Source organism: Micromonospora sp. NPDC005171, from assembly GCF_040608575.1.
Taxonomy (GTDB): Bacteria; Actinomycetota; Actinomycetes; order Mycobacteriales; family Micromonosporaceae; genus Micromonospora.
Genome location: NZ_JBEXIM010000026.1, coordinates 1 through 56,906, shown reverse-complemented (window position 1 = coordinate 56,906; position 56,906 = coordinate 1). Strand labels below are relative to the sequence as shown.

Annotated in this window: 51 protein-coding genes (1 of these 51 running past the window's edge); 25 read left to right on the top strand and 26 right to left on the bottom strand. The window is 70.7% G+C overall.

What is annotated here, in order from left to right:
* Positions 1–582, bottom strand: the 5' end (the start) of a protein-coding gene (locus tag ABZU74_RS24820; RefSeq protein WP_355428265.1) for a PspC domain-containing protein. It extends 1,224 nt beyond the left edge of the window; the window shows 582 of its 1,806 coding nt (coding positions 1–582); its start codon is at positions 580–582; the stop codon falls past the left edge of the window.
* Between the two features lie 156 nt (positions 583–738).
* On the opposite strand from ABZU74_RS24820, the gene ABZU74_RS24815 reads away from it, so the two are divergent.
* The 7 genes from ABZU74_RS24815 to ABZU74_RS24785 all read left to right on the top strand — a co-directional run bounded on the left by ABZU74_RS24815 (position 739) and on the right by ABZU74_RS24785 (position 9,008).
* Positions 739–2,004, top strand: coding sequence for an ATP-binding protein (locus ABZU74_RS24815; protein WP_112622580.1), 1,266 nt, complete (start codon positions 739–741; stop codon positions 2,002–2,004).
* 2 nt (positions 2,005–2,006) lie between these two features.
* Positions 2,007–2,693: a response regulator transcription factor gene (locus tag ABZU74_RS24810; RefSeq protein WP_030337843.1), complete on the top strand. Its 687-nt coding sequence runs from the start codon at positions 2,007–2,009 to the stop codon at positions 2,691–2,693.
* 578 nt (positions 2,694–3,271) lie between these two features.
* Positions 3,272–4,912, top strand: coding sequence for an ABC transporter substrate-binding protein (locus ABZU74_RS24805; RefSeq protein WP_355428262.1), 1,641 nt, complete (start codon positions 3,272–3,274; stop codon positions 4,910–4,912).
* Positions 4,913–5,060: 148 nt separating this feature from the next.
* Positions 5,061–5,987, top strand: a complete 927-nt coding sequence (locus ABZU74_RS24800) for an ABC transporter permease (protein WP_238657510.1) — start codon at positions 5,061–5,063, stop codon at positions 5,985–5,987.
* Positions 5,980–6,948: an ABC transporter permease gene (locus ABZU74_RS24795; RefSeq protein WP_355428259.1), complete on the top strand. Its 969-nt coding sequence runs from the start codon at positions 5,980–5,982 to the stop codon at positions 6,946–6,948. Before ABZU74_RS24800 ends, ABZU74_RS24795 begins: the two co-directional genes overlap by 8 nt.
* A 25-nt stretch (positions 6,949–6,973) precedes the next feature.
* A complete protein-coding gene (locus ABZU74_RS24790; RefSeq protein WP_091406372.1) occupies positions 6,974–8,002 on the top strand; it encodes an ABC transporter ATP-binding protein in 1,029 nt (342 codons plus the stop codon).
* Positions 7,995–9,008 carry a dipeptide ABC transporter ATP-binding protein gene (locus ABZU74_RS24785; protein ID WP_355428256.1) on the top strand — a complete coding sequence of 338 codons (1,014 nt, stop codon included), beginning with the start codon at positions 7,995–7,997 and terminating at the stop codon, positions 9,006–9,008. Before ABZU74_RS24790 ends, ABZU74_RS24785 begins: the two co-directional genes overlap by 8 nt.
* 169 nt (positions 9,009–9,177) lie before the next feature.
* Here ABZU74_RS24785 and ABZU74_RS24780 read toward each other — a convergent pair whose 3' ends face one another.
* Positions 9,178–9,489: a chorismate mutase gene (locus ABZU74_RS24780; RefSeq protein ID WP_355428307.1), complete on the bottom strand. Its 312-nt coding sequence runs from the start codon at positions 9,487–9,489 to the stop codon at positions 9,178–9,180.
* 404 nt (positions 9,490–9,893) lie between these two features.
* On the opposite strand from ABZU74_RS24780, the gene pcrA reads away from it, so the two are divergent.
* A complete protein-coding gene (pcrA, locus tag ABZU74_RS24775; RefSeq protein ID WP_355428254.1) occupies positions 9,894–12,299 on the top strand; it encodes a DNA helicase PcrA in 2,406 nt (801 codons plus the stop codon).
* 19 nt (positions 12,300–12,318) lie between these two features.
* Here pcrA and ABZU74_RS24770 read toward each other — a convergent pair whose 3' ends face one another.
* Entirely contained in the window at positions 12,319–12,837 is a 519-nt protein-coding gene (locus ABZU74_RS24770) for a helix-turn-helix domain-containing protein (protein WP_355428251.1), read from the bottom strand.
* Positions 12,838–13,023: 186 nt separating this feature from the next.
* Here ABZU74_RS24770 and ABZU74_RS24765 point away from each other — a divergent pair, with 186 nt between their 5' ends.
* Positions 13,024–13,671 (top strand): hypothetical protein, encoded by a 648-nt coding sequence (locus ABZU74_RS24765; protein WP_355428248.1) that lies wholly within the window; start codon positions 13,024–13,026, stop codon positions 13,669–13,671.
* Positions 13,668–14,063: a hypothetical protein gene (locus tag ABZU74_RS24760; RefSeq protein ID WP_355428245.1), complete on the top strand. Its 396-nt coding sequence runs from the start codon at positions 13,668–13,670 to the stop codon at positions 14,061–14,063. The genes ABZU74_RS24765 and ABZU74_RS24760 overlap by 4 nt, the downstream gene beginning before the upstream one ends.
* An 83-nt stretch (positions 14,064–14,146) precedes the next feature.
* On the opposite strand, the gene ABZU74_RS24755 is transcribed toward ABZU74_RS24760, so the two are convergent.
* Entirely contained in the window at positions 14,147–14,917 is a 771-nt protein-coding gene (locus ABZU74_RS24755; protein ID WP_355428242.1) for a M23 family metallopeptidase, read from the bottom strand.
* Between the two features lie 273 nt (positions 14,918–15,190).
* Positions 15,191–15,898 carry a M23 family metallopeptidase gene (locus ABZU74_RS24750; protein WP_238644686.1) on the bottom strand — a complete coding sequence of 236 codons (708 nt, stop codon included), beginning with the start codon at positions 15,896–15,898 and terminating at the stop codon, positions 15,191–15,193.
* Positions 15,899–16,383: 485 nt separating this feature from the next.
* Here ABZU74_RS24750 and ABZU74_RS24745 point away from each other — a divergent pair, with 485 nt between their 5' ends.
* The 3 genes from ABZU74_RS24745 (at position 16,384) to sucD (ending at position 19,289) form a co-directional block, all read left to right on the top strand.
* Positions 16,384–16,788 carry a cobalamin B12-binding domain-containing protein gene (locus ABZU74_RS24745; RefSeq protein ID WP_030491849.1) on the top strand — a complete coding sequence of 135 codons (405 nt, stop codon included), beginning with the start codon at positions 16,384–16,386 and terminating at the stop codon, positions 16,786–16,788.
* Between the two features lie 432 nt (positions 16,789–17,220).
* Entirely contained in the window at positions 17,221–18,399 is a 1,179-nt protein-coding gene (gene sucC / locus ABZU74_RS24740) for an ADP-forming succinate--CoA ligase subunit beta (RefSeq protein WP_091406357.1), read from the top strand.
* Between the two features lie 2 nt (positions 18,400–18,401).
* Positions 18,402–19,289, top strand: a complete 888-nt coding sequence (gene sucD, locus ABZU74_RS24735) for a succinate--CoA ligase subunit alpha (RefSeq protein WP_355428238.1) — start codon at positions 18,402–18,404, stop codon at positions 19,287–19,289.
* Between the two features lie 73 nt (positions 19,290–19,362).
* On the opposite strand, the gene ABZU74_RS24730 is transcribed toward sucD, so the two are convergent.
* Positions 19,363–19,629, bottom strand: coding sequence for a hypothetical protein (locus ABZU74_RS24730; RefSeq protein ID WP_091406354.1), 267 nt, complete (start codon positions 19,627–19,629; stop codon positions 19,363–19,365).
* Positions 19,630–19,829: 200 nt separating this feature from the next.
* On the opposite strand from ABZU74_RS24730, the gene ABZU74_RS24725 reads away from it, so the two are divergent.
* Positions 19,830–21,119 carry a DUF6350 family protein gene (locus ABZU74_RS24725; protein ID WP_355428235.1) on the top strand — a complete coding sequence of 430 codons (1,290 nt, stop codon included), beginning with the start codon at positions 19,830–19,832 and terminating at the stop codon, positions 21,117–21,119.
* A gap of 54 nt (positions 21,120–21,173) precedes the next feature.
* On the opposite strand, the gene ABZU74_RS24720 is transcribed toward ABZU74_RS24725, so the two are convergent.
* On the bottom strand, positions 21,174–21,767 hold the full coding sequence (locus ABZU74_RS24720; RefSeq protein WP_355428232.1) for a DUF4190 domain-containing protein: 594 nt from the start codon (positions 21,765–21,767) through the stop codon (positions 21,174–21,176).
* Positions 21,768–21,793: 26 nt separating this feature from the next.
* Entirely contained in the window at positions 21,794–21,985 is a 192-nt protein-coding gene (locus tag ABZU74_RS24715) for a hypothetical protein (protein WP_355428229.1), read from the bottom strand.
* Positions 21,986–22,056: 71 nt separating this feature from the next.
* Here ABZU74_RS24715 and purN point away from each other — a divergent pair, with 71 nt between their 5' ends.
* Positions 22,057–22,677 (top strand): phosphoribosylglycinamide formyltransferase, encoded by a 621-nt coding sequence (purN, locus tag ABZU74_RS24710; RefSeq protein ID WP_355428226.1) that lies wholly within the window; start codon positions 22,057–22,059, stop codon positions 22,675–22,677.
* Positions 22,674–24,245: a bifunctional phosphoribosylaminoimidazolecarboxamide formyltransferase/IMP cyclohydrolase gene (gene purH / locus ABZU74_RS24705; RefSeq protein ID WP_355428223.1), complete on the top strand. Its 1,572-nt coding sequence runs from the start codon at positions 22,674–22,676 to the stop codon at positions 24,243–24,245. The genes purN and purH overlap by 4 nt, the downstream gene beginning before the upstream one ends.
* Positions 24,246–24,346: 101 nt before the next feature.
* On the opposite strand, the gene ABZU74_RS24700 is transcribed toward purH, so the two are convergent.
* The 5 genes from ABZU74_RS24700 to ABZU74_RS24680 all read right to left on the bottom strand — a co-directional run bounded on the left by ABZU74_RS24700 (position 24,347) and on the right by ABZU74_RS24680 (position 30,230).
* Positions 24,347–25,384, bottom strand: coding sequence for a dipeptide ABC transporter ATP-binding protein (locus ABZU74_RS24700; protein WP_355428220.1), 1,038 nt, complete (start codon positions 25,382–25,384; stop codon positions 24,347–24,349).
* Complete coding sequence (locus tag ABZU74_RS24695) at positions 25,365–26,396, bottom strand: ABC transporter ATP-binding protein (protein ID WP_030338351.1); 1,032 nt, start codon at positions 26,394–26,396, stop codon at positions 25,365–25,367. The genes ABZU74_RS24700 and ABZU74_RS24695 overlap by 20 nt, the downstream gene beginning before the upstream one ends.
* A 6-nt stretch (positions 26,397–26,402) precedes the next feature.
* A complete protein-coding gene (locus ABZU74_RS24690) occupies positions 26,403–27,359 on the bottom strand; it encodes an ABC transporter permease (RefSeq protein ID WP_355428217.1) in 957 nt (318 codons plus the stop codon).
* A 133-nt stretch (positions 27,360–27,492) separates the two neighbouring features.
* Positions 27,493–28,431, bottom strand: a complete 939-nt coding sequence (locus ABZU74_RS24685) for an ABC transporter permease (RefSeq protein ID WP_238658631.1) — start codon at positions 28,429–28,431, stop codon at positions 27,493–27,495.
* 197 nt (positions 28,432–28,628) lie between these two features.
* Complete coding sequence (locus tag ABZU74_RS24680; protein ID WP_355428214.1) at positions 28,629–30,230, bottom strand: ABC transporter substrate-binding protein; 1,602 nt, start codon at positions 30,228–30,230, stop codon at positions 28,629–28,631.
* Positions 30,231–30,689: 459 nt separating this feature from the next.
* Between ABZU74_RS24680 and ABZU74_RS24675 the strand changes: the two genes are divergently transcribed.
* Together ABZU74_RS24675 and ABZU74_RS24670 are read left to right on the top strand one after the other, a co-directional pair.
* Positions 30,690–31,550: a bifunctional methylenetetrahydrofolate dehydrogenase/methenyltetrahydrofolate cyclohydrolase gene (locus tag ABZU74_RS24675; RefSeq protein WP_355428211.1), complete on the top strand. Its 861-nt coding sequence runs from the start codon at positions 30,690–30,692 to the stop codon at positions 31,548–31,550.
* Between the two features lie 140 nt (positions 31,551–31,690).
* Complete coding sequence (locus tag ABZU74_RS24670; protein WP_355428208.1) at positions 31,691–32,641, top strand: malate dehydrogenase; 951 nt, start codon at positions 31,691–31,693, stop codon at positions 32,639–32,641.
* Between the two features lie 98 nt (positions 32,642–32,739).
* On the opposite strand, the gene ABZU74_RS24665 is transcribed toward ABZU74_RS24670, so the two are convergent.
* Positions 32,740–33,546 carry an MBL fold metallo-hydrolase gene (locus ABZU74_RS24665; RefSeq protein ID WP_355428205.1) on the bottom strand — a complete coding sequence of 269 codons (807 nt, stop codon included), beginning with the start codon at positions 33,544–33,546 and terminating at the stop codon, positions 32,740–32,742.
* A 137-nt stretch (positions 33,547–33,683) separates the two neighbouring features.
* Between ABZU74_RS24665 and ABZU74_RS24660 the strand changes: the two genes are divergently transcribed.
* A complete protein-coding gene (locus tag ABZU74_RS24660; RefSeq protein ID WP_355428202.1) occupies positions 33,684–34,901 on the top strand; it encodes an NADP-dependent isocitrate dehydrogenase in 1,218 nt (405 codons plus the stop codon).
* Positions 34,902–35,271: 370 nt separating this feature from the next.
* On the opposite strand, the gene galT is transcribed toward ABZU74_RS24660, so the two are convergent.
* From galT to ABZU74_RS24640, 4 genes are all read right to left on the bottom strand, one after another.
* Positions 35,272–36,348 (bottom strand): galactose-1-phosphate uridylyltransferase, encoded by a 1,077-nt coding sequence (galT, locus tag ABZU74_RS24655; protein ID WP_355428199.1) that lies wholly within the window; start codon positions 36,346–36,348, stop codon positions 35,272–35,274.
* Positions 36,349–36,360: 12 nt separating this feature from the next.
* Positions 36,361–37,170, bottom strand: a complete 810-nt coding sequence (locus ABZU74_RS24650) for a DeoR/GlpR family DNA-binding transcription regulator (protein WP_355428304.1) — start codon at positions 37,168–37,170, stop codon at positions 36,361–36,363.
* 110 nt (positions 37,171–37,280) lie between these two features.
* Positions 37,281–38,810 (bottom strand): adenylyl-sulfate kinase, encoded by a 1,530-nt coding sequence (cysC, locus tag ABZU74_RS24645; RefSeq protein WP_355428196.1) that lies wholly within the window; start codon positions 38,808–38,810, stop codon positions 37,281–37,283.
* A gap of 88 nt (positions 38,811–38,898) precedes the next feature.
* Positions 38,899–40,428, bottom strand: coding sequence for a glycosyltransferase family 2 protein (locus ABZU74_RS24640; protein WP_355428193.1), 1,530 nt, complete (start codon positions 40,426–40,428; stop codon positions 38,899–38,901).
* Between the two features lie 224 nt (positions 40,429–40,652).
* Here ABZU74_RS24640 and ABZU74_RS24635 point away from each other — a divergent pair, with 224 nt between their 5' ends.
* From ABZU74_RS24635 to ABZU74_RS24615, 5 genes are all read left to right on the top strand, one after another.
* Positions 40,653–41,567, top strand: a complete 915-nt coding sequence (locus ABZU74_RS24635; RefSeq protein ID WP_196919718.1) for an ABC transporter ATP-binding protein — start codon at positions 40,653–40,655, stop codon at positions 41,565–41,567.
* On the top strand, positions 41,560–42,465 hold the full coding sequence (locus ABZU74_RS24630) for an ABC transporter permease (protein ID WP_355428190.1): 906 nt from the start codon (positions 41,560–41,562) through the stop codon (positions 42,463–42,465). The genes ABZU74_RS24635 and ABZU74_RS24630 overlap by 8 nt, the downstream gene beginning before the upstream one ends.
* On the top strand, positions 42,465–43,376 hold the full coding sequence (locus ABZU74_RS24625) for an ABC transporter ATP-binding protein (protein WP_234583881.1): 912 nt from the start codon (positions 42,465–42,467) through the stop codon (positions 43,374–43,376). The genes ABZU74_RS24630 and ABZU74_RS24625 overlap by 1 nt, the downstream gene beginning before the upstream one ends.
* Before the next feature lies 1 nt (position 43,377).
* Entirely contained in the window at positions 43,378–44,088 is a 711-nt protein-coding gene (locus tag ABZU74_RS24620) for an ABC transporter permease subunit (protein ID WP_355428187.1), read from the top strand.
* A gap of 93 nt (positions 44,089–44,181) precedes the next feature.
* Positions 44,182–44,826, top strand: coding sequence for a hypothetical protein (locus ABZU74_RS24615; protein ID WP_355428184.1), 645 nt, complete (start codon positions 44,182–44,184; stop codon positions 44,824–44,826).
* Positions 44,827–44,863: 37 nt separating this feature from the next.
* Here the strand turns inward: ABZU74_RS24615 and valS are convergent, their stop codons facing one another.
* From valS to ABZU74_RS24575, 8 genes are all read right to left on the bottom strand, one after another.
* Positions 44,864–47,482 carry a valine--tRNA ligase gene (gene valS, locus ABZU74_RS24610; RefSeq protein ID WP_355428181.1) on the bottom strand — a complete coding sequence of 873 codons (2,619 nt, stop codon included), beginning with the start codon at positions 47,480–47,482 and terminating at the stop codon, positions 44,864–44,866.
* Positions 47,483–47,575: 93 nt separating this feature from the next.
* A complete protein-coding gene (locus ABZU74_RS24605) occupies positions 47,576–49,456 on the bottom strand; it encodes an ABC transporter ATP-binding protein (protein WP_355428178.1) in 1,881 nt (626 codons plus the stop codon).
* Positions 49,453–51,309, bottom strand: coding sequence for an ABC transporter ATP-binding protein (locus ABZU74_RS24600; protein WP_355428175.1), 1,857 nt, complete (start codon positions 51,307–51,309; stop codon positions 49,453–49,455). The genes ABZU74_RS24605 and ABZU74_RS24600 overlap by 4 nt, the downstream gene beginning before the upstream one ends.
* A 37-nt stretch (positions 51,310–51,346) precedes the next feature.
* Positions 51,347–51,856, bottom strand: coding sequence for a methylated-DNA--[protein]-cysteine S-methyltransferase (locus ABZU74_RS24595; protein ID WP_355428172.1), 510 nt, complete (start codon positions 51,854–51,856; stop codon positions 51,347–51,349).
* Complete coding sequence (locus ABZU74_RS24590; protein WP_355428169.1) at positions 51,853–53,337, bottom strand: AlkA N-terminal domain-containing protein; 1,485 nt, start codon at positions 53,335–53,337, stop codon at positions 51,853–51,855. Before ABZU74_RS24590 ends, ABZU74_RS24595 begins: the two co-directional genes overlap by 4 nt.
* 78 nt (positions 53,338–53,415) lie before the next feature.
* Complete coding sequence (locus tag ABZU74_RS24585) at positions 53,416–54,867, bottom strand: FAD-binding oxidoreductase (protein ID WP_355428166.1); 1,452 nt, start codon at positions 54,865–54,867, stop codon at positions 53,416–53,418.
* Between the two features lie 288 nt (positions 54,868–55,155).
* Positions 55,156–55,674 (bottom strand): hypothetical protein, encoded by a 519-nt coding sequence (locus ABZU74_RS24580; protein WP_355428163.1) that lies wholly within the window; start codon positions 55,672–55,674, stop codon positions 55,156–55,158.
* Positions 55,671–56,180 carry a SigE family RNA polymerase sigma factor gene (locus ABZU74_RS24575; protein WP_355428160.1) on the bottom strand — a complete coding sequence of 170 codons (510 nt, stop codon included), beginning with the start codon at positions 56,178–56,180 and terminating at the stop codon, positions 55,671–55,673. Before ABZU74_RS24575 ends, ABZU74_RS24580 begins: the two co-directional genes overlap by 4 nt.
* Before the next feature lie 139 nt (positions 56,181–56,319).
* Between ABZU74_RS24575 and ABZU74_RS24570 the strand changes: the two genes are divergently transcribed.
* Positions 56,320–56,823 carry a hypothetical protein gene (locus ABZU74_RS24570; RefSeq protein WP_355428157.1) on the top strand — a complete coding sequence of 168 codons (504 nt, stop codon included), beginning with the start codon at positions 56,320–56,322 and terminating at the stop codon, positions 56,821–56,823.
* Positions 56,824–56,906: the final 83 nt, after the last annotated feature.

The following is a 56,906-nucleotide window of genomic DNA, read 5'->3' as shown; positions in this document are numbered from 1 at the left end:
GCTGGCCGCGACCAGAATGCCCAGGACGATCACCGTCACCGGAGACATGCTGGAGCGACCACGACCGAGCATGGATTCGACCGGGGACGCGGTGTCGCCCTCGTTCGGAATGATCAGCCAGGCGGCGACGTACACCAGGATGCCGATGCCCCCGAAGAACCCGAGCACCGCGAGCAGCACCCGCCAGAGCACCGGATCGGTGTTGGTGGCGCGCCCGATCGCCGCGCAGACCCCCGCCAGGTAGCGGCCCTCACGCGGTCGGACCAGCCCGTACCGCGAGGTGAAGCCGGTGCCGCCCAGCGGCGGTGGCGGCGCGGACGGACCGGGACCACCCGGGCCGGGTGGCGTGCCGCCCCCGCCGTAGCCGGTGCCCGCCGCGAACCCCGGGCCTGGGCCGTAGCCCGCAGCGGGCGGCGCGTAGCCGTCGGCCGGATCGCCGGGCGTGGTCGCGTCGGTGCCAGCGTGCGGGCCGAACGTGCTGGGCTCGGTCCATCCGGTGGGCGTGGTGGTGGGCGGGGGCGGTGCTGAACCGCCCGGCTGTGCCGACCCCGGTCGGGGCGGCGGGGCAGCTTCCTCGGTCATGCTTCGATCCTGCTGCCCGGTCCACCCGAACGGCCTCAGGACCCGACCCTGACCCCACCCTGAGATCCGGCGGCCGGAATGTCGGGGGCGTCCCCGTGGTCGCGGACGCCGCAGCGTGTGACGATCGAGTCACCCGACCTCGACCTGTCCGCCATCGTGACCAGGGAGCCTCCGATCAGCACCGTGACCTCACCCCCGCGCCTCTACCGCGCCCCGGAGCACCGGATGGCCGCCGGCGTCGCCGCCGGTATCGCCGACCATCTCGGCATCTCGGTGCTGCGGGTGCGCGTCGCGTTCATGGTGCTGCTCGGGCTGAGCGGGCTCGGCCTGCTGCTCTACGCGGCCTTCTGGGCGGTGGTGCCGCTGCGTCCCGGTGACACAGCGGTGCCGCCCCGGCGGGACGTCGCCCAGCTCCTGCCGTTCGTGGGGATCGGGCTCGGTGTCCTGTTGATCCAGGTGATGGTCTTCGACTCGGTCGGCGCGGCGGGCACCGCCGGCTGGCTGGTGGCGATCATCGCGGTCGGCGCCGGGGTCATCTGGCACCAGTCCGCGCCCGAGCGGCGGCGACAGTGGGGCGACGCGATGCCCGTGCCCTGGCTCGGCGCGGTCGTCGAGGAGAGCGACCGGCGGGCCTTCGTGCTCCGGTTCATCGGCGGGGGAGTGCTGGTCGCTGTCGGCATCATCGGCGTCGCGGCCGTCTACTCACCGGCGCAGAACTTCGACGCGGTGATCAATGGGGTGATCTTCGCGCTGGTCGGGCTGGCCGGTGTCGGCGTGGTCGCCGCGCCGGTGCTCTGGCGGACGTACAGCCAGCTCCGCTCGGAGCGGGAGGGGCGCATCCGCGAGCAGGAGCGGGCCGAACTGGCCGCGATGGTGCACGACCAGGTGCTGCACACGTTGGCCCTGATCCAGCGCAACGCCGGAGACGTCAAGACGGTGCAGCGGCTGGCCCGGGGGCAGGAGCGTTCGTTGCGCAACTGGCTCTACAAGCCGACCGCCTCGCCGAGTGAGCGCTTCGCCGCCGCGCTGGAGCAGGCCGCGGCCGAGGTCGAGGACACCTTCGCGATCAGCGTGGAGACGGTGGTGGTGGGGGACCGGGAAACCGACGAGAAGGTCGGGGCGCTGGTCGCGGCCGCGCGGGAGGCGTTGGTGAACGCCGCCCGGCACGCCGGCGTGCAGACCGTGTCGCTCTACGCCGAGGTGGAGCCGGATCAGGTCAGTGTCTTCGTCCGGGACCGGGGGAAGGGCTTCGATCCAGATACCGTGGAGGACCACCGGCACGGCGTACGCGGCTCGATCATCGGGCGGATGAAGCGGCACGGCGGACGGGCCGAAATCCGGTCCGGCCCGGGGGAGGGGACCGAGGTCCGGTTGATCCTGCCGATCTCCCGGGACTCGTCCGCAGCGGAGAGGAACAGATGACCATGGCCGAGCAGTCGACCGAGCACCTCGACCCGGCGGATGCCCGCCCCGAGCGGCTGCGGGTGTTCCTGGTGGACGACCACGCCATGTTCCGAGCCGGGGTGCGCGCGGAGTTGGGCGCCCACGTCGAGGTGGTGGGCGAGGCGAGCACGGTGGCCGAGGCGGTCACCCGGATCGCCGCCGTCGGCCCGGACGTGGTGCTGCTGGACGTGCACATGCCCGACGGCGGCGGTCGCGCCGTTCTGGAGGCGATGCGGCGTACGCACCCGCAGGTCAAGTTCCTCGCGTTGAGCGTCTCCGACGCGGCGGAGGACGTGATCGGGCTGATCCGGGCAGGTGCCCGCGGGTACGTCACCAAGACCATCTCCCCGGACGAGCTGGCTGCCGCGATCCGTCGCGTGGCCGACGGGGACGCGGTGTTCAGCCCACGGCTGGCCGGGTTCGTGCTGGACGCCTTCGCGGCCCGGCCGGACGCGCCGGTGGCCGACCCGGAGCTGGACCAGCTCACCAACCGTGAGCGGGAGGTGCTGCGGCTGCTGGCCCGGGGGTACGCGTACAAGGAGATCGCCAAGGAGCTGTTCATCTCCATCAAGACGGTGGAGACGCACGTGTCGAACGTGCTGCGCAAGCTTCAGATGTCCAACCGCTACGAACTCTCCCGTTGGGCGGCGGATCGCCGCCTCGTGTGACTGTGTGTCGCCACGGCGCGGATCAGAGAAACGCCTGGCGCGCCCTCGTACACCCAGCCGGTGATGGTGCCCGGGTAGCCGTAGGGGCCATCATCCGGATGGGTCGAAACGTGAGTGGTGACGGACGTCCCACCGGGCCCGGGTGACCCCGGGCTTGTGCACGGCCCGAGGCTTCGTGCTCGGGCCGTGCAACGTATTTCCTGGTCAGTGCCGCCTGCGGCGACCGTTTTATGATCATTTTTCAAGTATCGGCAACGTGGCGGGCAACTAACGGCTTGATAACGGCACCTTCACGAAAGCAGCCAGTGGGTGTCACAGTGGCAGCACCTCACCATCGGTGTGTGGCACTCCGTACGCCCCACGACCACGATTCCGCCGATCACGGCGGCCCGTGGCTGTGTCGATTGCGTCGTGTCGCGCCTCGTTGGCGAGGGAGCCCGGCGGATCGGAACATCAGGGGTGTCCCCAACTTCCCTGTGGTCCCGGCGACCCGCGCCCCGGGGTGGTCGGGCGGTGTCACCCCCAAACGTGCGTGAAACCCACGACGGAACCTGGTTAGAAAGAGGAGGCCCCTCGGAATGAGAGTCTCGAAGCGGGCGACGAGCGCGATCGCGCTCAGCGCGGCTGCCGCGCTTGTCGCGAGCGGTTGCTCGAGCGGTGACGGTGACGGCGAAGCCGCCGCCAGCAAGGACGGCTCGATCAGTGTCCACGGCGTCCAGCCGGAGAACCCGCTGGTCCCGTCGAACACCACGGAGACCGGCGGCGGCAAGGTGATCGACTGGCTGTTCACCGGCCTGGTCGAGTACCCGAACGACGGTGGGGCCCCGCGTAACGCGCTTGCGGAGTCGATCAACACCACGGACTCCAAGGTCTTCACGATCAAGATCAAGGCCGGCACCAAGTTCCACGACGGCACCGAGGTGAAGTCGAAGAACTTTGTCGACGCCTGGAACTGGGCTGCCTACTCGCCGAACGGCGCGCAGAACGGCAGCTTCTTCTCCGACATCGCGGGCTTCGACCAGACCTACACCACGGACCCGGATGGCCCGGACGGCCCGAAGAAGGCCCCGACGCCGAGCACTGACAAGCTGTCCGGCCTGAAGGTCATCGACGAGCAGACCTTCGAGGTCACCCTGGCAGCGCCGACCGCGGTCTTCCCGACCAAGCTCGGCTACAGCGCCTTCATGCCGCTGCCGGACGCCTTCTTCACCCAGAAGCCCGAGGAGTTCGGCAAGAAGCCGATCGGCAACGGCCCGGTGAAGTTCGTGTCGTGGGAGGACAACGTCCTCATCAAGCTGACGCGCTTCGACGACTACAACCTTCGCGACAAGATGAAGGTCAAGGACGTCGACGTCAAGCTGTACCAGGACGAGACGGCCGCCTACGCCGACCTGCTGTCCAACAACCTCGACTTCATGGAGGTTGTCCCCACCTCGGCGCTCGCCGGCGACAAGTGGAAGACCGACCTCGGTGACCGGGGACGCTCGACCGTCACGCCGTCGACCGCGCTGATCGCGTTCCCGACCTACGACAAGCGCTTCCAGAACCCGAAGCTGCGTCGTGCCGTGTCGCTGTCGATCAACCGGCAGGAAATCTCGGACAAGATCTTCTTCGGCACCCGCAAGCCGGCCGACAGCTGGGCGAACCCGCTGACCCCGGGCGCCAAGCCGGGCAACTGCACCGCCTGCAAGTTCGACCCGACCACGGCCAAGCAGCTGCTGACCGAGGCCGGCGGCTTCACCGGTGAGATGGTCTTCTACTACAACTCGGACTCCAGCCACAAGGAGTGGATGGACGCCGTCGCGCAGCAGGTCAAGACCAACCTCGGCATCAACGCCCGGGCCGAGGGCGTGCCGACCTTCGCGGTCTTCCGCCAGAGCATCAACGCCCACCAGATGAAGGGCCCGTACCGCGCTGCCTGGCAGCAGGACTACCCGGACGTCGAGAACTGGGTCAACCCGCTCTACGTCACCGGTGGCTCCTCGAACGACGGCCTGTACAGCAGCCCCGAGGTCGACGCCCTTGCCAAGCAGGCCAGTGCCGCGCCGAGCCTGGAGGCCTCGCACGAGGCGTTCTCCAAGGCCGTCGAGAAGGTCGACCAGGACGTCCCGAGCATCCCGATCTACTTCTACGGCCAGCAGTCCGGCCACTCCGAGAAGATCAAGAAGCTCGAGCTGAACAACGTCGGCGAACTCGACATCACCTCGGTCGAGCTCTGATCCGAACGGTCTGACCCCGGGTCGGGCTCGCCACATCCGGTGAGCCCGACCCGGGGCCGTTCCGCGATTGGGTGTTACAACACTCCACTCGCACGTTGTCACCACCGTGTCGGCCGTCCGACGCGCCCCCTGTCTGGAGGACCACCCCATGGGCCGTTATCTGTTGAGACGGCTGCTCCAACTCGTGCCCGTCTTCATCGGTACGACGTTCCTGATCTACTGGCTCGTCTGGGCCGTTCCGGGCGATCCGTTCGCCGGCAAGTGCGGCGAGCGTCGCTGCCCGGACCAGTACATCGCCTTCATGACCGAGAAGTACCACCTCGACCAGAACGTCTTCGTGCAGTACGGCAACTACATGAAGAACCTGCTCCAGGGTGACTTCGGTCAGACCTTCTCGCAACGCGATATCGGCGACATCATCGCCACGGCGTATCCGAACACGCTGAAGCTGGCCCTGGTGGCGCTCGCCATCGAGGCCGTGATCGGCCTGGGCGCCGGCGTGCTGACCGGTCTGCGCCGCAACGGCTTCCTGGACAACCTGGTCCTGGTCTCCACGCTCTTCCTGATCGCGCTGCCGGTCTTCGTCGTCGGCTTCGTGCTTCAGTGGCTGCTGGGCGTGCAGTGGGGGCTCGTCAAGCCGACCGTCTCCTCCGAGATGCGGTGGTCCGAGCTGATCGTGCCGGGCTTCGTGCTCGGCAGTGCGTCAGTGGCCTACATCGCCCGGGTGGCACGAACCAGCATCGCGGAGAACCGTCGCGCCGACTATGTGCGCACCGCGATCGCCAAGGGTCTGCCGATGCGCCGGGTGGTGGGCGTGCACCTGCTGCGCAACTCGCTCATCCCGGTGGTCACCCTGCTCGGCACCGACCTCGGTGCCCTGATGGGCGGCGCGATCGTCACCGAGGGGATCTTCGGCATCAACGGAATCGGCCGCGCGGTGTACCGCGCGATCGTGACCAAGGAAAGCGCCACCGTGGTGGGCATCGTGGTCGTCCTGGTGCTGGTCTATCTCGTGATGAACCTGCTGGTTGACCTGCTCTACGCCGCCCTGGACCCGAGGATCCGTTATGAGTGACCCAAGCACCGCATCGATCGTCAGTACCCCTGGCGCGCACCCCACCGACTCCGGCACCCCCGCCACCGCGGGCCAGCCGCAGAGCAACGAGAAGCCCCGTGGCCTGCTCGGTGACGCCTGGCGGGACCTCCGGCGCAAGCCATTGTTCTGGATCGCGAGCACGCTGATCGTGATCTTCGTGTTGATGGCGCTCTTCCCGGCCCTGTTCGCCCCGGGCGACGCGGTCAACGGATCGTTGTCCCGCAGCCTGGGCAAGCCGTCCGGGGACGCCTGGTTCGGGTACGACCTGCAGGGCCGCGACGTCTACGCTCGCGTCATCTACGGCGCCAGCGCCTCCATCCAGGTTGCCGTGCTCGCCGTGCTCGGCACCCTGCTGGTGGGCGGCACCATGGGCATCATCGCCGGCTACCGCGGTGGTTGGGTGGACGGGCTGCTGAGCCGGATCGCCGACGTCTTCTTTGGTCTGCCGTTCGTGCTCGGTGCGATCGTCATCCTGACCACGTTCAACGGCTCGGGCTCGGGCAACAGCAAAGTCAAGATCATGAGCCTGGTGACCATCTCGCTGATCGTGCTGAGCTGGCCGGTCGTGATGCGACTCATGCGTTCCTCGGTGCTCGCCACCAAGGAGGCCGACTACATCGTCGCGGCCCGCGCGCTGGGCGCCGGCACCGGCCGGATCATCCTCAAGCACCTGCTGCCGAACTGCCTGGCCCCGCTGCTGGTCTACGGCACGATCATGGTCGGCTCGTTCATCGGCGCCGAGGCCACCCTGTCGTTCCTGGGCGTCGGCCTGAAGTCGCCGGTGGTCTCCTGGGGCATCATGATCAGCGACGGTAAGGACTTCCTCCGGGTCGCGCCGGGGCTGGTCTTCTTCCCCGCCGCGTTCCTCGTCACCGCAGTGCTGAGCTTCGTGATGCTCGGCGAGGCGGTCCGCGAGGCCCTCGATCCGAAACTCCGCTAGGGGATATCCAGTGTCCGACATTCTCGTGTCTGAGCAGTCCGCGCCGGGACCCGGCGGGTCCGGACGTCCCTCCGGCCGGCTGCTCGAGGTCGACGACCTGCGGGTGGAGTTCCGCACCCGGGACGGCGTCGCAAAGGTCATCAACGGGGTCACGTACCACGTCGACGCGGGGGAGACCCTCGCCGTGCTCGGCGAGTCCGGCTCCGGTAAGAGCGTCACCGCGCAGACCATCATGGGCATCCTCGACACGCCGCCCGGCTTCGTCACCGGTGGGCAGGTCCGCTTCCACGGCAAGGACATGCTCCGCATGTCCGACGAGGAGCGCCGCCGCATCCGCGGCGAGGGCATCGCGATGATCTTCCAGGACGCGCTCTCCGCGCTGAACCCCGTCTTCACCGTCGGGTTCCAGATCGCCGAGCAGTTCCGGGTCCGGCGGGGCATGGGTCGCGCGGAGGCCAAGAAGCGCGCGATCGACATGCTCGACCAGGTCAAGATTCCGAACGCCAAGGGTCGGTTCAACAACTACCCGCACCAGTTCTCCGGCGGTATGCGGCAGCGCGCAATGATCGCGATGTCGCTGGCGCTCGACCCGGAGGTGCTGATCGCGGACGAGCCGACCACTGCCCTCGACGTGACCGTGCAGGCCCAGATCATGGACCTGCTGGCCGAGCTTCAGCGCGAGCGGCAGATGGGCATGATCCTGATCACCCACGACCTCGGTGTGGTCGCCGACGTCGCGGACCGGATCGCGGTCATGTACGCGGGCCGGATCGTCGAGGAAGCGGACGTGTACGAGCTGTACGCCAAGCCGGCGCACCCGTACACGCTGGGTCTGATCGACTCGATCCCGCGCCTGGACGAGAAGGGGCAGCAGCTCCGGACGATCAAGGGCCTCCCGCCGAACCTGATGAACATCCCGCCGGGCTGCCCGTTCAACCCGCGGTGCCCCATGGCCCAGCCGGTGTGCCGGGAGAAGGTCCCGCCGCTGCTGCAGGTCGGCCCCGCCCGGGCCAGCGCCTGCCACTTCGCCGAGGAACTGGTGAACCGTGTCTGAGAACATCCTCGAGGTCAAGGACCTGGTCAAGCACTACCCCGTCACCCAGGGTGTGGTGTTCAAGAAGACCGTTGGTCAGGTCAAGGCGGTCGACGGGGTCTCGTTCGGTCTGCGCGCCGGCGAGACGCTCGGCGTGGTCGGCGAGTCCGGCTGCGGCAAGTCGACCCTCGCCCGGGTGCTGATGAACCTGGAGAAGCCGACCGAAGGCAGCGTGCTCTACAAGGGCCAGGACATCTCGAAGCTGTCCGGTGGGGCGCTGCGACGCCTGCGCCGGCAGATCCAGCTGGTCATGCAGGACCCGTACACCTCGCTGAACCCGCGGATGACCGTCGGCGACCTGCTCGGTGAGCCGTTCGAGATCCACCCGGAGGTGGCGCCGAGGGGCAGCCGTCGGGCCAAGGTCAGGGAACTGCTCGACCTGGTCGGGCTCAACCCGGAGCACATCAACAGGTACCCGCACCAGTTCTCCGGCGGTCAGCGTCAGCGCATCGGCATCGCCCGCGCGCTGGCACTGCGGCCCGAGATCATCGTCTGCGACGAGCCGGTGTCGGCTCTGGACGTCTCCATCCAGGCCCAGGTCATGAACCTGCTGGAGCAGTTGCAGGGCGAGTTCGGGCTGTCGTACGTCTTCATCGCGCACGACCTCTCGGTGGTTCGCCACCTCTCGGACCGCGTCGCGGTGATGTACCTCGGCAAGATCGTCGAAATCGGCACCGAGGACGAGATCTACGAGCGTCCGACCCACCCGTACACCCAGGCTCTGCTGTCCGCGGTGCCGGTGCCGGACCCGACGCAGCGGAACAACAAGACGATCATCCGGCTCACGGGTGACGTGCCGTCGCCGATCAGCCCGCCCTCGGGCTGCCGGTTCCGGACCCGGTGCTGGAAGGCACAGGACGTCTGCGCCGAGCAGGTCCCGCTGCTGGAGATCCGGCGGGACTCGGACCACCCGAGCGCCTGCCACTTCGCGGAGAAGCGCGAAATCGTCGCCACCCACGAGGTGTGAGTCACCGAAACCGCCTGCCGCCGTCACCACGACGACGGCAGGCGGTTTCGTCTGTCCGGGAGCACCTGTGCGCTGCGGATCGCCGACGACGGCCCGGATCGGCCCGGTGCCGCACAGCGGCGCACGCCGCGTCAGCGGGCCGGGTGACCCGATCGCGGGCCGGTGCGGCTCACAGCGGGCCGCGGCCCGCGCGGAGCAGCAGCAGGGCCAATTGGGTGCCGTCGGCACCGAGCGCGACCCGGAACCGCTCCAGGATCTCCCGTTCCCGGGAGAGCACCAGGCGGGTTCCACCGGACGCCATCCGGGTCGCCCCGACCTCCTGGGACAACGCGGCCCGCTCCTGCCAGAGCGTGATCAACGCGTGGTCGATCTCGTCGATCCGTTCCCTGATCTGCACGATCCGCGCGGAGGCGGACGGCTCCTGGGTGCCGGTCTGCTGCTCGGCCGGCTCGGCCTCCACACCCGTCGGTGGGGTGGCCACCGCCGGCTCAGCCTCCTGCGCCGCGGACTGCCCCGGCCGGATCGGACCGCCGCTCTGCTCCATCACGCCTGTCATCATCGGGTACCTCTCGCAGTGTGGTGCCCGGTGCCCGGAACCTGGGACGGAAAAAGCCCCGGGCTCCAGGAGCCCGGGGCTTTAGCAGGTCTGAATCGATCAGGCGCGACCTACGGCAGCCGGACTCCCGGTGCCATAGTAAAAGTAGTAGCGCGCAGCGATCACGCCGTCGAGTATGCCCACGTCGTTGCCGGGTGCGCAAGCATTCCGCGTCGCGGACGGCACTATCTCACCGGTGGGCGTACGGGGTGGTGGGTGCGCGCCGTCGGGCACGAGCTGCTGAGCGCCATCGGCGCAGTGTCCGGCCGGCGGCATAGACTTGTCGGGCGATGCATCCTCTCTTCGACATCCCCGCGTCCCCGCCTGCGCCGGAGTCCGCGCCGGCCCGCCCGCACCGACCCGGGGCGGCCGCCGTGCGCCTCGACCCGCAGCAGCTGCTCGCCGGGCTGAACGGGCCGCAGCGCGACGCCGTCAGTCATGCCGGCTCGCCGCTGCTGATCGTGGCCGGCGCCGGGTCCGGCAAAACCCGGGTGCTCACGCACCGGATCGCCTACCTGCTCGCCGCACGGGACGTGCACCCCGGCGAGATCATCGCGATCACCTTCACCAACAAGGCCGCCGGCGAAATGAAGGAACGCGTCGCCGCGCTGGTGGGCCCCCGGGCCCGCCTGATGTGGGTGTCGACGTTCCACTCGGCCTGCGTGCGGATCCTGCGTGCCGAGCACGAGCACGCCGGCCTCAAGTCGACGTTCTCGATCTACGACGCGGACGACTCCCGCCGGCTCATGCAGTTGGTGACCCGCGAGCTGGATCTCGACCCCAAGCGCTACCCGGCGCGGGGGCTGGCGGCCCAGGTCTCCAACCTGAAGAACGAGCTGGTCGATCCGGAGCAGTTCGCGGCGCGGGCCACCGGGCCCAACGAGCGGGCGCTCGCCGAGGCGTACACGCTCTACCAGCGCCGGCTGCGTGAGGCACACGCCCTGGACTTCGACGACCTGATCATGACCACGGTGCACCTGCTCCAGTCCCACCCGCACGTCGCGGAGAGCTACCGCCGCCGGTTCCGGCACGTGCTGGTGGACGAATACCAGGACACCAACCACGCCCAGTACGTCCTGATCAAGGAGCTGGTCTCCGGCACCGACGGGCTGGAGCCCGCCGAGCTGTGCGTGGTCGGCGACGCCGACCAGTCGATCTACGCGTTCCGAGGCGCGACGATCCGCAACATCCTGGAGTTCGAACGGGACTTCACCGACGCGCGGACGATCCTGCTGGAGCAGAACTACCGCTCCACCCAGACCATCCTCAACGCGGCCAACGCGGTGATCGACCGCAACACCTCCCGCAAACCCAAACGGCTGTGGAGCGAGGCCGGCGCCGGCGAGCAGATCGTCGGCTACGTGGCCGACACCGAGCATGCCGAGGCCGACTGGGTGGCCCGCGAGATCGACAGGCTGGTCGACGCCGACGAGACCCGCCCCGGCGACGTCGCGGTGTTCTACCGCACCAACGCCCAGTCCCGCGTCTTCGAGGAGGTGTTCATCCGGGTCGGCCTGCCCTACAAGGTGGTCGGCGGGGTGCGCTTCTACGAGCGCAAGGAGGTCCGCGACGCGCTGGCGTACCTGCGTTCGGTGGTCAACGACGACGACACGGTGAGCCTGCGGCGAGTGCTCAACACCCCGCGGCGGGGGATCGGCGACCGCGCCGAGGCGTGCGTCGAGGCGCTCTCCAGCCGCGACCGGATCTCCTTCGGCGCGGCGCTGCGCCGTGCCCGCGAGGCGCCGGGCATCTCCAGCCGGGCGGCCAACGGCATCGCCGACTTCGTGGCGCTGCTCGACGGTGCCCGTGAGCTGGCCGAGACCGGCACCCCGGAGGAGGTGTTGGAGGCGCTGCTGACCCGCTCCGGCTACCTCACCGAGTTGGAGGAGAGCCTGGACCCGCAGGACGCCGGCCGGGTGGACAACCTCCAGGAGCTGGTCAGCGTCGCCCGCGAGTACACCGAGCGGATCGAGGCGCTGGGTGAGGAGGGGGAGCGGGCCACCCTGGCCGGCTTCCTGGAGCAGGTGGCGCTTGTCGCCGACGCCGACCAGATCCCCTCCGACGACCCCGACCACCAGGGCGTGGTCACCCTGATGACGTTGCACACCGCCAAGGGGCTCGAGTTCCCGGTGGTCTTCCTGACTGGGCTGGAGGACGGCGTCTTCCCGCACCTACGCTCGCTCGGCGACACCCGTGAGCTGGAGGAGGAGCGCCGACTGGCGTACGTCGGCATCACCCGGGCCCGACAGCGGCTCTACCTCTCCCGGGCGGTGACCCGCTCGGCCTGGGGGCAGCCGTCCTACAACCCGCCGTCGCGCTTCCTGGAGGAGTTGCCGACCGAGTTGGTGCACTGGGAGCGCACCGAAGGGTCGTACACCTCGTGGGCTGGCGGGGGCGGCGGCGTCGGCGGCCGTGCGGACCGCGCGCCCGGCGGCCGTGGCACCTTCACCGGCGGCACGCCGAAGGCGGCGCAGCTGGCCCAGCGGCTCGGCGTGGACGCCAGCCGGCTGACCACGGCCAGCGAGCTGCCGCAGGGGCCGAAGGTGTCCGCGGGCGACCGGGTCAATCATCAGCGGTACGGGCTCGGGCGGGTGCTCGCCGTCGAGGGGCACGGGCCGGGTGCTCGCGCGCAGATCGACTTCGGCGACCAGACCATGTGGCTGGTGCTCCGGCACGCCCCGGTCGACAAACTCTAACCCCGGCACGCCGAGAAGATCATGGTCGCTGCGCGGTGCTCAGGCCGTCGCGGACGATCGTGAGCATCCGGTCTCGGGCGGCCGGGGCGGCGGCGTCGCGCTCGCGGACCGCGCAGCCGACCAGGAACGCCTTCAGGTCGGCGGCGTCGACGTCGGGACGGACCGCGCCTGCGCGCTGAGCGGCGCTGAGCAGTTCGGTCAGGACATGGTTGAGGTCGTCTTCGCCTCTTGCCGCCGCAGCCGCGATGTCGAACCCGGTGCCGGAGAGTGCGTCGGCCAGTGCGCGGTTCGTCGCGCCCTCCGCCGCCATGCTGGCGAGAAATTCGAACAGAGCCGGGCCCGCTTCGCGAGTGGCACGTAGCTCGGTCGCCCGGATGACCAGACGCTTGGCCACGCTTTGCACGATGGCCTCGTAGAGCGATTCCTTGGTGGGGAAGTGTCGACTGACGGTGCCGGTGCCGACACCGGCGCGGCGGGCGATCTCGTGGATTGGGACCGACAACCCATCCGTGGCAAACGCCTCGATCGCGGTTTGCAAGACCTTTGCCCGGTTGCGTACGCCATCGGCGCGCGGCTTGCGTTGTTCGGCGATCTCGGGCTCCTAAACGGGATGGGCATCCCGTATGGTCAAGCGGGATGGCGGTTCCGATTATAGGTGGTGGGCAGATTGTCCGAACATCCGCGCGCTGGACGCGACCTGCGTCGGTGGCTCATCGCGCTGTACGTGGCGTTCTTCGTCGAACACGCCTATGGCGCGGCCCGGTACGGCACCCCGGTCAGGCTCGTCGGTCTACTGCCACTGGGGGCGCTTCTGGTGGTGGCGTTGGCGCTGCTCGCGCGACATGCCCGCACGGGCAGCCGCCTGGCGCTCTCCGTTGGCGCGATCGTGGTCGCCGTGGCGTTCGTCGGCCTGGCCGGCCTGCTCGAGGGTGGGTTCAACCACGCTCTCAAGCTGGCGTTTCACGCCACCGGAATGCCTGATGACAGGTTGCGGGCATTGTTCGGCGGGTTGAATTACGCGGTGCCCGATGACGTGGTGTTCGAGGGCGTCGGCACGGCGACGCTGGGCCTGGCCGGGCTGGTGGCCTGGCATTTGGCCCGGCTGCTGCGCGCCGTCCGGTTGCCGCACCCCAGCGCGCCGGTGCGGCGCGCCGGTGTGATGGTCCTGATCGCGGCGGGGGTGCTGTTCGGCGCGTACGTCACCGAGCCGTTCGGGCATGTCGGCCTCATTGTCCTCGCCATCCTTGCCACCGCCCTCGGGTCCGCGTTGACGGCAGTGTCCGGGGTGATTGGACAAGCGGGATGGGCGTCCCGTATCGTTCGCCTTAACGGGATGAGCGTCCCGTTTAAGTGGCGAGGGGAAGCCCCGTGAAACTGTCGCTTGTCCTGAAGGCTGTCGCGGTGCTCGACATCGTCGTCCTGGGTGCGGTGTGGCTCATCGCGCCGGCGACCGGCCTCGCTGATCATCCGGATGCCCGGTCGCTGCTGGTGGCACGAGCGCTCGGCACCGATCTGGTGGTCGTCGGGATGATGAACTGGATCATCAGTAGCCGCGAGGACGCAGCTGTGCGGCCGTTCCTGCTGCCGAACATCGTGATGCACGTGGTGCCGGCGGCAATCATCGTCACCCTGATCCTCGGCGGTACCTTCGGTGCTGCGGACTGGCTCGGCGCCGGTCTGCACATCGCACCGGCCGCCGTGCTGACCTGGTGCCTGGCGTCGCCGGCGCAACGCCGCGCAGCGCGGACCCAGGCGCACGCCTGAACGCTCGGCGGAAGTGCGGGCCCGCCGGCCCGGGGACCGGGACCGCAGCGCTCAGCTCCGCGCCGCGGTCCCGTCCCGGCGGCTCAGCAGCCCAGGTCGACGCCCCGTGCCCGCATGAACGGGGCCGGGTCGATCTGGTTCCACATGCCCTGGTGCACCTCGAAGTGCAGGTGCGGGCCGGTGGCGTCGCCGGTGGCGCCCTCGTAGCCGATGACCTGACCGGCCTTGACCTTCTGGCCGACCGTGACCGCGATGCGGCTCTGGTGGGCGTAGTGGGTCAGGTATCCGTTGCCGTGGTCGATGAAGACGGAGTTGCCGTAGCCGTCGGAGGCGTCGCCGGCCTGGGTGACGGTGCCGGCGGCCGCGGCGTGGATCGGCGTACCGGAGGGCAGGGCCAGGTCGATACCGGCGTGCAGGGTGCCCCAGCGCTGCCCGTAGCAGGACGTGACGGCTGCGCCCGGCATCGGGTCGACCCAGGCGGGTGTGGGCTTGGTGGTCTTCTTCGGCTTCGGCTTGACCTTCGCGACGGCAGTCCTGCTGGGGGTCGGGCTGGCGCTGACCGCCGACGGGCTGGCCGTGGGGCTGAGCGAGGGGGTGACCGGTGTGCTCGACTCGCGGATCGAGCGGTCGGCGCGGCTCGCGGCCTCGGCCCGGGACTGGGCGTCGAGGGAGACGGCGGCGGGGGCCGGGCGGTCGGCGCCGGTGGTGGCGACGGCGACACCACCGAGGCCGAGGGCTACCAGGGCTGCGGCCCCGAGCACGATGAGGCGGTTCCGCCGGCCGGTGCGCCGCGGTGGCGCGGTCTGGCTGGTGTCGGGGGTGTTCTCGTTCTGGACGGGGCTGTCTTCCTGCACGGCGGACCTTCGCAGTCGAGGGGCACTTGACCTCGAAATACTGGTGTCGGGCCGAGGTTGGGCAGGAGCGGGGACCGAATTCTGCGACGAAGAGCGGACGGTCAGCTGCCCGGATATGACCCGCTGTGCGGCGCTACATCCGGAAAAGTGATCATGTTAGCCGGTGTCGTCGGTCACAATCGACACTGTGGCCCGGGGCACATTCGCCGAAACCGGCAAACGCAAAACCGCCCGGATCGACAGATCCGGGCGGTCAATGGTCGTTACGCAACGTCAGGAGGCGGCTACCTCGCTGTAGATTGCCTCGACTTGCAGCTTGATGTCCACTCCGCGCTCCTGGAGGAACGGCACCGGGTCGATCGGCTGCCCCTTGACATGGATCTCCAGGTGCAGATGGGTGCCGTACGCGTGGCCGGTCTGACCCACCAGGCCGAGCTGGTCGCCCGCCTTGATCTGCTGGCCTTCCTTGACGCTCACCGCGGAGGAGTGGCCGTAGATGGCTTCGCTGCCGTCGGCGTGCTGGACGATCACCGCGTTGCCGTATCCGCCGAACCAGCCGGCCTTGGTGACCAGCCCGTCGTGGATCGCCACGTAGGGCGTGCCCTCGCCGGCGACCAGGTCCACGCCGGTGTGCAGCTTGCCCCAGCGCATCCCGTACGGGGAGTTGAAGTCGTAACCCTGCAGCGGCAGCAGCCAGACCTCGGGCTCGGCGCTGTCCTTGCTGCGGCTGTCGCGGGAGGCGCGGTCGGCGTTGTCAGCACGGGCCGCGGCGTCCTGACTGGTGACCGACGCCTGCTTGAGCTCGTCGAGGACGGTCGGGCTGACGTCCTTGGCGTCCGGCAGCGCGCTCGCGCCGAGGGCCACGATGCCGGCACCGACGAACGCGGTGGTGACGACCGCGGCGTAACGGCTGCGGGGTGGGGTGGGTACGCGGCGGCGACCGCGATATCGATCGGGCTCAGACGACAGGCGCTGGCGCACGCACACCCTCCGTTGTCGGGGTTCCGAAGCGGCCGGTGGCGTCCCCTGGAGTTCCAGTGAAGCGTCCGCTGACCGCGTCGTCACCCGTCCATGGACCTGATGACAACCGTGGACACGTTAGCCAAACGCCAGGCGAGTCACAAGCCAGACCGAAAAATTGGCGTGTCGATCTGTCCGTTTGCGTCCATGATTGTCATGCATCGCGACGCCGAACGGTGCCCCCGTCGCTGCCCGTTCGTCGCCGAGCGTGACCGTTCCGGCGGAGTCGTCCGGCTTGACTCGGAACGGCGCCGGATGATGTCCACGGCCCTGCCAGCGGCGCGGCGACGGCGAAGCCCGGATGGCACCGGGTCGGACCGCTCCGGGTTGCCCGGCGGGCACGCCGGGTAACGGCGGATCGTAGAGCCCGGATTTCCCGGGCCAGGCCCGCCGGGTTACCGTTCGTTAAGGTGACTGCGGTCAAGGCCGGTGAAAGGTGTGCGCTGATGAGCTCTCGTATTCGGGTCGTCGTCGCGAAGCCTGGCCTGGACGGCCACGACCGGGGCGCGAAGGTCGTCGCGCGCGCCCTGCGGGATGCCGGGATGGAGGTCGTCTACACCGGCCTGCACCAGACCCCCGAGCAGATCGTGGAGACCGCCATCCAGGAGGACGCCGACGCGGTCGGCTTGTCAGTGCTCTCCGGCGCGCACATGACGCTCTTCCGGCGGGTGCTGGAACTGCTCGGTGAGCGGGACGCCCGCGACATCGTCGTGTTCGGCGGCGGCATCATTCCGAACGGCGACATTCCCGAGTTGGAGAAGCTGGGCGTCGCGAAGATCTTCACGCCGGGCGCCACCACCCAGGCGATTGTCGAGTGGGTCCGACAGAACGTGGCCCAGCCGGTTTCCTGAGGCGCGCCGATCCGCTGCACGAAACGGATTTGGGCACGGGGGAGGGGCCGGACGCACCCCTCACACGTCCGGCCCCTCTATGCACGATGCCCCGCCGCCACCCCTCGACCGACAGGGCATCGGCCGTATCCCGTCTTTGCGCTGTTCAGCGCTCCGACATCTGACTCAACGACGCCCCCACGGCGGGGTTACGCAAGCCGGACAACATCGCCCGGACGGTGGATGCCAACCGAGTCATGGCCGGAAACCGGCCACCCCCGATGTCCGGTTGTGCATTACCGCACACCGTGCACCCGCTCGGTTGCCGGTGGTGCCGACCTCGCTAGGCTGCGGCCAATGGCCTGTTTCAACTGATGACAGGCGTCAAACTGTTTTCTGAACGCTGGTGGCGGCGCGACGGCGCGCCGCGGAGACGGGACGGGACGCGCAATCGTGGACCTGTACGAGTACCAGGGGCGGGACCTGTTCGAGCGGCACGGCTTGCCCGTGCTGGCGGGCGGCGTCGCCACTACCCCGGAAGAGGCCCGCGCGATCGCCGAACGCCTCGGCGGCCGTGTGGTCGTCAAGGCGCAGGTAAAGGTCGGCGGCCGAGGTAAGGCCGGTGGCGTCAAGCTGGCCGAGGGCCCGGATGAGGCGGTGGCCCGGGCCACCGACATCCTCGGCATGGACATCAAGGGTCACACCGTCCACAAGGTCATGATCACGGTGACCGCGGACGTGGCCGAGGAGTACTACTTCTCGTACCTGCTCGACCGGGCGAACCGCACCTTCCTCTGCATCGCCAGCGTCGCCGGCGGCATGGACATCGAGCAGGTCGCCGCCGAGACCCCCGACAAGGTCGTGAAGGCCCCGATCGACGCCGTGAAGGGCGTGGACGAGGCCAAGGCCCGCGAGATCGTCACCGCTGCCGGTTTCCCGGCCGAGGTCGCCGACCAGGTGGTCGAGATCGCCGTCGGCCTGTGGCAGGCGTTCGTCGCCGAGGACGCCACACTGGTCGAGGTCAACCCGCTCGCCAAGAACGGCGACGGCCGGATGCTGCTGCTCGACGCCAAGATCAGCCTGGACGAGAACGCCGCGTTCCGGCACCCGGACCACGAGGCACTGGTCGACCAGGCCGCTGTGGACCCGCTGGAGCAGGCCGCCAAGGCCAAGGACCTCAACTACGTCAAGCTCGACGGCGAGGTCGGCATCATCGGCAACGGCGCGGGTCTGGTCATGTCGACCCTCGACGTGGTCGCATACGCCGGTGAGCGGCACGGCAACGTCAAGCCGGCCAACTTCCTCGACATCGGCGGCGGCGCGAGCGCCGCCGTGATGGCGAACGGGCTGGAGATTGTGCTCTCCGACCCGGCCGTGAAGAGCGTCTTCGTCAACGTCTTCGGCGGCATCACCGCCTGCGACGAGGTCGCCAACGGCATCATCCAGGCGCTGGCCCTGCTGGAGCAGCGCGGCGAGCAGGTCACCAAGCCGCTCGTCGTCCGTCTCGACGGCAACAACGCCGAGGCTGGCCGGGCGATCCTGGACAGCGCGAACAACCCGCTCGTGCAGCGGGTGGACACCATGGACGGTGCGGCCGAGCGGGCCGCCGAGCTGGCAGCTGCGGGGGTCTGATCATGGCTATCTGGCTGACCAAGGACTCGAAGGTCATCGTCCAGGGGATGACCGGTTCCGAGGGTTCCAAGCACACCCGGCGGATGCTGGCCGCCGGCACCAACGTGGTGGGCGGTGTCAACCCGCGCAAGGCGGGCCAGACTGTCGACTTCGACGGCACCGAGCTGCCGGTCTTCGCTTCCGTCGCGGACGCGATGGCCGAGACCGGGGCCGACGTCACTGTCATCTTCGTGCCGCCGCAGTTCACCAAGGCCGCCGTGGTCGAGGCGATCGACGCCGCGATCGGCCTGGCTGTGGTGATCACCGAGGGCGTTCCGGTGCACGACACCGCGTCGTTCTGGGCGTACAACGTGGCGCAGGGCGAGCGGACCCGGATCATCGGGCCGAACTGCCCGGGCATCGCCTCGCCGGGCGCGTCCAACGCCGGCATCATCCCGGCCGACATCACCGGTTCCGGCCGGATCGGCCTGGTCAGCAAGAGCGGCACGCTCACCTACCAGATGATGTACGAGCTGCGCGACATCGGTTTCTCCACCTGCGTCGGCATCGGCGGTGACCCGATCATCGGGACCACCCACATCGACGCCCTCGCGGCGTTCGAGGCCGACCCGGACACCGACGCCATCGTCATGATCGGTGAGATCGGTGGCGACGCCGAGGAGCGGGCTGCCGAGTTCATCAAGGCCAACGTCACCAAGCCGGTGGTCGGCTACATCGCCGGCTTCACCGCTCCGCCTGGCAAGACCATGGGTCACGCCGGGGCGATCATCTCCGGCTCGGCCGGCACCGCCGAGGCGAAGCAGGCGGCGCTCGAGGCCGTCGGCGTCAAGGTCGGCAAGACGCCGACCGAGACCGCCAAGCTGATGCGGGAGATCATGTCCGGCAGCTGAGCCGGTCAGGCAACACGAAGGGGGTCGACCGGACACGGTCGACCCCCTTCGGCGTACGCGCGCTCCGCGCTGGTCAGTCGTTGTTCCAGAACGGGTAGTTGCCGGTCGAGCGCAGGATCGCCCCGCCGATGATGTTGATCACGCCGAACGCGATGGCGAGGTAACCGAGCAGTGGCGACTGCCCGTACCGCCGGGCGTCGCGGATGGACAGGTAGCCGAAGACGATGCCGAAGATGCCGCAGCAGATCAGCCCCAGCACGATGCCCAGCACGCCCCACAGGGTGGTTCGGTCGCGTCCCTGGGCCGGTGGTGGTGGGGGAGGCGGGTATGGCGTCGTCACAGCTTCCTCCGAGCGGTCATGGGCGACGTGCCGGCCCGGACCGCGACCGGTGGGCCCGTCCCGGGTGGCGGCGACTCGCGCCCCCTCTGGGCCGAGGCTAGACCGGCCCGGGCGGGCAGGACGCCGGTTCGGTGAACTCGCCGTCCTTAAGAGGGGTTAACGGACTGCCACCGCCCGCGCGACGTGCCAGAGTAGAGCGGATGTCCCCCGTCACCCCTGACCGTCCCAGCCGTCCCGGCGGTGTGAGCGCCGACGACCGGCCGGTCGACCGTGCCGCACCGGCCCGGCGGGTGCCCGCGCCGCGCGTGGGCGGGTCGCCGCGTGGGCGGGCGCCGTTGCCCGTCGCCGCCGGGGTGGCCGCCTGCTGGGCCGCCCTCACCTCCTACCTGCCGGTCGCCATCGTGCTCGGCCTGGTGCAGCTCGGCGCGGACGGCACCACAGTGACCGGCACCCTGCGCACCGCGCTTGCCGGCTGGCTCCTCGGGCACGGGGTGCCACTGCACACCGAGTCCGGTCCGCTCGGGCTCGCCCCGCTCGCGCTCACCGTTCTCGCGCTCTGGCGGCTGACCCGCGCCGGCGTGCACGTCAGCCGCGCGATCGGCGCTCGCGACACCCGCTCACCGCGCCGGGCACTGCTCGCCGCGGGCGCGGTCGGCATCGGGTACGCGCTGCTCGGCGCGCTCGCGGCGGTGCTGGTCGGCACCGGCGGGCCGAATGTGTCCCTGATCCGGGCGGCGGCCACGTTCGCCGTGGTCGGCACACTCGCCGCGCTGGTCGGCGCGGTCCGGATCACCGCCGTGACCCGGCTGCTCGTCACCCGGCTGCCGGGTCCGGTGCGCGACGGTGTTCGCACCGGTCTGGTGGCCGGGCTGCTGCTGCTCGGCGCGGGCGCGGGCGCTGCCGGCCTGGCCGTGGCCACCGGCGGCGGCGACGCGGCCGACATGATCGGGGCGTACCGGACCGGGGTCGCCGGGCAGGCCGGCATCACCCTGGTCAGCGCCGCGTACGCGCCCAACGCGGCGGTCTGGTCGACGAGTTACCTGCTCGGGCCGGGCTTCGCGGTCGGGACCGACACCGCGGTCCGCACCAGCGAGGTCTCGGTCGGCGCGCTGCCGGCCGTGCCGCTGCTCGCTGGCCTGCCGCGCGGCCCCGTGGACGGCTTCGGCGCACTGCTGCTCGCGGTGCCGGTGCTGGCCGGGATGGTCGCCGGCTGGCTGCTCGCCCGGCGGGTGGCCCGACTCGCCGCGCCCGAGCGGGCTGCGCAGCGTTGGGCCGAGTTGCTGGCGCCTGCGGCGCTGGCCGGGCCGGTGGCAGGGGTGGTGCTCGGTGCGGCTGCCGCGATCTCCGCCGGGCCGCTCGGCGCCGGTCGGCTGGCCCAGGTCGGGCCGGTTGGTTGGCAGGTCGGGGCGGTGGCGGCTGGCGTCATCGCGGTCGGCGCGCTGCTCGGTGCCGCCGCCACCCGGGCGCTGACCCGCAGGCCCGCGCAGTAGACGAGCGCGGGGCGCCCCGGGCAAGCCCGGAGCGCCCCGTCGAATCCGAGCCTGTCAGGGCTGGGTGGGCAGGTTGACCTGCGCCACGACGCTCAGGATGAGCAGCAGGATGCCCAGCCCGACGCCGACCGCGCCGCAGATCAGACCGGCCTTGGCCTGACCGGCGTTGTTGGCTTGACCCTGGGCCACCTTCTGCTTGGCGAGGTAGCCGGTCACGATGCCCGCGATGCCGACCGGGATGCCCAGGTACAGGCAGCAGACCAGCGGGATCGACGCGATACCGAGGATCATCGACACCAGGCCGAGGGTGTTGTTCTGCCCCTGCGCCTGCGGGTATCCGGCGTTCGGGTACGTCGGGCCGGCGCCGTACGGGGGCTGCTGCTGCGCGTACGGGTCCTGGTACGGCGGCTGCTGACCGTACGGCTGCCCCGAGGTGGGCTGCTGACCGTACGGCTGCCCCGAGGTGGGCTGCTGACCGTACGGCTGCCCCGAGGTGGGCTGCTGGCCGTACGGGGCCTGCGGCTGCTGACCGTACGGCTGGCCGGAGGTGGGCTGCTGGCCGTACGGGGCGGCCGGCGGCTGGGGAGCGGTCGGGTCCTGGTTGGGCTGCTGGCCGTACGGGTCCTGACCGGGGTTACCGGGCTGCATTCGAGAAGCTCCTTGGAATGGTTCCGTCAGTTGGTGCTCTTGTTTCCATCCATGATCGCGGTCAGTCCTCCCAAAGCCCAGTACAGCAACAGGACGACATGTCTCCCAAAGCAGGCAAACAGGTCCTTGTCGACCGCTTCGTGTGCCGGATCAGGGGCGGTGTGTGGGCCGGTGCGGCGTTCGGCCCGAGCGAGCGGCAGCGTACCGGGTCGACGCACGTCGGGACCGTCGAAGATCGGCGCGCCGCCCGGCCGCAGGGCGTCCCTGACCTGCCCGATAGGGTGGCCCGGTGACCGAGCCCGCGCCTGTCGCCCGCATCGTCGTCCTCATCTCCGGCTCCGGGAGCAACCTCCAGTCGCTGCTGGACGCCGCCGCCGACCCCGTGTACGGCGCACAGGTCGTCGCGGTCGGCGCGGACCGCGACGGCATCGCGGGCCTGGACCGGGCCGCCGCGGCCGGGGTGCCGACCTTCGTCGAGCGGGTCCGTGACCACGACACCCGGGAGGCCTGGGACCGCGCGCTCACCGCGCACGTCGCGAAGCACCAACCCGACCTGGTCATCTCCGCCGGTTTCCTCAAGCTTGTCGGTCCGCACTTCCTCGCGGCCTTCGGCGACCGCTACCTGAACACGCACAACACGCTGCTGCCGGCTTTTCCCGGCATCCACGGCCCGCGTGACGCCCTCGCCTACGGCGTGAAGCTCACCGGAGCCACCCTCTTCTTCGTCGACGCCGGCATGGACACCGGGCCGATCGTCGCGCAGGTCGCGGTGCCGGTGCTTGACGACGACGACGTGGACACGCTCACCGAGCGCATCAAGGAAGCCGAGCGGCGCCAGCTCGTCGAGCAGGTCGGTCGCCTGGTCCGCGAAGGCTGGACCATCACCGGAAGGAAGGTCACGGTTCCGTGAGTCCCACTCAGGACGGGCGTCGCCCGATCAGGCGGGCGCTGGTCAGCGTCTACGACAAGACCGGGCTGGTCGAGCTCGCTCAGGCCCTGCACGCGGCCGGTGTGGAGATCGTGTCCACCGGCAGCACCGCGGGCACCATCGCCGCCGCCGGGGTGCCGGTGACGCCTGTGGAGACGGTGACCGGGTTCCCCGAGGTGCTCGACGGCCGGGTGAAGACCCTGCACCCGAAGGTGCACGCGGGTCTCCTCGCGGACCTGCGCAAGGACACGCACGTGGCACAGCTCGACGAGCTGGGCGTGGCGGCGTTCGACCTGCTGGTCTCCAACCTCTACCCCTTCCAGGCGACAGTCGCCTCCGGCGCCGGAGTCGAGGAGTGCGTGGAGCAGATCGACATCGGTGGCCCGGCCATGGTGCGGGCCGCCGCCAAGAACCACGCCTCGGTCGCCGTGCTCACCGACCCGGCCGGTTACCCGGCGCTGATCGGCGCGCTCAGCGAGGGTGGCTTCACGCTGGCCCAGCGGCGCGCGCTGGCCGCCCGGGCGTTCGCCGACATCGCTGACTACGACGTGGCGGTGGCCCAGTGGTGCGCCCAGGTGCTGGCACCCGCCGACGACTCCTGGCCGCAGTTCGCGGGGCTGGCACTGCGCAAGTCGACAGCGTTGCGCTACGGCGAGAACCCGCACCAGCCCGCCGCGCTCTACACCGACCCGGACGCCCCGGCGGGGCTGGCCCAGGCCGAGCAGCTGCACGGCAAGGAGATGTCGTACAACAACTACGTCGACGCCGACGCCGCCTGGCGGGCCGCGAACGACTTCGCCGACCAGCCGGCCGTGGCGATCATCAAGCACGCCAACCCGTGCGGCATCGCGGTCGGGGCGGACGTCGCCGAGGCGCACCGTAAGGCGCACGCCTGCGACCCGGTGTCGGCGTACGGCGGCGTGATCGCTGTCAACCGGCCGGTCTCGGTCGAGCTGGCCCGGCAGGTCGCCGAGATCTTCACCGAGGTGGTGGTGGCCCCCGGCTTCGACGAGGGCGCGGTCGAGGTGTTGCAGGGCAAGAAGAACGTCCGCCTGTTGCGCGCACCGGCCTGGACGCCGGCGCTGGTGGAGCTGCGGCAGGTGACCGGTGGCGTGCTGGCCCAGGTCGCCGACCGGGTGAACGCCCCCGGTGACGACCCGGCGAACTGGCAGTTGGCGACCGGCGAGGCCGCCGACGAGGAGTTGCTGCGTGACCTGGCGTTCGCCTGGCGGGCGGTCCGCGCGGTGAAGAGCAACGCGATCCTGCTCGCCAAGGACGGCGCCACCGTCGGGGTCGGCATGGGTCAGGTCAACCGGGTCGACTCGGCGCAGCTCGCGGTCACCCGCGCCGGCGCCGACCGGGCCCGCGGCTCGGTCGCCGCCTCGGACGCGTTCTTCCCGTTCGCCGACGGCCCGCAGATCCTCATCGACGCCGGCGTCCGCGCCATCGTCCAGCCCGGCGGCTCGATCCGCGACGAAGAAGTCATCGCAGCAGCCAAAAAGGCAAACGTGACGATGTACCTAACCGGAACTCGCCACTTCTTCCACTAGTCCCCGCCCCCGGGCTGGACCCCGTCGATCATGAAGTTGTTGCCCTGCACGCCGGCGTGTCAGGGCAACAACTCTATGATCAACGGCAGGGGGCGGTGGGGTCAGGCCGGGAGGGCCGGGCGAAGTTCGGCGAAGTGGCAGGCGGACGGGTGGGGGTCCGCCGCCCGGGGGACCGTCTGGGGGTCCTCGGTGGCGCAGATGTCCTGGGCCTTCCAGCAGCGGGTCCGGAAGTGGCACCCGCTCGGCGGGTCGGCCGGGCTGGGCACATCGCCGACCAGCCGGATCATGTTGCGCTGGTCGCGGGCCTCCGGGTCCGGCACCGGCACGGCAGAGAGCAGAGCCTGGGTGTACGGGTGGGTGGCCCGCTCGTAGATCTCGTCCTCGGTGCCGATCTCGACGATCCGGCCGAGGTACATCACCGCGACGCGGTCGGCGATGTGCCGCACCACTGACAGGTCGTGCGCGATGAAGATGTACGAGAGCCCCAGCTCGCCCTGGAGCTGCTTGAGCAGGTTGATCACCTGGGCCTGGATGGAGACGTCCAGCGCCGACACCGGCTCGTCACAGACGATGATCTCGGGCTTCAACGCGAGCGCACGGGCGATGCCGATGCGCTGACGCTGACCGCCGGAGAACTGGTGCGGGTACCTGTTGATGTGCTCCGGGTTGAGCCCGACCAGGTCCAACAGTTCCTGGACCCGCTTCTGCTTGCTGCCCTTGGGCGCGGCATCCGGGTGGATCTCGAACGGCTCGCCGATGATGTCGCCGACGGTCATCCGCGGGTTCAGCGAGGTGTACGGGTCCTGCATCACCATCTGCATGTTGCGGCGCAGCCGGCGCAGCTCGCCCCCGGAAGCCTTGAACAGATCCTTGCCCTCCAGGGTGGCGCGTCCGGAGGTGGGCGTCTCCAACCGCATCAGCAGCCGGGCGAGGGTGGACTTGCCGCAGCCGGACTCGCCGACCACGCCGAGCGTCTCGCCCCGACGCAGCTCGAAGCTCACCCCGTCGACGGCCTTCACCGCCCCGATCTGCCGCTGGAACAGCACGCCCTGAGTGATCGGGAAGTGCTTCACCAGGTTGTCGACGGAGAGGATGGTCTCGCCGCGGACCTTTGTGGAGTTAGCGGGCGACGCTGTCATCACGGACCTCCTGCGCGAAGTGGCAAGCGCTGGTCCGGCCGTCGCCGAGGACCAGGTCGTGCGGCACCTCGTCCACGCAGACCTGCTGGACGTACGGGCACCGGGGGTGGAACGGGCAGCCGGACGGGATGCGCATCAGGTTCGGCGGCAACCCCTTGATCGTCGACAGCTCCTGGCCGCGGACGTCCAGGCGCGGGATCGACTCCAACAACCCCTTGGTGTACGGGTGGGCGGGCGCCTTGTAGAGCGAGCGGACGTCGGCGTGCTCGACGATCCGTCCGGCGTACATGACCGCGATCCGATCCGCGACGCCGGCGACCACACCCAGGTCGTGGGTGATCAGGATCATCGCCATGTTGAGTTCCCGGCGCAGGTCGGCCAGCAGGTCCATGATCTGGGCCTGCACTGTCACGTCGAGTGCCGTGGTGGGCTCGTCGGCGATCAGCACCTTCGGGTCCAGCGCCAGCGCCATGGCGATCATGACGCGCTGCCGCATGCCGCCGGAGAACTGGTGCGGGTAGTCGCCGATCCGCTTGGCGGCACCCGGGATTTTGACCAGGTCCATCAGTTCGATGGCACGACGTCGAGCGTCGGCTCGGGACATGCCGGCGCGCTGGCGCAGCGTCTCACCGATCTGCCAGCCGACCGGGAAGACCGGGTTGAGGGCGGAGAGCGCGTCCTGGAAGATCATCGCGATCTCCTTGCCGCGTACCTGCCGGCGCTGCTCCTCGGAGCGGGTGAGCAGGTCTTCGCCCTGGTAGAGGATCTGGCCGGAGCGGACGAACGCGGGCGGGGTGTCCAGGATGCCCATGATCGCCTGGGCGGTGACCGACTTACCCGAGCCGGATTCGCCGAGCACGGCAAGCGTCTCGCCGGCGTCCAGGTGGTACGACACGCCGTTGATCACCCGGGCGACACCCTCGTTGGTGCGGAACTCGACGTGCAGGTCCCGCAATTCCAGCAGGTGACCGCCCTCTGGTGTGGCGGAGGCGGGAGTGGGATTGATGGTCATGAGGGATCACCGCAGCTTCGGGTCGAAGGCGTCACGGATCGCGTCGCCGAGCATGATGAACGCCAGCACGGTCAGCGCCAGGAAAGCCGACGGGACGATCAACGGGGTGGCCGCCTCCCGCATGTGGATCCGGCCGGTGTCGATGTCCTGACCCCACGAGATGGTGGGCGCCTTCAGGCCGATGCCCAGGAAGGAGAGCGTCGCCTCGGCCGCGATGAACGAGCCGAGCGCGATGGTCAGCACGACGATCGCCGGGGCCAGCGAGTTCGGCAGGATGTGCCGCCACATGATCCGGCTGTTGCCGGCACCGAGCATCCGGGCCGCCGCGACGTAGTCCTGCTCCTTGGCGGTGATCACCGAGGACCGGACCACGCGGGCGGCTGTGGTCCAACCGAGCAGGGCCAGCACGAAGACGACCGCGCCGATCCGAGCCCACTGGCTGTCACTGGACACCCGCTTGAGCAGCACGATCGCGGCCAGCAGCAGCGGGATACCGAGCACCACGTCGATCACCCGGGAGAGCACCGCGTCGACCCAGCGGCCGAAGTAGCCGGCCAGCATGCCGATCACCAGCGCGATGATCCCGGTGCCGAGGGCGGCGAGTGCGCCGACCAGCAGCGACGCCCGGGTGCCGTAGACCGCCCGGGAGTACGTGTCGCAGCCCTGGAAGTCGTACCCGAAGATGGCCCCGCCGGACGGCCCGGCGTGCTGTCGGGAGAGCAGGCAGTCGTTCGGGCTGTTGGCGGTGAACACCCCGGGGAACAGCGCCATCAGGGTGAAGATGACGACCAGCGCCAGCGAGATCCAAAAGATCGGGTTGCGGCGCAGGTCGCGCCAGGCGTCTCCGGCCAGGCTGCGAGGCTTCTGCGGGGCACCGACCTGGTTGGGCGCGCCCGGCTCCCCTGAAGGGCCACGTCGCGCGGCCTGGTTCTCGGTGGCCGCCACAGTCTCAAAGTCACTCATGCCCACACCTCGCTGCGCTCGGCGCCGGCATGCACGCTGCGCTCATGATTCGTTCGCTGCGCTCACTCATGCCCACACCTCGCTGCGCTCAGCGCCGGCATGCACACTGCGCTGAATGATTCGTTCGCTGCGCTCACTCATAGCGGATCCTCGGGTCGAGTACGGCGTACAGGACGTCCACCACCAGGTTCGAGACCAGGTAGACCACGACGAGCACGCTGACGATGCCCACCACCAGGGGGCCGTCCTCGGTGCGGATGCCGCGGAAGAGGTTGAAGCCCACGCCGGGGATGTTGAAGACGCCCTCGGTGATGATCGCGCCGCTCATCAGGTTGCCCAGTTCCACACCGAGGAAGGTGACCACCGGGATCAGGGAGTTGCGCAGCACGTGGACGACGACGATGCGCCGCTTGACCAGGCCCTTGGACCGGGCGGTCCGGACGTAGTCCGCGCGCAGGTTCTCCGCCACCGAGGCCCGGGTGAGTCGGAGGGCGGTGGCCAGCGACAGCGAGCCGAGCACGATGCCCGGCAGGAGGAGCGCGTAGAACGTCGGGTCGGAGCCGGCGGTGGGTGGGAAGAGCTGCCACTTGACGCCCAGGAAGTACTGCGCCAACGGCGCCAGCACGATGGTCGGGATGCCCAGCACCAGCAGGGTCAGGACCAGCGTCGAGTTGTCGAAGATGCTGGCCCGGCGGATGCCGGCGAGTACCCCGGCGGTGACGCCGAAGATGATCGCCACAGCGAGCGCGATGAGCGCGAGCCGCACGGTGACCGGCCAGGCCTGCTGGAGGATGTCACCGATGTTCCGACCGGTGAGCGACTCGCCCAGGTTGCCCTGGAGCAGGTTCTTCACGTAGTCGAAGTAGCGGTAGAAGAAGCCGCCGACGCCAGTGGCGTCCAGGTGGTACTTCTCGGTCAGGTAGGCCCGTTGCGCTGGCGTCACCGGCCGTTCGCCGGCGAGCGCCTGGATCGGGTCGCCCTGCCCGGCGAATGTCAGCGCGTAGACGATCAGGGTGGTCCCGAAGAACGCCAGGACCATCTGCAGTAGGCGCCGCAGGATGTAGCGGAACATGCTTAGCAGTCTCTCCGGAAATGTGCGAAAGGGTCGCAGGACGGCATCTCTGGTCGTACCCGAAATATCCGAGACATGCCGTCCGGCCCGGGGGAGCCGGCACCACCGACGCCGGGTCCGCTGCTGCGGCCCGGCCCCGGTGGTGCGGTCCGGGCCACCCGGGCTTCGACGCCCGGGTGGCCCACACCATGCTCAGCTCAGCTGGCTGCTTCGATCTTGACGAGGTTGACCCGCTGGAACAGGTCCATCTCCACGTTCTTGACCTTGGACGAGTGGCCGAACACGTTCTCGCCGAAGCGGAGCGGGATCACCGGCATGTCCTTGGCCAGGATGTCCTCCGCCTGCTGGTACTTGGCGATCGCCTCGTCCGGCGTCTTGGCGGCGGAACCCTCCTTGACCAGCTTGTCGAACTCCGGGTTGCTGTAGCCGTAGTAGTTCGACGAGCCGTTCGTGCTGTACAGCGGGCCGAGGTAGTCCTCCATGGTCGGGTAGTCCATGACCCAACCCATCCGGAACGCACCCACCGGCGTCTTCTTCTCGACCTTGGTCAGCAGGTCGGCGAACTTCGGCTCGGCCGAGCCGACCGCGTCCACGCCCAGGTTGGTCTTGAGCTGGTTGACAGTGGCGTCGACCCAGTCCTTGTGCCCGCCATCGCCGTTGTACGAGATGACGATCTTCGACGGGCCGCCGGCGGCCTGGTAGAGCTTCTTGGCCTCGGTCGGGTTGAACTCGCCGGCCTTGCCAGCGGTGTTCTCCCGGTAGCCCGGCAGGACCGGCGAGACGAAGGAACGCGCCGAAGTCTGCGAACCCTTGAAGACCGACTTGGTGATCTCGTCACGGTCGATCGCCATCGAGATGGCCTTGCGCACGTCCGGGTTGCTGTAGTCCTTGTCGAACGTCGGGAACGCCAGGAACTGGAACGACGACATCGGGCTGGTCCGGTACCGGTCACCCAGGTCGGTCGGCGCGGTGCTCAGGCTCTCGGTCGGGATCGTGGGCAGCACGTCCAGGTTGTCCGCCAGGACGTCCGCGTAGGCCGCGGTGAGCTGCTGGTAGATCCGGAACTCGATGTTCTTGACCTTGGGCTTCTCGCCCGGGTACGCGTCGTAGCGCTCGACGTCGATCTTGCTGTCGTGCTGCCAGGTGCCCTTCATCTTGAAGGGGCCCTGCCCGATCGGCGCCTGCTCGTAGGAGTCCTTGAGCACGCCCGGAGCCGAGAACGCGGCGTCCGGCATCGGGTAGAACGCGTTGTAACCCAGCGTCGTCTTGAAGTCGATGTACGGCTCGGACAGCGTCGTGGTGAAGGTGAGGTCGTCGACCTTCTTCAGGCCGGACATCTCCTTGGCCTTCGGCGCCTTGCCCTGCAGGTCGGCGTAGCCAGCGATCTTCTCGAAGAAGAAGTTGCTGTCCTGGCCGTTCGGGGCGTACGCGCCGTAGTTCCACGCGTTGATGTAGTCCTCGGACGTGACCTTCTCGCCGTTGTGGAAGGTGAAGCCGTCCTTGAGCTTGATCGTCCAGACCTTGTTGTCGGACGAGGTGATCGACTGCGCGGCGACCTCGTACGGCTTGTTCTGGGCGTCGTAGTCGACGAGCGGGCTGAACAGGCCGGCGAGCACCTGCGACCCGGACGTCTCGGTGGTGTTTGTGGGAACCAGGTGCTTCGGCTCGGCGATCTGAATGCTGACCGCCGAACTGTCGCTGCCGCCGGATCCACCGTCTCCGCCGCTGCCGCAGGCCGCGAGGCCCAGCGTCACCGCGAGCGGGAGGGCGGTCCAGGCGGCGAGTCTACGAACTCGCATTGAGCCTCCTCATCTCCTCACGCTGCGCAGTCAGGCCCGACGCTGGGTTACGCTGCGCAACAAGCGGTAACGGTAGGTCGGCGGCGGGCCTTCGGCAACGACGTGGTTGCGGGTGAGTAACGGTCCGGGGGTGCCCCCCTTGTCGGGTGCGAACAAATCTGCTAGCCGAAAGCGGGTTTATCGACGATGAACTGCGGAAAGCCGAGGATCTGACGAGCTGGTTGGGCCCGCCTGTGTTCGTTCGGGGTCTGCTGGGTGAAGGTTCCGGCCTTCGCTGACGACGACCAGTCCGTCTGGTTCGACCGTGATCGAATCCACAAACCGTGACCGAGAGTGACGAGCAACACGTCACACACGGTCACTCGTCCGGTAGGCCGGCGGCCCGCGCGTCGTGGGAGCGGCGGACGGCCGGAGCGAGGTCGTCTGAACCGCGGGTGCTGGTCGTGAGACGATCAGGTCGTGACGGCGACGCTTCTGGACGGCAAGGCAACCGCAGCGGAAATCAAGGACGAGCTGCGAATCCGGGTGAAGGCACTCGCGGAACGCGGCATCATCCCGGGGCTCGGCACGGTCCTGGTCGGGGCGGACCCGGGCAGCCAGGCGTACGTCAACGGCAAGCACCGCGACTGCGCCGAGGTGGGCATCGCCTCGATCCGCCGCGAACTGCCGGCCGACGCCACCCAGCAGCAGGTCGACGACGTGCTGGCCGAGCTGAACGCCGACCCCGCGTGCCACGGCTACATCGTCCAGCTGCCACTGCCGGCCCACCTCGACACCCAGCGGGTGCTGGAGTTGATCGACCCTGACAAGGACGCCGACGGCCTGCACCCGGTCAACCTGGGTCGGCTCGTGCTCGGCTACGACGGCCCGCTGCCGTGCACCCCGAGCGGCATCGTCGAGCTGCTCCGGCGGCACGACGTGGCGCTGCGCGGCGCCACCGTCGCGGTCGTCGGGCGGGGCAACACCGTCGGTCGCCCGCTCGGTCTGCTGCTCACCAGGCGCAGCGAGAACGCCACCGTCACCCTGTGCCACACCGGCACCCTCGACCTCGCCTCGCACACCCGCGCCGCCGACATCGTCATCGTCGCGGCCGGCGTACCGGGTCTGCTCACCGCCGACATGATCAACCCGGGCGCGGTGGTGGTGGACGTCGGCATCACCCGCGTGATCGGCGCGGACGGCAAGGGCCGCTACACCGGCGACGTGGCCCCGGAGGTGGCGGAGAAGGCCGGCGCGCTGGTCCCCATGCCCGGCGGCGTGGGCCCGATGACCCGCGCCATGCTGCTCACCAACGTCGTGGAGCGCGCCGAGCGCGGCTGACCCGCACGTCGGGCCGCGCCGAACCAGGACGGCGGTGACGTTCACCCCATCCCGGCGATGGCCGCCGCCCCTGGCCCGATCGGTGCCAGGATGACTGATACGGTCCGGAAAACCGACTGGTATCAGGGAGTGGGACGACCATGGGTAAGAAGGTCACTGTCGTCGGGGCTGGCTTCTACGGCTCCACCACCGCACAGCGCCTGGCCGAGTACGACGTCTTCGACACCGTAGTGATCACCGACATCGTGGAGGGCAAGCCCGCGGGCCTCGCGCTCGACCTCAACCAGTCCCGGGCCATCGAGGGCTTCGAGACCAAGGTGGTCGGTGTCACCACCGGCCCCAACGGTGAGGGCTACGAGGGCATCGAGGGCTCCGACGTCGTCGTGATCACCGCTGGTCTGCCGCGCAAGCCCGGCATGAGCCGGATGGACCTGCTGGAGACCAACGCCAAGATCGTCCGTCAGGTCGCCGAGAACGTCGCCAAGTACGCCCCGAACGCCGTCGTCATCGTGGTCTCCAACCCGCTCGACGAGATGACCGCGCTGGCGCAGCTCGCCACCCAGTTCCCGAAGAACCGGGTGCTCGGCCAGGCCGGCATGCTCGACACCGCCCGGTTCAGCAACTTCGTCGCCGAGGCGCTGAACGTGCCGGTCGCGTCGGTACGCACGCTGACCCTGGGCTCGCACGGCGACACCATGGTCCCGGTGCCGTCGAAGAGCACCGTCAACGGCAAGCCGCTGCGTGACGCGATGCCCGCCGAGCAGATCGAGGAGCTGGTCGTCAAGACCCGCAACGGTGGCGCCGAGGTGGTCGCGCTGCTCAAGACCGGTTCGGCCTACTACGCACCGTCCGCCGCCGCGGCCCGGATGGCGAAGGCCGTCGCGGAGGACTCCGGCGAGGTCATGCCGGTCTGCGCCTGGGTCGACGGCGAGTACGGCATCTCCGGTGTCTACCTGGGCGTCGAGGCCGAGATCGGCGCCGAGGGCGTCAAGCGGGTCGTCGAGACCGACCTGGACGACGACGAGCGCGCCAGCCTCCTGGAGGCCGCCGAGGCCGTCCGCGCCAAGCAGGGCGACATCTCCAGCATGTAGTTCCCCCGAACCACCGCTTCACCGAAGGGCGCGCCGACAACCCCGGCGCGCCCTTCGCCGTCCAGCCCTCCGATCCTGACCGTCCCGCAACGGGTGATCTACGGGGACGGGTGAGGAGTGAAAGCCGTGGACAGGTGCGGGGTGGCCAGGATGGTGGGGGAGTGGGTGTGCAGGGCGGTCAGCCGGGAGGTGCGGGCGAGTTCCGGGTCCACCTCGTGGGCGTACGCCAGGTCGGGGTCGACCAGCTGCACCATGTGCACCAGCAGGTCGCCGGTGAGCAGCATCCGTTCGTCGGCCGAGGTCAGCAACACCGACTGGTGACCGGGGGTGTGGCCGGGGGTGGGCAGCAGCCGTACCGCTGGGGTGAGGACGGTTTCGCCGTCGACCACCCGGAGCTGGCCGGCGGCGCGCAACGGCGCGATCAGGCCGGCCGGTAATCCGGGGTTGAGCGTCTCCGCCGCGTCGAGTTCGGCGCGCTGCACCAGGTAGCTCGCGTTCGGGAAGTACGGCCGCCCCGGCGTGCCGGTGACCGCCCAGCCGATGTGGTCGCTGTGCAGGTGGGTCAGCACGACCGTGTCGACGTCGGCCGGGTCGATGCCCGCGGCGGCCAACTCGGCGGGCATCCGGCCGGGCACGGGTGCCCAGCTCGCGGCGGGCGCGTCGGCCGGGCCGATCCCGGTGTCGACAAGCGTGACCGGCCCGTCGCCGGCGCGGATCGCGAAGCTGCGGAACGGCAGCCACCACTGCCCGTCGGCGGTCACCGAGCCGGGGTCGCGCCGGTCGGCCTCCGCCCAGTGCGCCGCCGTGGCCTGCGGAAACGCCTCCGCGCGGGGCTGGAAGAAGGCGCCCTCGCCGTCGGTGAGTGCGGTGACCGTGATAGACCCGAGGGTGCGGTTCACTGGCATCGGACGATGATTCCAGGGCATTCCTGTTCCGCGCAGCCCGGTTCCGCCGGCCGGTCGAGGCCGGCTGGGGGCTGCCGGCCCAATTGCAGTACGCTCGTACTGCTTGAGCACGTGTCCCCCGAGAGGAGCGCCGGCCGATGGCGAAGATCAAGGTAAACAACCCGGTCGTAGAACTCGACGGCGACGAGATGACCCGGATCATCTGGAAGCAGATCCGGGAGCAGCTGATCCTGCCCTACCTCGACGTCGACCTGCACTACTACGACCTGTCGATCCAGCACCGCGACGAGACCGACGACCAGGTCACGATCGACGCCGCCAACGCCATCAAGGAGCACGGCGTCGGCGTCAAGTGCGCGACCATCACCCCGGACGAGGCCCGGGTCGAGGAGTTCGGCCTGAAGAAGATGTGGCGGTCGCCCAACGGCACCATCCGCAACATCCTCGGCGGCGTCGTCTTCCGTGAGCCGATCATCATGTCCAACGTGCCGCGGCTGGTCCCCGGCTGGACCAAGCCGATCATCATCGGCCGGCACGCCCACGGTGACCAGTACAAGGCCACCGACTTCGTCGTCCCCGGCCCGGGCACGGTGACCATCACCTACACCCCGGCCGACGGCGGCGCCCCCATGGAGATGGAGGTCGCCAACTTCCCCGGCGGCGGCATCGCCATGGGCATGTACAACTACGACGAGTCGATCCGGGACTTCGCCCGCGCCTCGTTCCGGTACGGGCTGGACCGCAACTACCCGGTCTACCTGTCCACCAAGAACACCATCCTCAAGGCGTACGACGGCCGGTTCAAGGACATCTTCGCCGAGGTGTTCGAGACCGAGTTCAAGGCCGAGTTCGACGCCGCCGGCATCACCTACGAGCACCGGCTCATCGACGACATGGTCGCCGCCGCGCTCAAGTGGGAGGGCGGCTACGTCTGGGCCTGCAAGAACTACGACGGTGACGTGCAGTCCGACACCGTCGCGCAGGGCTTCGGCTCGCTGGGTCTGATGACCTCCGTCCTGCTCTCCCCGGACGGCCGGACCGTCGAGGCCGAGGCCGCGCACGGCACTGTCACCCGGCACTACCGGCAGTACCAGAAGGGCGAGAAGACCTCGACCAACCCGATCGCGTCGATCTACGCCTGGACCCGGGGCCTGGCCCACCGGGGCAAGCTGGACGGCACCCCGGCGGTCACCGAGTTCGCCAACACCCTGGAGCAGGTCATCGTCGACACCGTCGAGGGCGGCCAGATGACCAAGGACCTCGCGCTGCTCATCTCGCGCGACGCCCCGTGGCTGACCACCGACGAGTTCATGAACGCGCTCGACGAGAACCTGGCTCGCAAGATCGCTGCCTGATCTGTACTGCGTCATCGGAGCCCGCCGGCACCCCTGCCGGCGGGCTTCGGCGTGTCCGGCGTCGCCGCGCCGATTGGCGTCACTGCGGCCGGCGCGCCTCGTTGACCAGGATGGACGAGATGCCAGTCGAGTCCAGGAAGGTTGACCACGGTCGACCCGCGGCACCCGTGCTTCGATCAGCCAGCCTTCCCGGCTGTGCCGTTGCACAGCCAGCCGTCCCTTCCCTGCGGGGGGCCCTGTCCCGGGCCCCCCGCGCCCTGTTTCCCGCCAGGCTCATGCCGGGCCAGGTTCATGCCGGGCCGGACTCGGGCCGCGCCAGGCTCATGCCACGCCGGACTCGGGCCCTGCGCCCGGCAGGCCGCAGGGCTGGTCAGGCGGCGCGCAGCAGGTCCGCGGCGCGTTCCGGGGCGATGTCGTTGATGAAGACGCCCATCCCGGACTCGGAGCCCGCCAGGTACTTCAGCTTGTCCTGGGCCCGCCGGATGCTGAACAGCTGAAGGTGCAGGTGGCCCAGCTCGCGGTCGATCCGCACGGGTGCCTGGTGCCAGGCCGAGATGTACGGCATCGGCATGTCGAACAGGCCGTCGAAGCGGCGCAACAGATCCAGGTAGAGCGGCCCGAAGGCGTCCCGCTCGCTGCCGCTGAGCGCCGGGATGTCCGGCACCACGCGGTGCGGCGCGACGTGCACCTCGAACGGCCAGCGCGCGGCTGCCGGGACGAACGCCGTCCAGTGTTCGTTCTCGACGACCACCCGGTCACCGGTGGCGCGCTCGGCGGCCAGCACGTCCGCGTACAGGTTGCCCCCGCTGGTCCGCTCGGCGTGCCGGTGCGCCGCGGCCAGCAGCGCGCGGGTGCGCGGCGTCACGAAGGGGTACGCGTAGATCTGCCCGTGCGGGTGGTGCAGCGTCACGCCGATTTCGACGCCCCGGTTCTCGAAGCAGAAGACCTGCTCGACGCCGGGCAGCGCGCCGAGCACCTCGGTGCGGTCGGCGAGCGCGTCCAGAACGGTGCGGACCCGGCGCGGCGGCAGGCTGGCGAAGGAGGCGTTGTGGTCGGAGGTGAAGCAGACCACCTCGCACCGGCCGAGGCCCGGCCGGACCGGTGTGAACGGGGTGATCTCCCCGGGTTCCTCGGCCACTCGACCGCTCAGCGACGGGAACCGGTTCTCGAAGACCACCACGTCGTAGTCGGGTGCGGGGATCTCGGTCAGCCGATCGCCCACCGACGGGTCGAGGGGGCACTCGTTCGCCGGCGGGAGGAAGGTGCGGGTCTGCCGGTGCACGGCGACCGCCACCCACTCGTCGGTCAGCGGGTCGTATCGCAGCTGCGAGGCGGGGGGAGGTGGCGGCAGGTCCCGGCGGTCGGGCTGGTCGCGGACCGCGTCGTCGCGCTCGTCGAAGTAGATCAGCTCCCGGCCGTCGGCCAGGTCGATCGCGGTGCGCTTCACGGCGCCGTCCCCTCAGTTGTCGGCGTGCGCGTCACGCGGCCCGCCCCCTGTCGCCTTCACCATGATCAGTTCGCCCACCTGTTCGCCGAGTACCCGTCGTGCGGGTGGAGGCAACCGGTCGTCGCTGACCAGTACGTGGGCCGCCGCCAACGCGACGATCGAGGAGATGCCCACAGTGCCCCACTTGGTGTGGTCGGCGAGCACCACCAGTTGGTCGGCCGCGGCCACGAGCGCCCGATCGGTCTCCGCCTCCATCAGGTTCGGGGTGGTGAAGCCGGCCCGCTCGGTGATGCCGTGGACGCCCAGGAAGAGCAGATCAAGGTGCAGTGACCGGACGGCCCCGACCGCGAGTGGACCGACCAGCGCGTCCGACGGTGTGCGTACGCCGCCGGTGAGCACCACCGTCTGGTCCGGACGGCCGCCGGCGTGCATGATCTCGGCCACCGGCAGTGAGTTGGTGACGACGGTCAGCTCGGGCACGTCCACCAGCCGGCGGGCCAGCTCGGCAGTGGTGGTGCCGGCGGAGAGCGCGATCGCCGCTCCCGGCCGGACCAGCTGAGCCGCCCGGTCGGCGATGGCGGCTTTCTCCGGCAGTTGGCGGACCGACTTGGCGTGGAAACCCGGCTCGTCGGTCGAGCTCGGCCCGGTTGTGGTGGCACCGCCGTGCACCTTGGCCAGCAGACCACGCTCGTGCAGCGCGTCCAGGTCACGCCTGATGGTCATGTCGGAGACGCCGAACTCGCCTGCCAACTCGCTGACCCGGACGCCGCCGGTCGAGCGGACCCGCTCCAGGATGGCCGCCTGCCGCTGCTGAGCGAGCATCAGCAGTGCCTCCCCGGACGTCCACGACCTCACGCGGTCAAACGTGTTCCAACAAAGATGAACACTAGCGCGTACGGGTCAGCTGTGGAAGAAACGGGTACGGCGACGCCTCAGGCGGTGGCGATCTTCAGCTCCACCCAGCCGGTCTCGGTCAGATGGTGCAGCACGGCCTGCACCGCGTCCGCCACGCTCAGGTCGGTGGTGTCGAGCACCAGATCGGCGTCGGTAGGCTCCTCGTACGGGTCGTCGATGCCGGTCATCCCGGTGAGCAGGCCGGCCCGCGCCCGCGCGTACAGGCCCTTGCGGTCCCGCCGCTCGCACACCTCCAGCGGGGTCGCCACGTGCACCAGCACGAAACCCGCCCCGGCGGCGAGGGCCATCTCCCGGGCGGTGGTCCGGGCCGCCGCGTACGGGGCGATCGGGCAGCAGATGCCCACCCCGTGGTGCCGGGCGATCTCGGCGGCCACCCAGCCGATCCGCCGGACGTTGAGATCCCGGTCGGCCTTGCTGAAGCCCAGCCCGGCGGAAAGTTCCCGGCGCACCACGTCCCCGTCGAGCAGGGTCACCGTGCGGTCGCCGCTCTCCCGTAACGCGTCCGCGAGCCCTCGGGCGATCGTCGACTTGCCGGAGCCGGAGAGGCCGGTCAGGAAGACCACAAGCCCTCGCTGCCGACGCGGCGGCCGGGCCCGGGCCAACTCCCGCGCAACGGCGGGCGGGGTGTGCCACTCCGGCAGCGGAAAGCCCCGGTCGAGAAGGTCGTCGATCTCCGGCTGGGTCAGCGCGAGCCGGCGATTGCGCGGCGGGATGTCCTCCCGCCAGCGCCACTGCCCGTCCCGGTTGTCGTAGGCGAGTTCGCGCGGCACCAGCACCCGCAGCCCGGCACCGGAGAGCATCTCCCCGGTGGAGAGCAGATGGGTGACCCCGTACGCGGCGGAGACCCGGGCGCGCAGCAACGCGTCACTGATCTCCTCGCGTCGGTGCGACAGCGGCACCGCGACCAGGGTGGCGGGCGGCATCCGGTCCCGCGCGGCGAAGATCGTACGGACCAGCGCCTCCGGCGGGAGCCCGTCGGCACCACCCTCACCGACCGGGATCATCACGAGCAGATGTGCGGCCAGGGTACGGGCGGCATGGGCGATCTGGGCGAGCTGCGGACGATGCAGCGGCCGATCGGCGATCACCCCGAGCACCCGGCCCGGGGGCAGCAGCGCGCGGACCTCCTCCGGGTTACGGCGCAGCCGCTGGAACGGACCGTGGCCACCGTCGCCCAACCGCCGGACCTGACCGCCCACCCCTGCCACGCCGTCGCGCACCGGCCAGACGTCGGCCACGTCCACGGCGGCCGCCGGGGCACCCTCCCCGTCGGTCAACACGAGCGCCCGGCGGGCCGGGTCGCGCGGATCGAAGCTCTGCGCCAGTGCGGCCGGCACCTGGAGGACGACCGCGACCTGCCACGGTGTGCCGTCGGCCAGCCGGCCGCGCCGGCTGACCGAGACCAGGTCGGCGCGGGTCATGAAACCAGTCAGAGGGGCGTACGCGCCGGTCAGTAGCAGCTCCAGATCCGCGAGCTCACCGGGACGTGGCGTGTACGCCGGTGCGTCCCGTAGCACCTCGTCGGGCAGCACCCAGCCGTTGCTCATCCACACCCCCCACTCGCTGACCGGCACACAGTTTCGCAGCCGACCGCCGATCGGTCGAGGGCGCCACTCCACGACCCCGGCGGGCGGATCAGCGCTTGATCCGCCGGCCTACCGCCGACCGCACCCGGTTCCACACCTTCCGCTCGTCGCGGATCCGGGGTCGCGAGCCGTCGGCCCGGCAGATGAACACCAGCGGCAGTCGCGCGTCCTCGGTCCAGCCCACGTTGGAGATCCGGGCCTTGAGCATCCAGCTGCCCCTGGTCCGGCCACCGTTGAGGGCGGCGAAGTCGATAGTGGCGGTGGCCCGGTGCACCAGGTGCACGATGTCCGCTCCGGTCCCGCCGGTGATCCGCTCGGTCTGGAAGGTCATCGGAAGGAAGATCTCGCCGCCGGTCTCCCGGTGGCGGGCCACCAGGTCCAGGCGGGCCTTGCGCACCTGCGCGGTGGCGTCCAGCACCTCGGGGGCGATCTCCTCCATCGGGAGCATCAGCACGTCGCGGCCATCGTCGGCGCGGAAGCCCACCGGCTGGTCCGCGGAGCGCAGCTCGGCGGCGACGGTCACCGTGACGGCGTGGTCGGCGTGCTGGAGTTCGTCGATCCGGCCGTGTGCGGCGATGCCCGCTTCCCAGCTGGCGAGCCGGCGTAGATCCGCGACGCGGCCCCGCTCGGCCAGGTACGCCACGGCTCGGAGCAGGGGTGGCAGCCCGGCGGCGACGCCAGGGGCGAAGCGGTCCTGGATGATCTTCTGGGTCTCCAGCGCGACCTGGTCCAGCCAGGCATCGGGGGCTTCCAGCAGCCGCTTGCCGCGCAGTCGGCTGAGCATCTCGTTGCGCAGCCAGCGCCGGTGCAGCCGGTCCCGCAGCGGACCCGGCTCGGTGTGGGCGTCCACCACGTCCAGCGCCTCCCGCACGCTGGCGAAGTAGCTCGACGGGTCCATCTCGCCGGCGGTGACGTTACGCCCGTCGCCCCGATGGACGTGGTGGTAGCAGGTGTAGTCGGACAGCACCGAGGTGCGCCGGGACAGGAAGTAGGCCCGGACGACCAGCGAGTGGTCCTCCAGCCGGCGCTTGCCGCCCTCCGGGAACCGCAGACCGTGCTCGTTGAGGAACGACCGCCGGAACAGCTTGTGGCAGGTCAGGCTGTCGATCAGGGGGGAGTTGGCCAGGGTGGCGTCAAAGCGGTTCTTCCGGAACAGCTCCCGCGGCACGGGGCGCCCGTACCCGGCCATCTTCCCGACCACGATGTCGGCGTCGTTCGTCGTCGCGCAGGCGTAGAGCCGCTCCAGCGCCTCGTCGGCGAACCAGTCGTCGTCGTCGGCGAAGAAGACGTACTCGCCCTGGGCGTGCTCGATGCCGAGGTTGCGCGGACGCGACGGCCACCCGGAGTTCTCGATGTGCAGCACCCGGATGTGTGGGTGTTCAGCGGCCAGCCGGTCCAGTCGCTTGGCCGTGTCGTCGGTCGAGCCGTCGTCGACGAAGATCGCCTCGAACTCGTCAGCGGGCAGTGACTGCCGCAGCAGCGAGGCGACAAGCTTCTCGATGTGCGGGCCGCAGTTGTACGCCGGCACCACGACGCTCACCTTGGGGACGCCCACCTTGGCTTTCAGGATCCCTCCCACGTCGTCAGTCGATCACCAGGCCGGTCGATATCTGGTGAACGGGAGGTGAATGCTGCCACCCCGGATTCGTCTTTCCCGAGGCGGGGTCGGGCCGAACGCAGGACCGGCGCAAACGTCGCCAGGGGTCGGGCGGGGACCTTAGGGGTCCGGCACGAAAAGGATCAGGGGAGCGCCGGGGGGCGTGCCGGTGTCCGGGCTGGGCATCGACTCCCTACGCTGGGCTCGTGACACTGATCGCGACCCAGTCGCTCACCAAGACGTACGGAGGTCGGGTCACCGCGCTGGCCGACCTCACCGTCGCCGTCGAGCCCGGGATCATCGGCCTGGTGGGCGCGAACGGCGCCGGAAAATCCACGTTGATCAAGATTCTGCTCGGCCTGATCGCACCAACCAGCGGGCAGGTCTCGGTGCTCGGCATCGACCCGACCGCGGACCCGGCGGCCGTCCGCAACCGGGTCGGCTACATGCCGGAGCACGACTGCCTCCCCCCGGACCTGTCCGCCGCCGAGCTGGTCACCCACCTCGGCCGGATGAGCGGCCTGCCCCGCACCGCGGCCCGCGAGCGGGCCTCGGAGGCGCTGCGGCACGTGGGGCTCTATGAGGAGCGCTACCGCCCGGTCGGTGGCTACTCCACCGGCATGAAGCAGCGCGTCAAGCTGGCCCAGGCGCTGGTGCACGACCCCGACCTGCTGCTGCTGGACGAGCCGACAAACGGCCTGGACCCGGCCGGCCGCGACGCCATGTTGGCGCTGGTGCACCGGATCGGCACCGAGTTCGGCATCTCCGTGCTGGTCTGTTCGCACCTGCTCGGCGAGGTGGAGCGGATCTGCGACACGCTGATCGCCATCGACGGCGGCAAACTGCTGCGCGCCGACAACATCTCCGCGATGACCTCGGCCACCGACGTGCTCGCCGTGGAGGTCAGCGAGGGCACCGAGGAGCTCGCCGCCCGGCTCGCCGAGCTGAAACTGCCGGTCGCCCGGGACGGGCGACTGCTCCTCGTGCCGCTCGCCGACGACGGCACCTACGACCTGATCCTCGGTGCGGTCGCCGAACTGGACCTGCCACTGCACCGACTGGACCAGCGCCGGCACCGGGTGGCCGAACTCTTCGCCACGAGGGAGCTCACTCATGCCTGAGTCGTCCACCGCCGCCGTGCGCCCCACGCCGACCGGCGTCATCCACGACATCGGCTACCAGCGCTACCAGGGTCCGCGGCTGGGCCGCCGACAGGTCTTCGGCGCGCTCTACCTGCACGGTCTGCGTACCGCGTTCGGGTTCGGGCGCAGCGCCAAGGCCAAGATCTTCCCGTGGCTGGTGGTCGGCATCGTCTCCCTGGTCGCGGTGGCCCTGGCCGCGATACGCAGCCAGATTGGCGAGCCGGTCGCCACGTACGCCCAGTTCGCCGACGCGATGAGCTGGCTGGTCATCTTCTTCGTCGCTGTCGTCGCTCCGGAGCTGGTCTCCCGGGACCTGCGCAGCGGCGTGCTGCCGCTGTACTTCTCCCGACCGCTGCCGCGTTCCGACTACGCGCTGGCCAAGCTGTTGGCGCTGGTCACCGCCCTCTGGCTGCTGCTCGGCGGGCCACAGCTGCTGATGTTCCTGGGTGCCGCGTTCACCACCAAGCAGGGCGTGCGCGGGGTGTGGAACGAGCTGCTCGACCTGCTGCCCGGGCTGCTCTACGCCGGGCTGTGGGCGGTGGTCTTCGCCTCGGTCGGGCTGCTGGTCGCCTCGCTGACCGGCAAGCGTGCCTTCGCCGCCGGCGGCGTGGTCGCGGTCTTCCTGATGACCACCCCGATCGTGGGCGTGCTGAGTATCCTGCCGTCGCGCGCCGCCAACGAGCTGGCCGGGCTCGCCTCGCCCTCCACGCTGGTGCAGGGGGTGGGCATCTGGTCGCTGGGTGACCTGCTGGTCGAGGGCGATCCGGGCGAGATGATGATCGGCGGGTTCGGCCCGGTCTACGCACTGGCCGCGGTGCTGCTGGTCGCCGGCGCCACCGCCCTCCTGCTGGCCCGCTACCGGAAGGTCGCCTCCTGATGAGCACGCTGAGCCTGACCGGGGTGTCCCGGTGGTACGGCAACGTGGTCGCTGTCAACGACATCAGCATGGCCCTGGGGCCGGGCGTGACGGGGCTGCTCGGCCCGAACGGCGCCGGCAAGACCACGCTGCTGCACATGATGGCCGGGTTCCTCGCCCCGTCGCGCGGCACCGTCACACTCGACGACGAGCCGACCTGGCGCAACCCGGACGTCTACCGGCGGCTGGGGCTGGTCAGTGAACGGGAGGCGGTGCAGGGTTTCCTCACCGCGTACGAGTTCGTGCTGGCTAGCGCGAAGCTGCACCGGCTGCCCGACCCGGCGGCTGCGGCCCGACGGGCGATCGACCTGGTGGAACTGGAGTCGGCGCAGGACCGCCGGATCGGCACGTACTCCAAGGGCATGCGGCAGCGCGCCCGGGTTGCCGCCGCTCTGGTGCACGACCCGCAGGTGCTGCTGCTCGACGAGCCGTTCAACGGCATGGACCCCCGTCAGCGGCTGCACATGATGCAGCTGCTGCACACCCTTGGTGACGCCGGCCGGACGATCCTGTTCAGCTCGCACATCCTGGAGGAGGTCGAGCAGGTCTCCGGGACGGTGCAGGTGATGGTGGCCGGGCGGTTGGCTGCCTCCGGCGACTTCCGGACCATCCGCCGGTTGATGACGAACCGCCCGCACGTGTTCGCGGTGCGGTCGACGAACGACAGGGCCTTGGCCGTCGCGCTGATCGCCGAGCCCTCGGTCAGTGGGGTCGAGTTGGACCCGACCGGCCTGACCGTGCGGGCCGGCGACTACGGCGCGTTCACCCGGGCGCTACCCCGGATCGCGCTCAAGCAAGGCATCCGGGTGCGCCAGCTGGTGCCGTCCGACGAGTCTCTGGAGAGCGTCTTCTCCTACCTGGTGGAGGCCTGACATGTCGACAATTACCTGGATCACCGCACGCGGGCTGTTCGGCCGGCGTCGGTTCCTGCTGCTGCTTCCGTTGCCGTTGGTGCTGCTCGGGCTGGCCGTGCTCTGCCGGTCGCTGGGGGTGGACCCGGGCCAGTGGGGGCCGCCGGTGCTGGTCGGCCTCGGGCTGGCCGTGGTGCTGCCGGTGGTCGCGCTGATCGTCGGCACGGGCGTGCTGGGCGCCGAGATCGACGACGGCACCGTGGTGCACATCCTGACCAAGCCGCTGCCGCGCTGGCAGATCGTGCTGCCGAAGCTCGCGGTGGCCGCCGGGGTCAGCGCGGCCACGGTCGCGGTGCCGCTCTACGTCGCGGGCGTGCTCGCCGATTCGGTACGCCTCGGTCTGGCGCTGGCGGTCGCGGCGGCGCTTGGCGCGCTGGCGTACTCGGCGTTGTTCCTCGCGCTCAGCCTGGTCACCAGGCGGCCGGTGCTGCTCGGGCTGGTCTACGTGCTGATCTGGGAGGGGCTGCTGGGCAACTTCGTCAGCGGCACCAAGGTGCTCTCCATCCAGCAGTACGTGATCGCCCTCGCCGACCGGCTCGCCCCCACCGGGCTGCTGGAGACCAGCGTGTCGGTGCCGGTGGCGTCGGTGATGACCGCGCTGGTCAGCGTCGGCTTCACAGTGCTCGCCATCGACCGCCTCCGCTCGTTCAGCGTGGCGGGCGAGACGAGCTGACGGCGGTGCGAGCCGCTGTTCCGGCCAGCCCCCGCGCGGCGGTAGGGCTGGCCGGATGGACCGGTCGGGCCACATCGGGCCAGGCTGAAGGGCGTGAGCGTCGAAGCGGAGCGGACGTCGTTGGCTGAGCCATACTCCCGGAGCAGCCGGCCGTGGCTGACCAGCCTGGCCGTCGCCGGGCTGGCCTGCGCCACTGTCGCCACGGCGGCTCAGGGCAGCGGCCAGTTCCACTGGTGGGCGGTGTTCATCCTGATCCCGGCCGCGTTGATCGCGGCCAGCGGAGGGCCGTTGCTGGCCCGCGCCGGTGGCCGGGCCTTCGCCGGGTACATGCTCGCCTGCGTCGGCACGCTGGTCTTCGCGGTGGGCGCGCTGCTGATGTTCGGCGTGATGGGGCGGGGTTGGCCGCTGATGGTGGTGCTGCCCTGCCTGGCGGTCGCCGGCACCTACGGCTGGCGGGCGGCCCACCCGCTGGCCCGCGGCCTGCACCGGGCGGTGGCTTTGCTCGCGCTGACCGGGGCGCTGCTCGGCCTGACCCTGCAACTGATCCGGGTGGAGCTGATCCACCTGGAGACCGGTTGGTGGGGCGCGTTCCTGATGCTGGCCGGCGCCATCGTGCTGGGCAACGCGGGGGAGCTGACCCGGCACCGGATGCCGTACCGCCTCCAGGCGATCACCCTGCTGGTGGGGCCCGCCGTTATCGCGTTCCTGCTCGGGCTGCGCTTCCTGCGCGGTTGGTGACCCGACGACCCGCCGCCCGGGCGGCGGCGGCCACGGGTCAGAAGGCGCAGGCGATGACCAGCTCCGGGGTACGGTCCGGGAGCAGGTCGAGTTTGCCGATCCGGCCTGCCGCCCGTAGGTCGTCGGCCACCAGCGTGAGCTGCTCCAGCAACGCCGCCGGGCCGAGCGCCTCGGCCAACGGCACCTCTGCCTTCATCGACAGCTTTCGCTCCGACTTGGCCCGGCGCACCTGGCTCAACGCCTCACCGGCGAGCCGCAGCAGCGCCGGCTCACCCGACCCCTCGATCGTCCGGGCCACCTCGTACGTGGTGGGCCACGGCGCCTGGTGCACCGAGCCGTACCGCCACCACGACCAGACCTCCTCGGTCACGTACGGCAGCACCGGGGCGAACAGCCGCAGCTGCACCGAGAGCGCCGAGGCCAGCGCCGCCCGGGCGGAGTCGGCCGCCGCGCCGGTGCCGTAGGCGCGCTCCTTGACCAGCTCGATGTAGTCGTCGCAGAACCGCCAGAAGAAGGCCTCGGTCACCTGCAACGCCGCCGTGTGGTCGTACGAGTCGAAGGCGGTGCTCGCGGCGGTGACCACGGTGGCCAGCTCGGCGAGCATGGCCCGGTCGAGTGGTGTGGTGGCCGACGACTCCAGGTCGCGGCGTGGCGTCAGACGCGCCGAGCTGGAGTTGTCGTACGGGGCGCGCAGCGCGTCCGCCGCGCCCAGCCCGAGCGCGAACTTGGACGCGTTCAGCAGCTTGGTGGCCAGTCTCCGGCCGACCTTGATCTGCGCCGGGTCGAAGGCCAGGTCCATGCCGGGCTTGCCGCTGGCCGCCCAGTAGCGCACCGCGTCCGAGCCGTGCTGCTCCAACAGGGCCAGCGGGGTGACCACGTTCCCCTTGGACTTGGCCATCTTCTTGTGGTCGGGGTCGAGGATCCAGCCCGAGAGCACGGTGTCCCGCCAGGGCAGCACCCCGTGCTCGAAGTGCGAACGGACCACGCTGTCGAAGAGCCAGGTCCGGATGATCTCCTGCCCCTGCGGCCGGAGGTCCATCGGAAAGACCCGGGCGAACAGGTCCGGGTCGGTTTCCCAGCCGCCGACGATCTGCGGGGTCACCGACGAGGTGGCCCAGGTGTCCAGCACGTCCGGGTCGCCGATGAAGCCGCCCGGCTGGCCGCGCTGCGACTCGTCGTAACCGGGAGCCGGATCGGTGGACGGATCGACCGGCAGCGCGGACTCGTCCGGCGTGAGAGGGTGGGACCAGTCCGGCTCGCCAGTGTCGTCGAGCCGGTACCACACCGGCACCGGCACCCCGAAGAAGCGTTGGCGGCTGACCAGCCAGTCCCCGTTCAGGCCGCCCACCCAGTTGTCGTAGCGGTGTTTCATGTGCGCCGGCACCCAGTGCAACTGCTCACCCCGGGCCAGCAGCGTGGCTCGCAGCGCCTCGTCCCGGCCACCGTTGCGCAGATACCACTGTCGAGTCGAGACGATCTCCAGTGGCCGGTCGCCGCGTTCGTAGAACTTCACCGGGTGGGTGATCGGGCGCGGCTCGCCGATCAGGTCACCGGCGTCGGCGAGCATCCCGACGATCTCCCGCCGGGCACCGTTGACGGTCTGCCCGGCCAGCGCCGCGTACGGCTGCGCGGGCACCCCGTCCGGCGGCTCGGGGAGCAGCCGACCGTCCCGGCCGATCACCACCCGGGTGTCCAGCCCCAGCTCACGCCACCAGGTCACGTCGGTCAGGTCACCGAACGTGCAGACCATCGCGACACCTGTGCCCTTGCCCGGCTCGGCGAGTGGATGGGCGTACACCGGCACCTCGACGTCGAACAGCGGGCTGCGCACCGTGCCGCCCACCAGGTCGGCGTACCGCTCGTCGTCGGGGTGACAGACCAACGCCACGCAGGCCGGCAACAACTCGGGTCGGGTGGTGTCGATGAGCACCTCACGCCCGTCGGCCGCGACGAACCGCAGCCGGTGGTAGGCGCCGGGGCGCTCCCGGTCCTCCAACTCCGCCTGGGCGACAGCGGTGGCGAAGCCGACGTCCCAGAGGGTCGGCGCCTCCGACTGGTACGCCTCACCGCGACGCAGGTTGCGGACGAACGCCCGTTGGCTGGTGGTCCGGGCCATCCGGCCGATCGTCGTGTACGTCAGGGACCAGTCCACCGAGAGGCCGAGCCGTCGCCACAACGCCTCGAAGGCCTGCTCGTCGGTGACCGTCAACCGTTCGCACAGCTCGATGAAGTTGCGCCGGGAGATCGGCGTGGGGTCGCGGCGCGCCGCGTCGTCGACCGGAGCCGCCGGTGGTCGCCACACCGGGTCGTACGGCAGCGCCGGATCGCAGCGCACCCCGTACACGTTCTGCGCCCGACGCTCGGTGGGCAGGCCGTTGTCGTCCCAGCCCATCGGGTAGAAGACGGCCTTGCCGCGCATCCGCTGGTACCGCGCGGTGGTGTCGGTGTGCGTGTACGAGAAGACATGCCCCATGTGCAGCTCGCCCGATACGGTCGGCGGCGGAGTGTCGATCGAGAACACGTCGCTCCGCTGCTTCGAGCGGTCGAACGCGTACGTGCCTTCCTCCTGCCAGCGGCGTGCCCAGCTCTCCTCGAGCCCGTCCAGGGTGGGACGCTCGGGAACGCTGGCGCGGGCCGTCCTCGCCGTATCGGTCATCCTGCGATCGTAGGCACCTGCCGGGTGCGGGGCGACGTAGTTGCGGCCGAACACACCGGCCGGCCGGGATCGGCCACGACCGGGGCGGCCCGGCTAGATCAACGAGTCGCGCCACTGGCGGTGCAGGGTGGCGTACCTGCCGTCGGCCTCGGCCAGTACGGCGGGTGGGCCGTCCTCGACGACAGTTCCGCCGTCGAGGACGAGCACCCGGTCGGCGGTCTCCACTGTGGAGAGCCGGTGGGCGATCACCAGCGCGGTGCGGTCGCGCAGGATGGTGCCGAGTGCCCGCTGCACGAGACGTTCGGTCGGCACGTCCAGCGACGAGGTCGCCTCGTCCAGGATGAGCACTGTCGGGTCGGCCAGGAACGCGCGGGCGAACGCGACCAGTTGGCGTTGCCCGGCGGAGAGTCGGCCGCCGCGTCGGTGCACCTGAGTGGCGTACCCCTCGGGTAGTGCGGCGATGAAGTCGTGCGCGCCGATCGCCCGCGCGGCGGCCTGGACGGCGGCGTCGTCGGCCCCCGGGCGACCGAACCGGATGTTCTCCGCGACGGTCCCGCTGAACAGGTGGTTCTCCTGCGTCACCAGCACCACAGCGCGGCGCAGTTCCGCGTCGCGTACGTCGCGCAGGTCGACCCCGTCCAACCGGACCGTGCCGGTGTCGGGGTCGTGGAACCGGGCGACCAGCTTGGCGATCGTCGACTTGCCCGCCCCGGTGGGTCCGATCAGCGCCACCGTCTGCCCGGCCGGCACTGTCAGCTCCAACCCGCGGAGAATCGGGGTGTCGGCCCGGTAGCCGAAGCTGACCGCCCGGAAGATCACCTCACCCCGGCCGGGCCCGGTCGGCAGGGGCGTGGGCCGGGCCGGTTCGGCGACGGCCGGTCGTTCGTCGAGCACCCCGGCCAGCTTCTCCAGTGCGGCGGTGGCCGACTGCAACGAGTTGTAGAACTGGCTCAGCTCCTGCATCGGCTCGAAAAAGCGGCGCAGGTAGAGCAGGAACGCGGCCAGCACGCCGACCTCGGTCTGCCCGCCGAGCACCCGCCAACCGCCGTAGCAGAGCACCACCGCCACCGTGACGTTGCCGATCAGCTTGATCGCGGGCGAGTACGTGGCGATCAGCCGGAACGCGTGCAGGCTGGTTCGGCGGTAGTCGTCGCCGAGCGCCACGAAGATCCGTTGGTTGCGGGGTTCCCGGCGGAACGCCTGCACCGCCCGGATGCCCCGCATCGACTCGACGAAGTGCACGATGACCAGCGCGACCGCGTCCCGGCTCCGGCGGTACGCGCTGGCCGACGACCTGGCGAACCAGCGGGAGAGCCCGAACAGGAACGGGAAGGCGAACAGGGTCACGGCCGCCAGCGGCAGGTCCAGCCAGAGCAGGATGGCGGCCACCGACAGGATCGAGAGGCCGGCCAGCACCAGACTGTCGATCCCACCGTCGGCCAGCTCGGCGATCGAGTCCAGGTCGCTGGTGAGCCGGGACACCATCCGGCCGGACGTGTACCGCTCGTGGAAGCCCACCGACAGCCGCAGGAAGTGCCCGAACACCCGCTGCCGCAGGTCGAGCAGGACGGCCTGGCCGATCTGGGCGGAGAGGGTGAGGAAGCCGCGGCGGGCCGCGTACTCGGTCACCGAGGCCACCGCGAACGCCCCGGCGACGGTGATCAACGGGCCGGGGTCGCCGGCGCGCAACGGCGGGATGGCCCGGTCGATGCCGATCATGACCAGGTACGGGCCGGCCATCGCGGCGCCGTTCTGGGCCAGCAGCAGGCCGACCGCCGTGGCAATCCGCCTCCGGCGCGGGCGGAGCAGGTCGCCCAGCAGGGTCCGGCTGAGCCGGCGCAGCCGGGCCACCGCCTCGGGGCTGGTGTCCTCGGCGCGACTGCGGTCGGCCTCCGGGTCGGTGGCGGTTCCGCGCCAGCGGGTGAGCTCGGGCTCGTCCTCGGGCGGCGGGTCGGCCTGTTTCGGCACGCTCACGAACGCACCAGCCCCCACCCGTCCGACGGGGACGAGCTGGGCCCGCTGGCTCCGGCCGGCGGTGGCTGCCCGGCGGGCGGCTCGGCGGCGAGCAGCGCCCGGTACGCGGGGACGGTGGCCAGCAGGTCGGAGTGCCGACCGGTCGCGGTGATCCGTCCGTCCTCCAGCAGGGCGACCCGGTCGGCCAGCGCGATCGTCGACGGCCGGTGCACCACCAGCAGCGCGGTGCTGTCGCGCAGGACTCGCCGCAGCGCCGCTTCGACCAGGGCCTCGGTGTGCACGTCGAGAGCCGAGAGCGGGTCGTCCAGCACCAGCACCGCCGGTCGGCCGAGCACGGCCCGCGCCAACGCGAGCCGTTGCCGTTGCCCGCCGGAGAGGGACAACCCCTGCTCGCCCACCCGGGTGGCCAACCCCCAGGGCAGGTCGTACGCGAAGTCGGCCTGGGCCAGCGCGAGGGCAGCGCGGACCTCGTCGTCACCGGCGTCCGGGCGACCCAGGGTGAGGTTCTCCCGCACCGACATGGAGAAGAGCGTGGGCTCCTCGAACGCCACCCCGACCAGCCGGCGCAGCGAAGCGAGCCGCAGCTCGCGAAGGTCGTGCCCGTCCAGGGTGATCCGGCCGGCGGTCACCTCGTGCAGTCGGGGCACCAGGGAGAGCAGCGTGCTCTTGCCGCAGCCGGTGGCGCCGACCAGGGCCAGCGTCTCGCCCGGCTCGATGCTCAGGTCGATCTCGTGCAGCACCGCTGTGCTGGCACCCGGGTAGGTGAACGCGACCTGCTCGAAGCGCAGTCGGCCGTGCACCACGTCGCGCGGCAGCGCGACCGCGTGGGGGCCGTCCACGATCTCAGGTGGAGTGTCCAGCACCTCCTGGATCCGGTCGGCGGCGGTGGCCGCCTCCTGACCGTTGGCGATGATCCAACCCAGTGACTGCACCGGCCAGATGAGCATCAGTTGGAGGCTGACGAACGCGACCAGCTCGCCGATGGTGAGCGCGCCGTGCGCGGCGGCGGCCGCCCCCGCCGCGAGCACCACACCCAGGGTCACGTTGGGCACCAGGTCGAGCAGCGCCGAGGTGTTGGCCAGCAACCGTCCCTTACCGACACCCGTGTCGTGCAGCCGCCGGGCCGCACCGGCGAAGCGGGCCGCCAGTTCGGGCCCCCGCCCGTACGCCTTCATGGTGCGCAGACCCTGCGCGGTCTCCTCGACAAGCGTCGCCACGTCGCCCTGCTGGTCCTGCATCCGGCGGGACGCGGCGTGGTAGTGCCGGCCGAACCGGCGACTGATGAGCAGCAGCGGCACCGCGCTGGCCGCGACCAGCACCCCGAGCGCCGGGTGCAGGTTGATCAGCAGCACCACCACGACCACGTACGTGGTCAGGTTGAGCACCAGGAAGAACACGCCGAAGGAGAGGAACCGGCGGATCACCGACAGGTCGCTGGTGATCCGGGATAGCAGCTGGCCGGACTGCCAGCGGTCGTGGAAGCTCGTCGGCAACCGTTGCAGGTGGGCGTAGACGTCGGCGCGCAGCGCCGCCTCCATGCCCACCGCCGAGGACGACTGCACCCACCGACGGATGAAGATGAGCACGGCCTCGATGACGCCGAGCAGCAGCGCCAGGCCGCCGAGCTGGAGCAGCCCGGCCGGTTCGTGTCGGGCCACCGGCCCGTCCACGACCCGCTGCACGACCAGCGGTACGGCGATCCCGGCCGCGGTGCCGGCGAGCCCCGCGACGAGCAGCCAGGCGAACTCGGCGGCGTACGGGCGCAGGTAGGGGCGCAGCCGCCAGAGGTTGTGCACGGGGTGGGTGCCCGCGGCGGCCCGGGCGGCTGGCTCGCCGTCGTTCTCCACAGGCACTACCAGACGGTAGCGTCAATGAGTGTCGATGCTTCTGTCAGCTTGTTGTCAAGCGGCGCTCATGACCGAGAAGCCATTTCTTCACGTCCAGCCCCCAGCGATAGCCGCCGAGCGTGCCGTCGGTGCGAAGAACCCGGTGGCAGGGCACGAAGAGGGCTGCCGCGTTCCTGGCGCAGGCGGCCGCGGCGGCCCGCACCGCCGGTGGTCGACCGGCCAGCGCGGCGTACCCGGTGTAGGTGACCGGGGTGCCCGGTGGCACCTCGCGCAGCACCTGCCAGGCGTGCGCCATGAACTCGCCAGCGGTGTGTTGACGCACCGGCACGGTGTCGATGGCGGCGAGGTCACCGTCCAGGTAGGAGCGGACCGCCGCACTGACCGGGCCGAGGTCGGCCCGTTCCCGTAGCGGTGCCCGCAGGGCGGGGTGGACCAGGGGCAGCAGCGCTGCCGGGTCCGGGGTGAAGCCGGCCGCCCGTACGTCACCGTCGGGGCCGGCGAGGATGCTCAGTGGGCCGGCCGGCGTGCTCAGTACTGTGCTGTCGATGTTCATGCCGCTCTCCAGAGTCTGATCGTGGCGTAGGACCGCCAGGGACGCCAACGCTCGGCGTACCTGTCGAGGGTTGGCGGGGTGTCGGGCAGGCCGAGCGCGGCGGCGCCGCGTCGGACGGCGAGGTCGGAGCTGAGCAGGATGTCCGGGTCGCCGAAGGCGCGCATGGCCAGGTAGTTGGCGGTCCACGGGCCGACGCCGGGCAGCGCGAGCAGCCGCCGAACGGCCTCCTCCCGATCCACCCCCGGAGCCAGGTCGACGGACCCGTCCACGACAGCCCGAGCCAACCCCCGCAAAGCCTCCCGCCGCCCGACCGGCATCCCGAACCCGGAGTCCGGCAGCGCCAAAAGCTCCTCCGCGCTCAGGAACCCCCGCAGCCCATCCCGTCGATCATGAAGTTGTTGCCCCGACATGCCGTCGTCAGTGGCAACAACTTCATGATCAACGCGAGCGTGGGTGGTCAGCAGGCGGGTGAGGGTTGTTCTGGCTGAGGTGACCGAGACCTGTTGGCCGATGATGGCGCGGACGGCCTGTTCGAACCCGTCGACCGCGCGGGGGACGCGGATGCCGGGTTCGGCGGTGACCGTCGGGGCCAGTGTCGGGTCGGCGGCCAGCGTGGCGTCGATGGCCGCCGGGTCCGCGTCCAGGTCGAGCAGCCGGCGGCAGCGGGCCACCGCAGGCGCCAGGTCGCGCAGGTCGGCGAGGCGCAACGTCGCCGCCACGTGCCCGTCCGCCGGGGTCAGCGCCACCTGGCCGGTGCCGTGCGGCAACCGCAGACCCCGGTGGTACGTCCCGTCGCGGACCTCCTCCACGCCGGGCAACGCCCGCACCGCGAGGAAGTCCAGCAGCGCGCGGGCGTGCAGCGGCGGGCGGTACGCCAGCCGGAGCGCGATGGTCCCCGCCCCGGCCGGCGCCTGCTGGCGGCCACGGGCCGCGCGCAGGTCCGACGGGGCGCTCGCGTACACCTCGCGAAGCGTGTCGTTGAACTGCCGCACGCTGCCGAAGCCGGCGGCGAACGCGATCTCGGCCATTGCCAGGTCGGTCGTCTCGATCAGGATCCGGGCGGTCTGGGCGCGTTGGGCCCGGGCCAGCGCGAGCGGCCCGGCGCCCATCTCGGCGCTCAGCATCCGGTGCAGGTGCCGCTCGGTGTAGCCCAGCCGGGAGGCCAACCCCGGTACGCCGTCCCGGTCGACGACCCCGTCGGCGATCAGCCGCATCGCCCGACCGACGACGTCCGCCCGGACATCCCAGAGCGGGGAGCCGGGCGCGGCGTCCGGCCGGCAGCGGCGGCAGGCGCGCAGCCCGGCGCCCTGCGCGGCGGCGGCGGACGGAAAGAACCGGACGTTCTGCCGCTTGGGCGTGATCGCCGGACAGGACGGCCGGCAGTAGATGCCGGTGGACGTCACACCGGTGTAAAACCAGCCGTCGAACCGCTGGTCACGGCTGTCCACGGCCCGGTAACACCGTTCGAAGTCCATCTCCATGTCACCGATGATGCCCCGCTCGACAGGTGATCGGCTGGCGGGAATCGGACCTGGGTGTGCCGGTGCGAAGAGGCCCGGTCAACGGGGGCGTCGACGGCGCCGGTGCGGCTGGCCGGATCCGGTGGCCTGGCCGGATCGGCTCGGCTGGGCGGATCGGCTTGGCTGGCCGGCGCGGCTCGGCTGGCCGGCGCGGTTCGGCTGTGCGGCGCGGTTCGGCTGGCCGGTCAGCAGGGCCGAACGGAACACGCCGTCCGGGTCGTACCGCTTCCACAGCCGCCGGACCCGGGCCCCGGTCTCGCCCGGGTAGATCCGGGCGAACGCCGCCAGGTCCGGCCGGCTCTCGAAGTTGACGTACGCGCCGTCGGCGCGCGCCCCGAGGGCCCGCCAGGCGGCGTTCAACGCGGCGTCGGCCTGCGGCGGATACACCGAGGCCACGATCAGCGTGTCCTGGTGACGATGCCGGTACGCGGTCGCGTCGGAAGCGACGTCGTTGACCGCCCCACCCAACGAGCGGAGCTGGATCACCGCCCGCCCCGGCCCGGTCACCGCTCGCGTCACGGCCCGTGCCCCGGCGTCGTCCAGCGCGGTGAACAGACCGTTCGTGGTCGTGGCGCGCTGTTGCCCGACGTTCGGGTTGAGGTGCGCGGTCGGCACCAGCGTCGGGTAGGGCAGCAGGTCGGTCCGGTGTTCGAGCACCTTGCCGATGGCGAGCAGCGGTTCGACCGCCGGTCGGGCCCGACGCAGGCTCTCGGCGGCGACCACGGCGGTGATCGACATGAGGACCGATCGACCCTCCGCGAACACCACGGCGGCGGCGGACAGCTCCCGTGGCGCCTGCGCGAGGTAGGTCGTCCACTCGCGGACGGTGCGACCGTCCGGATGCGCCTCGACGACCAGCTGCGCGACACCGACGTTGCGTTGCTCGGCCGCCTCGATCTCGAAGGCCACCACGATCCCCGCGCCGGCCCCGGCCCCGCGGACCAGCCAGAACAGCTCCGGCTCGTGGTCGGCGTCCGCGCGTACGAGCGTCCCGTCCGCCAGCACCACCTCGACGGCGCGGACCCGGTCGATGGTGAGGCCGTGGGCGCGGACCAACCAGCCGACACCACCGCCGGTGGCCAGGCCGCCGACTCCGACGCCGCCGTAGTCACCCGAGCTGATCACCAGGCCGTACGGGGCGAGCGCCTTCGCGACGTTCGCCCAGCGGACCCCGGCCTCGACCCGGACCAGCCCGGCCCGCTCGTCGATCACCTGAACCCGGTTGAGCATGGAGAGGTCGATGACCACCCCACCGTTGTTGGACGAGGCTCCGGAGAGGCCGTGGCCGCCGCTGCGGACCGCGATGGGCAGCCGCTGCTCCCGCGCGTAGCGCAGCGCGTCGACCACCTGCGCGGTGGTCTTCGGCAGCAGGACGGCGGCCGGAGACGCCGACCTGGTGTACGTCGAGCGCAGTTGCGCGTACCGACGGTCGCCGGGGGTGACGATCTGCCCCCGCAGGGAGTCGGGCACCCGGGCCATGGCGGTGCTCATCGTCGCCCCCGCAGTTGGCGACTCGGGTGTCCGGGATCGGTCATGGCCCCAAGGATGAGCGGGCACACCGGCCTCGACAAATTCGGTGGACCGGTGCCCGCCGGTCGCCGCGGGGCGCGACGCTCGCCGGTACCGGGGAGTGGCGCCAGAGGGTGACCGGGATCTCCGACCGGTTCCCCGCCTCCGGCTCGGGAGGCCAGTGGCGTGCCGGCACCACCGTGGCCGGCGATGACAGTGGGACGGCTGGTCCGGCCGGCGGGAGGAAACCGCCGACCGGACCGGTGGTGCTCAGCGCGACGGGGTCGGCGACACCGTCGGTCGGCCCGGCACACCGGGCGGGCCGAGCGAACTCGACGGGCTTGGTGAGGCGGTCGGTCCGGCTGGTACGCCCGGTGCCCCCGGCCTGCCTGGCACGCCCGGCGGAGCCAATGGGGTCGGCGAGACCGTCGGCCGTTCCGGGATGCCGGGCGGGCCCGACGGATTAGCGTCCGCGCCACCGGGGCTGGGTTCGACCGTCGGCACCGCTGTGGGCGCGGAGGGGGTGGGGACCGGTGGGCTGGGCACGGCCGCCGGGTTGGCCGGGCTGGGCACGGCCGGGGGAGCCTCGTCCGAGCCGGTCGCGGCCAGTGCGAGCGGAGTGGCGATCAGGATCGCCGCCAGGGTGCTCACCGCCCCCACCGTCACCGTGGCGCGACGTCTGTTGCGCACCCGCCGTTCCGCTCGGCTCAACTGGTCATGCACGATCGGTGCCTCCTCGGCCAGGTCGGTGAGGGTGGAGCGGATGAGGTGCTCGAAGGGTTCGGTCATCGCCGTACCTCCAGCATGTCGACGTCCGGCAGCAGGTCGCGCAGTCGCTTCACCGCGCGATGGGTGCGGCTGCGCACGGTGCCCACCGAGCAGCCCAGCAACTCGGCCACCCGGGCCTCGGGCAGGTCCTCGTAGTAGCGGAGGACCACCACCGCCCGCTGCGCCGGTGGCAGGTGGCGCAGCGCGGCCCGCATCGCCAACCGCACGTCGGAGCCGCCGCTCGGGTCGCCGCCGACCGGTTCGTCCGCCGGGTTGAGCGGTGTCTCCCGCCACCGGCGAAGTCGCCGCCACCAGCTGATCTGCTCGCGGTACATCACCACCCGCAGATAGCCCTCGGGATCGGCGTGCCGAATGGTTCCCCACTTCGGGATGGTCCGCGCCAACGCCGACTGGAACAGGTCCTCGGCGGCGTTGCGGTCCCCGGTCAGCAGGTACGCGACCCGCATCAGCGCCGGAGTCCGGCTGCCGACGAACTCGGCCAGCCGCGCGCGCTCGTCCTCGTCCACCCACCACCCCCGTTTCGTTGTCACAGCTACAGACGCCCCAGGTCATCGTCGCTATCCACGATCGGTGGGGTTTTTCGGCCCGAAAGTGTCGGTCGTGCCGGGTAGCGTCCGGCCACCAACTGAAGAAGGGGTGCGGCGAATGACGAGCGTGGCGGGTTGGGCGGCGGCGTCGACACCGGGTGCGTTCCCGCCGTTGCCCCGCGCGGTGGCGCAGTCCTTCTACCGCCGGATGCGGGCTGTCGCGCCGGCCGCCGTGGGCGCCATCGAACGGGACCGGGCGGGCGACCCCGAGCAGAGCTTCCCCGACACCGCCTGCGGCCGGTTGGCCGGCTCGCTGGACGACGCGGGCCTGCGGGCGCTCGGGATGTGGACGCACCACTGGTGCATGCGCTTCTACGACGACGACACGAGGGTCGGCCGGCGGTTGGTCCGCGAGATCGCCGCGCGGCCGGGGCTGGGCTGGACGGCCGACGAGGTGCGTTGGATGTTGCGCGAGTCGGTCTCGGCCGGGCCGGCCGCCGCCGACCGGTTCACCCTGCCGCACGCCGCCGCCGCGCAACTGCCCCCGGCCGACCGTCCGGCGCTGGACTATTGGCCCGAGGTCGAGGTGCCCCGCCAACGGCGTCCAGGCCAGTCTCACTGATCATCGGGCGGGTGTTCGACCGCCACCCGCGGGGCAACGGCGGGAACGCACCCGGTGTCGACGCCGCCGCCCAACCCGCCACG

Excerpts from the sequence above, each read along its gene's own strand:
- ABZU74_RS24580 (WP_355428163.1), bottom strand. The coding sequence starts at position 55,674 with ATGACCGAACCCTTCGAGCACCTCATCCGCTCCACCCTCACCGACCTG.
- ABZU74_RS24625 (WP_234583881.1), top strand. The coding sequence starts at position 42,465 with ATGAGCACGCTGAGCCTGACCGGGGTGTCCCGGTGGTACGGCAACGTG.
- ABZU74_RS24590 (WP_355428169.1), bottom strand. The coding sequence starts at position 53,337 with ATGGAGATGGACTTCGAACGGTGTTACCGGGCCGTGGACAGCCGTGAC.
- ABZU74_RS24805 (WP_355428262.1), top strand. The coding sequence starts at position 3,272 with ATGAGAGTCTCGAAGCGGGCGACGAGCGCGATCGCGCTCAGCGCGGCT.
- valS (WP_355428181.1), bottom strand. The coding sequence starts at position 47,482 with ATGACCGATACGGCGAGGACGGCCCGCGCCAGCGTTCCCGAGCGTCCC.
- ABZU74_RS24725 (WP_355428235.1), top strand. The coding sequence starts at position 19,830 with ATGTCCCCCGTCACCCCTGACCGTCCCAGCCGTCCCGGCGGTGTGAGC.
- ABZU74_RS24660 (WP_355428202.1), top strand. The coding sequence starts at position 33,684 with ATGGCGAAGATCAAGGTAAACAACCCGGTCGTAGAACTCGACGGCGAC.
- cysC (WP_355428196.1), bottom strand. The coding sequence starts at position 38,810 with ATGAGCAACGGCTGGGTGCTGCCCGACGAGGTGCTACGGGACGCACCG.
- pcrA (WP_355428254.1), top strand. The coding sequence starts at position 9,894 with ATGCATCCTCTCTTCGACATCCCCGCGTCCCCGCCTGCGCCGGAGTCC.
- ABZU74_RS24670 (WP_355428208.1), top strand. The coding sequence starts at position 31,691 with ATGGGTAAGAAGGTCACTGTCGTCGGGGCTGGCTTCTACGGCTCCACC.
- ABZU74_RS24700 (WP_355428220.1), bottom strand. The coding sequence starts at position 25,384 with ATGACAGCGTCGCCCGCTAACTCCACAAAGGTCCGCGGCGAGACCATC.
- ABZU74_RS24800 (WP_238657510.1), top strand. The coding sequence starts at position 5,061 with ATGGGCCGTTATCTGTTGAGACGGCTGCTCCAACTCGTGCCCGTCTTC.
- ABZU74_RS24620 (WP_355428187.1), top strand. The coding sequence starts at position 43,378 with ATGTCGACAATTACCTGGATCACCGCACGCGGGCTGTTCGGCCGGCGT.
- ABZU74_RS24595 (WP_355428172.1), bottom strand. The coding sequence starts at position 51,856 with ATGAACATCGACAGCACAGTACTGAGCACGCCGGCCGGCCCACTGAGC.
- ABZU74_RS24570 (WP_355428157.1), top strand. The coding sequence starts at position 56,320 with ATGACGAGCGTGGCGGGTTGGGCGGCGGCGTCGACACCGGGTGCGTTC.
- ABZU74_RS24685 (WP_238658631.1), bottom strand. The coding sequence starts at position 28,431 with ATGTTCCGCTACATCCTGCGGCGCCTACTGCAGATGGTCCTGGCGTTC.
- sucD (WP_355428238.1), top strand. The coding sequence starts at position 18,402 with ATGGCTATCTGGCTGACCAAGGACTCGAAGGTCATCGTCCAGGGGATG.
- ABZU74_RS24680 (WP_355428214.1), bottom strand. The coding sequence starts at position 30,230 with ATGCGAGTTCGTAGACTCGCCGCCTGGACCGCCCTCCCGCTCGCGGTG.
- ABZU74_RS24690 (WP_355428217.1), bottom strand. The coding sequence starts at position 27,359 with ATGAGTGACTTTGAGACTGTGGCGGCCACCGAGAACCAGGCCGCGCGA.
- ABZU74_RS24720 (WP_355428232.1), bottom strand. The coding sequence starts at position 21,767 with ATGCAGCCCGGTAACCCCGGTCAGGACCCGTACGGCCAGCAGCCCAAC.
- ABZU74_RS24795 (WP_355428259.1), top strand. The coding sequence starts at position 5,980 with ATGAGTGACCCAAGCACCGCATCGATCGTCAGTACCCCTGGCGCGCAC.
- ABZU74_RS24585 (WP_355428166.1), bottom strand. The coding sequence starts at position 54,867 with ATGAGCACCGCCATGGCCCGGGTGCCCGACTCCCTGCGGGGGCAGATC.
- ABZU74_RS24745 (WP_030491849.1), top strand. The coding sequence starts at position 16,384 with ATGAGCTCTCGTATTCGGGTCGTCGTCGCGAAGCCTGGCCTGGACGGC.
- ABZU74_RS24630 (WP_355428190.1), top strand. The coding sequence starts at position 41,560 with ATGCCTGAGTCGTCCACCGCCGCCGTGCGCCCCACGCCGACCGGCGTC.
- ABZU74_RS24810 (WP_030337843.1), top strand. The coding sequence starts at position 2,007 with ATGGCCGAGCAGTCGACCGAGCACCTCGACCCGGCGGATGCCCGCCCC.
- ABZU74_RS24695 (WP_030338351.1), bottom strand. The coding sequence starts at position 26,396 with ATGACCATCAATCCCACTCCCGCCTCCGCCACACCAGAGGGCGGTCAC.
- ABZU74_RS24665 (WP_355428205.1), bottom strand. The coding sequence starts at position 33,546 with ATGCCAGTGAACCGCACCCTCGGGTCTATCACGGTCACCGCACTCACC.
- ABZU74_RS24650 (WP_355428304.1), bottom strand. The coding sequence starts at position 37,170 with ATGCTCGCTCAGCAGCGGCAGGCGGCCATCCTGGAGCGGGTCCGCTCG.